A 55757-nucleotide genomic window follows, 5' to 3' on the forward strand; every position below is an offset into this window, starting at 1 on the left:
CGTCGTAACCGACGGTATCGACCGTCTGACCGAAGGCGCAAAAGTTGAGGTCGTCGAAGCCCACGATGCGGCAACCGCCGCCGAGCCGGAAAAAGCCACCAGCCGCGAGTACGGTAAAAAAGGAGCGCGCTCCTGATGCAAGTGTTACCGCCGAGCAGCACGGGTGGCCCTTCCCGTCTGTTTATCATGCGCCCGGTCGCCACGACGCTGTTAATGGTGGCCATTATGCTGGCCGGGATTATCGGCTATCGTTTCCTGCCGGTTTCGGCGCTGCCGGAAGTGGACTACCCGACGATTCAGGTGGTAACCCTCTATCCCGGCGCCAGCCCGGACGTGATGACCTCGTCGGTGACCGCCCCGCTGGAGCGCCAGTTTGGCCAGATGTCCGGCCTCAAGCAGATGTCTTCCCAGAGCTCCGGCGGCGCGTCGGTGGTCACGCTCCAGTTCCAGCTCACGCTGCCGCTGGACGTCGCGGAACAGGAAGTACAGGCAGCCATCAACGCCGCCACCAACCTGCTGCCTTCTGACCTGCCTAACCCGCCGGTCTACAGCAAAGTTAACCCCGCCGATCCGCCGATTATGACCCTCGCGGTCACCTCTTCCGCCGTGCCGATGACCCAGGTCGAGGATATGGTGGAGACCCGCGTGGCGCAGAAAATCTCCCAGGTTTCCGGCGTCGGGCTGGTCACCCTCGCGGGCGGCCAGCGCCCGGCGGTACGCGTCAAGCTCAACGCCCAGGCCATCGCCGCCCTCGGGCTGACCAGCGAAACGGTGCGCACCGCGATAACCAGCGCCAACGTCAACTCGGCGAAGGGGAGTCTTGACGGCCCGTCGCGGGCGGTGACCCTCTCCGCCAACGATCAGATGCAGTCGGCGGAAGATTACCGCCGGCTGATTATCGCTTATCAGAACGGCGCGCCGATTCGCCTCGGCGACGTCGCCACCGTGGAACAGGGCGCGGAAAACAGCTGGCTCGGGGCATGGGCGAACAATCAGCGGGCGATCGTCATGAACGTTCAGCGCCAGCCGGGGGCCAACATTATCTCGACCGCCGACAGCATCCGCCAGATGCTGCCGCAGCTCACCGAAAGCCTGCCGAAATCGGTTAAAGTACAGGTGCTTTCCGACCGCACCACCAATATCCGCGCCTCGGTCAGCGATACCCAGTTCGAGCTGATGCTGGCCATCGCCCTGGTGGTGATGATTATCTACGTCTTTCTGCGCAACGTCCCGGCGACGATTATTCCCGGCATCGCCGTACCGCTATCGCTGGTCGGCACCTTTGCGGTGATGGTATTTCTCGATTTTTCGATTAACAACCTGACGCTGATGGCCCTGACCATCGCCACCGGCTTTGTGGTCGATGACGCCATCGTGGTGATTGAAAACATCTCGCGCTATATCGAGAAAGGCGAAAAGCCGCTGGCCGCCGCCCTGAAAGGGGCCGGAGAGATTGGCTTTACCATTATCTCGCTGACCTTCTCGCTGATTGCGGTGCTGATCCCGCTGCTGTTTATGGGCGATATCGTGGGCCGTCTGTTCCGCGAGTTCGCCATTACCCTGGCGGTGGCGATCCTGATTTCCGCGGTGGTGTCGCTGACCCTGACGCCGATGATGTGCGCCCGCATGCTGAGCCACGAGTCGCTGCGCAAGCAGAACCGCTTCTCGCGCGCCAGCGAGCGTTTCTTTGAGCGGGTGATCGCCGTCTATGGCCGCTGGCTGAGCCGGGTGCTGAATCATCCGTGGCTGACCCTGAGCGTGGCCCTCGGTACCCTGGTGCTGTCGATTATGCTGTGGGTGTTTATTCCGAAGGGCTTTTTCCCGATTCAGGACAACGGCATTATCCAGGGGACGCTGCAGGCGCCGCAGTCGGCGTCGTTCGCCAACATGGCCGAGCGCCAGCAGCAGGTGTCGGCGGCGATACTCAACGATCCGGCGGTGGAAAGCCTGACCTCCTACGTCGGTGTCGACGGTACCAACCCGGCGCTCAACAGCGCCCGCCTGCAAATCAACCTTAAGCCGCTGGACGAGCGCGACGATCGCGTACAGACGGTGATCGCCCGCCTGCAGAACGCGGTGAGCGGCATTCCCGGGATTGAGCTTTACCTCCAGCCGACGCAGGATCTGACCATTGACACCACCGTCAGCCGCACCCAGTACCAGTTCACCCTGCAGGCCAACTCGCTGGACGCGCTCAGCAACTGGGTCCCGCAGCTGCTGGCCCGGCTGCAGGCGCTGCCGCAGCTCTCCGACGTCAGCAGCGACTGGCAGGATAAGGGCCTGGCGGCGTATATCAACGTTGACCGCGATAGCGCCAGCCGTCTCGGCATCAGCATGGCGGACGTCGATAACGCGCTGTATAACGCCTTCGGTCAGCGTTTAATCTCCACCATTTATACCCAGGCGAATCAGTACCGCGTGGTGCTGGAGCATGATACCCAGGCCACGCCGGGGCTGGCGGCGCTGGATAATATTCGCCTGACCAGCAGCGACGGCGGGATTGTGCCGCTGAAATCCATCGCCAGCGTCGAAGAGCGCTTTGCCCCGCTATCCATAAACCATCTCGATCAGTTCCCGGTTACCACCATCTCGTTTAACGTGCCGGACAACTATTCGTTGGGCGATGCGGTCGAAGCGATTCTTGGCGCTGAACAGGCGCTGGCGTTCCCGAGCGATATCCGTACCCAGTTCCAGGGCAGCTCGCTGGCCTTCCAGTCGGCGCTCGGCAGCACCGTCTGGCTGGTGGTTGCCGCGGTGGTGGCGATGTATATCGTCCTCGGGGTACTGTATGAAAGCTTTATTCATCCGATAACGATTCTCTCCACCCTGCCGACGGCGGGCGTCGGCGCGCTGCTGGCGCTATGGCTGGCGGGGAGCGAACTGGACGTTATCGCGATTATCGGCATCATTCTGTTGATCGGCATCGTCAAGAAAAACGCCATCATGATGATCGACTTCGCGCTGGCCGCCGAACGCGAGCAGGGCATGCCGCCGCGCGAGGCGATCTACCAGGCCTGCCTGCTGCGCTTCCGTCCGATCCTGATGACCACCCTCGCCGCCCTGCTGGGCGCGCTGCCGCTGATGCTCAGTACCGGCGTCGGCGCGGAGCTGCGGCGTCCGCTGGGGATTGGCATGGTCGGCGGTCTGATGCTCAGCCAGGTGCTGACGCTGTTCACGACTCCGGTTATCTATCTGCTGTTCGACCGGCTGTCGCTGTATATGAAGAGCCGGTTCCCGCGGCGTGAGGAGGAGGCGTAGGTGAAGTTTTTCGCCCTCTTCATTTACCGTCCGGTGGCGACGATTCTGATTTCGCTCGCCATTACCCTGTGCGGCATCCTCGGTTTCCGCCTGCTGCCGGTGGCGCCGCTGCCGCAGGTGGATTTCCCGGTCATCATGATCAGCGCCTCGCTGCCCGGCGCGTCGCCGGAGACCATGGCCTCTTCGGTGGCGACGCCGCTGGAGCGCTCTTTGGGGCGGATTGCCGGGGTCAATGAGATGACCTCCTCCAGCTCGCTCGGCAGTACGCGCATCATTCTTGAGTTCAACTTTGACCGCGATATCAACGGCGCGGCCCGCGACGTGCAGGCGGCGATTAACGCCGCGCAAAGCCTGCTGCCGAGCGGCATGCCGAGCCGTCCGACCTACCGCAAAGCCAACCCGTCAGACGCGCCGATCATGATCCTCACCCTCACCTCGGATACCTGGTCCCAGGGTGAACTGTACGACTTCGCCTCTACCCAGCTGGCGCAGACCATTGCCCAGATTGACGGCGTCGGCGACGTGGACGTCGGCGGCAGTTCGCTGCCCGCGGTGCGCGTCGACCTCAACCCGCAGGCGCTGTTTAACCAGGGCGTATCGCTGGACGCGGTGCGCAGCGCCATCAGCAACGCCAACGTACGTAAACCGCAGGGGGCGCTGGAAGATGCCACCCACCGCTGGCAGGTGGCGACCAACGACGAGCTGAAGACCGCCGCCGAATACCAGCCGCTGATCGTGCACTATAACAACGGCGCGGCGGTGCGCCTCGGCGACGTCGCCAACGTCACCGATTCGGTGCAGGACGTGCGCAACGCCGGGATGACTAACGCCAAACCGGCGATTTTGCTGATGATCCGCAAGCTGCCGGAAGCCAATATCATCGAGACGGTGGACAGCATTCGCGCCCGCCTGCCGGAGCTGCAGCGCACCATCCCGGCCTCTGTCGATCTGCAAATCGCCCAGGACCGCTCGCCGACCATCCGCGCCTCGCTGGAGGAAGTGGAGCAAACGCTGGTCATCTCGGTGGCGCTGGTGATCCTCGTGGTCTTCCTCTTCCTCCGCTCGGGGCGCGCGACGCTGATCCCGGCGGTGGCGGTTCCGGTTTCGCTGATCGGCACCTTTGCCGCCATGTACCTGTGCGGCTTCAGCCTTAACAACCTGTCGCTGATGGCGCTGACCATCGCTACCGGCTTCGTGGTCGATGACGCCATCGTGGTGCTGGAAAATATTTCCCGCCATCTGGAAGCCGGCATGAAGCCGCTGCAGGCGGCGCTGCAGGGGAGCCGGGAAGTCGGTTTTACCGTGCTGTCGATGAGCCTGTCGCTGGTGGCAGTGTTCCTGCCGCTGCTGCTGATGGGCGGCCTGCCGGGAAGGCTGCTGCGCGAATTCGCCGTTACCCTGTCGGTGGCGATTGGCATTTCGCTGGCGGTCTCTCTGACCCTGACGCCGATGATGTGCGGCTGGCTGCTGAAAAGCGGCAAGCCCCACGAGCCGACGCGCAAGCGCGGGGTTGGCCGCCTGCTGGTGGCGATTCAGGGCGGATACGGCAAATCGCTGAAGTGGGTGCTGAAGCACAGCCGCTTAACCGGCCTGGTGCTGCTTGGCACCATCGCGCTGAGCGTCTGGCTCTATATCTCAATTCCCAAAACCTTCTTCCCGGAGCAGGACACCGGGGTGCTGATGGGCGGTATCCAGGCGGACCAGAGCATCTCGTTCCAGGCGATGCGCGGCAAGCTGGAGGACTTTATGAAGATCATTCGTGAAGATCCGGCGGTGGACAACGTCACCGGTTTTACCGGCGGCTCGCGGGTCAACAGCGGAATGATGTTTATCACCCTCAAGTCGCGCGATGAGCGCCATGAAACGGCGCAGCAGATTATCGATCGGCTGCGGAAGAAGCTGGCCAAAGAGCCGGGGGCCAACCTGTTCCTGATGGCGGTACAGGATATCCGCGTCGGCGGCCGTCAGGCCAACGCCAGCTACCAGTATACGCTGCTGTCGGACGACCTTGCGGCGCTGCGGGAATGGGAGCCGAAAATCCGCAAAACGCTGGCGGCGCTGCCGGAGCTGGCGGACGTCAACTCCGACAGCCAGAATAACGGCGCGGAGATGGATCTGATCTACGATCGCGATACCATGTCGCGGCTCGGCATCAGCGTGCAGGACGCCAACAATCTGCTGAACAACGCCTTCGGTCAGCGGCAGATCTCAACCATCTACCAGCCGCTGAACCAGTATAAAGTGGTGATGCAGGTCGACCCGGTCTACACCCAGGACGTCAGCGCCCTCGATAAGATGTTTGTGATCAACAGCGAAGACAAGCCGATTCCGCTCTCCTATTTCGCCAAATGGCAGCCGGCTAACGCGCCGCTGTCGGTGAACCACCAGGGGCTGTCGGCGGCGTCGACCATCTCCTTTAACCTGCCTACCGGCAAGTCGTTGTCGGAAGCCAGCGACGCCATCAACCGGGCGATGACCCAGATTGGCGTGCCGTCCAGCGTCCGCGGGTCGTTCGCCGGGACCGCGCAGGTGTTCCAGGAGACCATGAACTCGCAGGTGATCCTGATTCTGGCGGCCATCGCCACGGTCTACATAGTGCTGGGGATCCTCTATGAGAGCTACGTTCATCCGCTGACCATTCTGTCGACCATTCCGTCCGCCGGCGTCGGCGCGCTGCTGGCGCTGGAGCTTTTCGATGCCCCGTTCAGCCTAATCGCGCTTATCGGGATTATGCTATTAATTGGCATCGTGAAGAAAAACGCCATCATGATGGTCGATTTCGCCCTTGAGGCGCAGCGCAACGGCAACCTGCCGCCGGAAGAGGCGATCTTCCAGGCCTGTCTGCTGCGCTTCCGGCCGATAATGATGACCACCCTGGCGGCGCTGTTCGGCGCGCTGCCGCTGGTTATCTCCGGCGGCGATGGCTCCGAGCTGCGCCAGCCGCTGGGGATTACCATTGTCGGCGGCCTGGTGATGAGTCAGCTGTTGACCCTGTACACCACGCCGGTGGTCTATCTGTTCTTCGACCGTCTGCGGCTGCGTTTTTCGCGAAAAGTCCCTCAACCGGTAAGCGAATAACATGACAGATCTTCCCTCCAGCGTGCGCTGGCAGCTGTGGATAGTGGCCTTCGGCTTTTTTATGCAGGCGCTGGATACCACTATCGTTAACACCGCCCTCCCCTCCATGGCGCAGAGCCTCGGGGAGAGCCCGCTGCATATGCATATGGTTATTGTCTCCTATGTGCTGACGGTGGCGGTGATGCTGCCCGCCAGCGGCTGGCTGGCGGATCGGGTCGGGGTGCGGAATATCTTTTTTAGCGCCATCGTGCTGTTTACCGCCGGCTCCCTGTTCTGCGCGCAGGCCGCCACGCTCGATCAGCTGATACTCGCCCGCGTGCTGCAGGGCGTCGGCGGCGCGATGATGGTGCCGGTTGGCCGCCTGACGGTGATGAAAATCGTCCCGCGCAGTCAATACATGGCGGCGATGACCTTCGTCACCCTGCCCGGCCAGGTGGGTCCGCTGCTCGGCCCGGCGCTCGGCGGGATGCTGGTGGAGTACGCCTCCTGGCACTGGATCTTCCTGATCAACATTCCGGTCGGCATCGTCGGCGCCATCGCCACGCTGTGCCTGATGCCCAACTACACCCTGCAAACCCGGCGCTTTGATATCTTCGGCTTTATTCTGCTGGCCGCCGGCATGGCGACGCTGACCCTGGCGCTCGACGGTAAAAAAGGGCTCGGGCTCTCCCCCCTGTGGCTGACGGCGCTGGTGGCCATCGGCGCGGCGTCAATGCTGTGCTATCTGTGGCACGCGCGCGGCAACCGCAACGCGCTGTTTAGCCTGAAGCTGTTTACCAACCGCACCTTTTCTCTCGGCCTTGGCGGCAGCTTCGCCGGGCGTATCGGCAGCGGCATGCTGCCGTTTATGACGCCGGTGTTTTTACAGATCGGCCTCGGCTTTACGCCGTTCCACGCCGGGCTGATGATGATCCCGATGGTGCTCGGCAGCATGGGGATGAAGCGCATTGTGGTCCAGGTGGTCAACCGCTTCGGCTATCGCCGGGTACTGGTGACCTCGACGATTGGCCTCGCGCTGGTCAGCCTGCTGTTTATGGCCGTTGCGCTCGCCGGCTGGTACTGGCTGCTGCCGGTGGTGCTGTTCCTGCAGGGGATGATTAACTCCAGCCGCTTTTCTTCAATGAATACGCTGACCCTGAAAGACCTGCCCGACGATCTGGCCAGCAGCGGCAACAGCTTGCTGTCGATGGTCATGCAGCTGTCGATGAGTATCGGCGTCACTATCGCCGGGATGCTGCTCGGTCTCTACGGCCAGCAGCATATCAGCGCCGATGCGGCGATCGCTCATCAGGTCTTTCTCTATACCTACTTAAGCATGGCGGTGATTATCGCGCTGCCGGCGCTGCTTTTTTCCCGCGTACCGGATGACACCACGACCAATACCGTGATTCGTCGCCGTAAAAGGAGTGAGTCTTGAAGTTCTGGCGTCCCGGCATTACCGGCAAGCTGTTTATCGCGATCCTCGCCACCTGCATCGTGCTGCTGATCAGTATGCACTGGGCGGTGCGTATCAGCTTTGAACGCGGCTTTATTGACTATATCAAGCGCGGCAACGAACAGCGCCTGACCATGCTCGGCGATGCCCTGAGCGAGCAGTATGCCCAGCACGGCAGCTGGACGTTCCTGCGCAACAACGACCGCTTTATTTTCCAGCTGCTGAAAACCTTTGAGCGCGACAACGATGACCGCTCGCCGCCGGGCCGCGGTATGGGCCACGGTCCGATGGATGAGCCGCACGGTGGCCCCGGCCCGGAAGAGATGCCGCCGGACGCCGCGCCGGACCGGCCGCTCGACGGTCCACGCGGCGATCGTGGCGACCGCGGTCCCGGCCCCGATATGCCTCCGCACGGCTGGCGCACCATGTTCTGGGTGGTCGATCAAAAAGGACGCGTACTGGTGGGCCCGCGCGAACGCGTGCCGAAGGACGGTACCCGGCGCAGTATTATGGTCGACGGCGTTGAGGTTGGCGCGGTCATCGCCTCGCCGGTTGAACGCCTGACGCGCAACACCGATATCAACTTTGACCGCCAGCAGAAACGTACCAGCTGGCTGATTGTCGCCCTCGCCACGCTGCTGGCGGCGCTGGCCACCTTCCCGCTGGCGCGCGGCCTGCTCGCGCCGGTTAAACGCCTGGTTGAGGGGACGCACCGTCTGGCGGCCGGCGATTTCTCCACCCGCGTCGCCGCCACAAGCAGCGATGAGCTGGGGCGTCTGGCCAAAGATTTTAACCAGCTGGCCAGCACTCTGGAACGCAACCAGCAGATGCGCCGGGACCTGATGGCCGATATTTCCCACGAGCTGCGCACGCCGCTGGCGGTGCTGCGCGGCGAGCTGGAGGCGATTCAGGATGGGATCCGCAAATTTACCCCGGACTCCATCGCCTCCCTGCAGGCGGAAGTCGCCACCCTCACCAAACTGGTCGATGACTTACACCAGCTGTCGATGTCCGATGAAGGCGCCCTCTCCTACCAGAAAACCTCGGTGGATATCATCAATCTGCTGGAGGTCGCCGCCGGCGCGTTTCGCGAGCGCTTCGCCAGCCGCGGGCTGTCGATCGGCGTTTCGCTGCCGGAAAGCGCGACGATTTTCGGCGACCGGGATCGCCTGATGCAGCTGTTTAATAACCTGCTGGAAAACAGCCTGCGCTATACCGATAGCGGCGGCGGCCTGCAGATTAGCGCCAGCCAGAGCGGGGATATGCTGGTTCTCGATTTTGCCGATAGCGCCCCCGGCGTCACCGATGAACAGCTGGAGCGGTTGGTCGAGCGTTTTTATCGTACTGAGGGGTCGCGCAATCGTGCCAGCGGCGGCTCTGGTTTAGGGCTGGCGATTTGCCTTAACATTGTCGCGGCCCACGGCGGTACTTTGCGTGCCGGCCATTCGCCTTTGGGCGGGGTTAGCATTAAAGTAGAACTACCTCTGGAACGTAATTTATCGAGAGACGTATGACTGAATTACCTGTTGATGAAAACACGCCACGCATTCTTATCGTGGAAGATGAGCCCAAGCTGGGTCAGCTGCTGATCGATTATCTTCAGGCGGCGGGCTATGCGCCGACGCTGATTAATCACGGCGATCGGGTTCTCCCGTACGTTCGCCAGACGCCGCCGCATCTGATCCTGCTGGATCTGATGCTGCCCGGCACCGACGGTCTGACCCTGTGTCGGGAAATCCGCCGTTTCTCTGAGGTACCGGTGGTGATGGTCACCGCCAAAATCGAGGAGATCGACCGCCTGCTGGGGTTAGAAATCGGCGCCGATGACTATATCTGTAAGCCCTACAGCCCGCGCGAGGTGGTGGCCCGCGTGAAGACCATTCTTCGCCGCTGCAAACCGCAGCGCGATCTGCAGGCGCTGGATGCGGAAAGCCCGCTGATTGTCGACGAAGGTCGTTTTCAGGCTTCCTGGCGCGACAAGCTGCTGGACCTCACGCCCGCCGAGTTCCGCCTGCTGAAAACCCTCTCCCAGGAACCGGGTAAAGTCTTCTCGCGCGAACAACTGCTGAATCATCTATACGATGATTACCGCGTGGTGACCGACCGAACGATCGATAGCCATATCAAAAACCTGCGGCGTAAGCTGGAGTCGCTGGACGCCGAGCAGTCGTTTATCCGCGCCGTTTACGGCGTGGGGTACCGCTGGGAAGCCGACGCCTGCCGGCTGGCATAATTAGCCCCTGCCCGACTTTTCCCCGGCTCGCGCTGCGCTTAGCCGGGCTACTGGCTCACCGCCGTCTGCGGGCCGGGTCGCCCGGGCAGGCGCGTCAAGCGCCGCCTCCGGGGAATTCGCCTCCCTGCGCGCCATAATCTGAAAATATCCTCAATAATAAAAAAATGACCTAACGGCATGCTATATTGCGAAAGATATTATTGAATATTTTCAATGGATTAAATAAATAATGATAAAAATAACCACTTTCTCTTTTTGTGGGCTGCTTTTGCTCTGGACGACGGCCAGAGCAGAAATCACGGAACAGCAAATCGAAGCTGACTGCGCAAAAATCTCGACCTGGGCCAGCCAGGGCGAGCAATTCTATAAAGAGAAAAACTACGCCAAAGCGCGCGCTGCTTTTAAACAGCAGGCCGCATGGAGCGAAAGCTGCGCTCTTGACGACAGCGCCATCGCCACGGCCTACAACAACGTGGCGTTAACCTGGGTACGTGAAGGGGAGTGGCGCAAAGCCCGCGCCTGGCTGATGATAAGGCCAAACGACAGTAAGTCGGTTTACAATCTGGGACTTATCAAAGATAAGCTTGCTGCCATGCCGCTGCCTGTTTCAGCCGCTGGAGAATACTGGCGCTATGCCGGACGCGCCTCGTGGAACGTAATTATCGTAAAAGAGTTGCCAAAGCCATCGCAGTATCAGGTTGATTTCCAAGGCTATTATTTCGGCCTGATGGGGATCTACGCTGGCCCCAACATGGGGGAGTTCTCCGAAGCGGTCACGCTGGCAAACAATAATGCCGTCGTGGCGCTTCGGGAAGGGAATTATATTCACTGCGATATCTCGCTGGCGTTCTCCTCTGAAGCTATCGAGGCTGAGACCGATACGCCTATGAACTGCGGTTTTGGCATGAACGTCAACGCCGACGAGCGCTATCTGCGTGTTGATTAAGCCGGACGGTTTACTCCCCTCCCCGACGGCGCTACAATGCCCGCCCTTAATGTGGGGGCACTCCCCAACTCGCCGTACCGGGTGCGGCGAATCTGACCTGTCATCAGAACGAGAAAATCATGTTTAAACCGGAACTCCTTTCCCCGGCGGGAACGCTGAAAAATATGCGTTACGCTTTCGCTTATGGCGCAGATGCCGTTTACGCGGGCCAACCGCGCTACTCCCTGCGCGTGCGTAATAACGAATTCAATCACGAAAATCTGCAGCTCGGCATCAACGAAGCCCACGCGCTGGGTAAAAAATTCTATGTGGTGGTCAACATTGCCCCGCATAACGCCAAGCTAAAAACGTTTATTCGCGATCTGAAGCCGGTGGTGGAAATGGGGCCGGACGCGCTGATCATGTCCGACCCGGGGTTGATCATGCTGGTGCGCGAAAATTTCCCGCATATGGATATTCACCTGTCGGTACAGGCCAACGCCGTCAACTGGGCGACGGTCAAGTTCTGGCAGCAAATGGGACTCACCCGCGTTATTCTCTCCCGCGAGCTGTCGCTGGATGAAATCGCCGAAATTCGCAGCCAGGTGCCGGAAATGGAGATCGAAATTTTCGTCCACGGCGCGCTGTGCATGGCCTACTCCGGCCGCTGCCTGCTCTCTGGCTATATCAACAAACGCGACCCAAACCAGGGGACCTGCACCAACGCCTGCCGCTGGGAGTATAACGTGCAGGAAGGTAAAGAAGACGACGTCGGTAATATCGTGCATAAGCACGAACCGATCCCGGTGCAGAACGTCGAGCCGACGCTGGGCATCGGCGCGCCGACTGATCAGGTGTTTATGATTGAAGAGGCCAAACGTCCGGGCGAATACATGACCGCTTTCGAAGACGAACACGGCACCTACATCATGAACTCGAAAGATCTGCGCGCGATTGCCCACGTTGAGCGCCTGACCCAGATGGGCGTTCACTCGCTGAAAATCGAAGGCCGCACCAAATCACATTACTATTGCGCCCGTACCGCTCAGGTCTACCGCAAGGCTATTGACGATGCTGCCGCTGGCAAACCGTTCGACACCTCCCTGCTGGATACCCTGGAAAACCTCGCGCACCGTGGCTATACCGAAGGCTTCCTGCGTCGCCATACGCACGACGACTACCAGAACTACGAGCACGGCTACTCCGTTTCCGAACGCCAGCAGTTTGTCGGCGAATTTACCGGCGAGCGCAACGGCCAGCTGGCGGCGGTGGCAGTGAAAAACAAATTTTCCGTCGGCGACAGCCTTGAGCTGATGACCCCGCAGGGCAACGTTAACTTTACCCTCGAGCATATGGAAAACGGCAAAGGCGAACGCATGCCGGTCGCGCCGGGCGATGGCCACACAGTATGGTTGCCTGTTCCGGAAGATATGGCGCTGCAGTATGCGCTGCTGATGCGTAATTTTACTGGTCAGACGACCCGAAACCCGCACAGTAACTAGTTAATTTGGGTTATTTTTTCACGATGTAAAGATATTAGAAACGGATCACATACCGGTTCGTTCAAAGCAGATATCATCCATTTCGCTGAAAAACATAACCCATAAATGCTAGCTGTACCAGGAACCACCTCCTTAGCCTGCGTAATCTCCCTTACGCGGGCTTATTTTTTTATCTCTCTCCCGGTCTTCCCTTTCCGCATGCGGTACACTTTATGCATCATTGAGCAACAAAGGTCCCCTGATAATGTCCACGTTTCCAGCCAGCTTACTGATTCTGAATGGTAAAGGCGCCAATGAACCGTCCCTGCGAGAGGCGGTTAAACTGTTACGCGACGAAGGTATCGACATTCACGTCCGCGTCACCTGGGAAAAGGGCGATGCCGTTCGGTTTATCGATGAAGCCCTGACGCTGAACGTCGAAACGGTGATTGCCGGCGGCGGCGATGGCACCATCAATGAGGTGGCGACGGCGCTGGTGGAGCGCGAAGGCAATCTGGCGCTGGGGATTTTACCGCTGGGCACGGCGAACGACTTCGCCACCAGCGTCGGCATCCCTCAGGATCTGGCCAGCGCCCTGAAGCTGGCCATCGTTGGCCGCGATGTGGCGATAGATGTTGCACGGGTTAACGATAAGACCGGTTTTATTAATATGGCCACCGGCGGTTTCGGCACCCGAATCACGACCGAAACCCCGGAGAAGCTCAAGGCCGCGCTGGGCGGCGTCTCTTATTTAATCCACGGCCTGATGCGCATGGATACGCTTAAGCCGGACCGCTGCGAAATCCGCGGCGAGAACTTTCACTGGCATGGCGACGCGCTGGTCATCGGCATCGGCAACGGGCGCCAGGCCGGCGGCGGCCAGCAGCTGTGCCCGGAAGCGTTAATCAACGACGGCCTGCTGCATCTGCGCATTTTCACCGGCGAAGAGCTAATCCCCGCGCTGTTCAGCACCCTGGCCAATCCGGAAACCTCGCCGAATATTATCGACGGCGTCTCATCGTGGTTCGAGATCACCGCTCCCCACGAGATGACGTTTAATCTCGATGGTGAACCGCTAACCGGCAAAACCTTCCGTATGGAGCTGTTACCGGCCGCGCTACGCTGCCGACTGCCGCCGGACTGCCCGCTGCTACGTTAATCAGGTTTCGCAAAGCAAAGACGGCGCCCGGCTGGTATACAGCAGCCGGGTACGTTCGTTGAGCCGCTGGATGTTAAGGTAAAACGGCACCTGCGGCTGGAGGAAAAACGCTGGCAGGATACGCTTTACATGCTCCTCCTGCTCGGTCTCGCCGATGCTGGCTGAGACGGTTTCCGAACGCAGGAAGTAGTGCTGGCCGTCGCGGGTAAAGCTAAACCAGATGTTCTGATTAATGGTAAACGCAGCGCCCTGCGGCGGCGTAATTTCCCCCCGGACCATCGCCAGCCCGCGGCTGCTATCAAATACGTAGCGTAAGGAAATATCGCCCTGGTAGCCTGCGTTAATTAGCCGCATCTCGCCGCTGCACTGGAAATGATTGCGCTGCCAGTATTGCCAGGATTTTATCATTATTCCGCTAAGCACCCCGATAAATACGATAGCGATTAACCATTTAATTTCACGCGGGCGCATTGGCTACCTCCTTAATGTAATATTTGGTGAGGCATTGATTATCACGCCATTGACTAAATGGCTGACGGCAGCGAATCACCGACACCCGCGCTTGCCCGGGATAAAGCGTCAAATAAATCCACGAGTATTCTTCACATTCAAATTTGCTGCGCTTGATAAAATTGACATGACGAACGTGATCAACCACATCATTATTGGCAAAGAAATGACATTGTTGCGAAAGTTTAGCAATTATGGGCGAATAAGTTTGCAAATAAGAGTCGAATTCTGTTTGCCACGCAACAAAACCGCCGACCAGACAGCTCAGCAGCGCCGCAAGCCCCCATAACAGAGAGCATCGCGGCCTTAACCGCTTTTTTTCAGGCACACTCGCAGCCGCGACCTCCTCGTGCACGGGCCCATCTACGGGCACCTGTGGCTCCGGCGCCTTCTCCATCTCGCACGGCTGAGACTCCGTCACCGATATTGTCGCATCCAGCCTGACGCCAACCCTCGGCAGCGTAATAATAATATCGCCCTCCATGCCCAGCTCTTTAAATGCCCGGCGCAGCAGAGAAATATTCTGGTAGAAACCGTTGCTGGTTACCTGGGAGCCATGCTTTATCCACACTTCCTCGAAAAAGGTTTCGCGGGCAACGGTTTTGCCATCCTGCTGAATAAGCAGCAATAAACAACGGCTGGCCGGCATATTTAATGAAACCGTTTTCGTCTCGTCAGCAATGAGTATTAGAGCACCACGTTGAGGAATAAATGTAATTATTCCATTAATCGTATATGTTTTTTCCATCCTGTTCCCTGAGAATAGTAATCAAGTGGATAAGCGGCATGGGTACCCTACTCTAAATACGGTAATCCTTTATGACGCAGCTGATAACTTAAGATTATTCGCAGGCGAGTTTACTCTATTACTCAGCGGATCTGGAGGCGTAATGCGCAGTTTTTCCTTGCAATTAACAAGGTTTAAATGAATTTACAGCATGGAATATTTTGAGATTTGAAGAAAATCTGGTTATTTATTTCAAAATGAATAATAAACACAAGTTATGATTCCATATATTTTCATTCATACAACAGATACTTTCATTTTAGATCTAAACACCACTTTTACATTAATAGACGATATTTATAACTATTAATACATATCATTTCAAAGTTTTATCCAAAAACAGGGCGCATTGTCCGCGAGACAATGCGCCATATCGCTTAGTATGCCGCCACCTCGCGCGCCATTTCGCGCGTATATTGCCGGCTGGCGTTAACCAGCATCTGCGTATAGGCCGTTTGCGCCTCGCCGTTGACCAGCGCATCGACCGTCAGGGTTTCAAGGATTTTCCCGTACTGCATTACCGCCACCTTCTGGCATAAATGGGCAATGACGCCCAAATCGTGGGTCACCATCAGGTAAGTGAGTTTAGCCTCCTGCTGCAATTCTGCCAGCAGGTTGAGGATCTCGGCCTGCACCGACACATCCAGCGCCGACGTCGGCTCATCCAGCAGCAGCACCTGCGGCTCAAGGATCAGCGCTCTGGCAATCGCCACGCGCTGCCGCTGGCCACCGGAAAGCTGATGCGGATAGCGTTCGCGAAACGCACGATTGAGGCCCACTTTGTCCAGCAGCGCATGAATCCGCCGGTCGCGATCGTGAATGCGATGAATCTGCAGCGGCTCTTCAAGGATATCGCCAATGGTGTGACGGGGATGCAGCGATCCGTACGGGTCCTGAAATACCATCTGCACCTGACGGCAGCGCTCGCGGCTAATCTCATGCCCTAAGCGCTGCCCGTCTATGGTTAACTCCCCCTGCCAGTGGGTAAACAGCCCCGCCAGGCACTTCAGCACCGTGGTTTTGCCGGAGCCGGACTCCCCCACCAGACCGTAGATCTCGCCGGGCTTAACGTGGAAATTAACGTCGTACAGCACCTGGTTACGCTTCTCCCCTTCGCCAAACGCGAGGTTGAGACGTTGAACTTCAATCATCATCCACTCCTTATTCCGTTAACCAGCTGGCCTGGCGCTGCAGCACCGGCAGTATCGGGCGACGATGCTGCATATCCGGCAGCGAGTTAATCAGCCCCTGAGTATAGGGATGGCGGGCGTTATCGAGATCGCAGGCGGCAATAGACTCCACCACCCGTCCGGCGTACATCACCAGCACGCGGTCGCAAAAGCTGCGCACCAGGTTGATGTCGTGGCTAATAAAAATCAGCCCCAGCCCGCGCGACTGAACCAGATCATCCAGCAGGCCCAGCACCTGCAGGCGCACCGACACGTCCAGCGCGGAGGTCGGCTCATCGGCAATCACCAGCTCCGGGTCGGTAATCAGCATCATAGCAATCATGATGCGCTGCCCCTGTCCGCCGGATATCTCATGCGGATAAAGCTGATAAACGCGCTCCGGCTGGCGAATACGCACCACCTCCAGCATCTCCAGCGCCTTTGCCTTTGCCTCATCTTTGCGTCCCGGATGATGGGTCAGCCAGGCCTCGGCGATTTGCTTACCGACGCAGACCACCGGATTAAGCGAATATTTCGGGTCCTGCATAATCATGGAGATACGTTTGCCGCGCACGCCGCGCATCTGCGCTTCAGTAAGTTGCAGCAGATCGAGGTTGGCAAACTGCATCCGGCTGGCGCTGACGCGGGCCTTTTTCGGATGCAGCTGCAGCAGGGCGCGCCCAACGGTGGATTTACCTGAACCGGACTCGCCGACAATGGCCAGCTTTTCGCGCCCCAGCTGGAAGGAGACACCGCGCACGGCATGGGTCACCGCGCTGCCGTTAACAAAGTCGACGCACAGATCGCGCACGTCGAGCAGCGGAGCATTATTCGCTGCGAGGATCGAGGATGTCACGTAGGCCATCTCCTAAGAAGTTAAACGCTAAGCTGTTGATCAGAATCGCCAGCCCCGGAATCGTAACCACCCACCAGCACTCCATCATGTAAGTGCGCCCGCTGGAGATCATCGCCCCCCACTCCGGCTCCGGCGGCTGCGCGCCGAGCCCGAGAAAGCCGAGACCGGCCGCGGTCAGAATGATCCCGGCCATATTCATGGTGATGCGGATAATGACCGAGGGCAGACACAGCGGCACGATATGGCGCCAGAGGACGCGGGCCGATGAAGCGCCCTGCAGACGCACGGCGGAGATAAAATCGGCCTGGCGCAGAGAGAGCGTTTCGGCGCGCGCCAGGCGCGCTATCGGCGGCCAGGCGGTAAGCGTGATGGCGATAACCACGTGCTCCAGCCCCGGCCCTAAGGCGGCGACAAACGCCAGCGCCAGAACCAGACTCGGGAAGGAGATGAAAATATCGGTGACGCGCATCAGCACCATATCGACCTTACCGCCAAAATAGCCGGCGCTGACGCCGAGCAGCAGCCCGAGCGGACCGACGGTCACCGAGACCAGCAGCACGATATAGAGCGTGATGCGCGAGCCGTACACCAGGCGGCTAAAGATATCCCGGCCAAACTCATCGGTGCCGAACCAGTGCTGCGCGTTGGGCGCGACCAGCGCGCTGTTGAGGTCCTGTACCAGCGGGTTATACGGCGCAATCAGCGGCGCGAAAATCGCCACCACCAGCAGCAGAAAGATAATTCCGCCGCCGATGGCCGTTAGCGGGTTGCGCGCCATTTTGCCGATAAACCCGACGGCCCGCGCCGCCGCGCGTTGCAGCCGCTGACGGCCTTCACCCGTGCCGCCCGAAAGCGGCGAATCCAGAGAAACGGTCATGATTTTGTCCTCGGGTCAAAGAATTGATACAGCATGTCGGAGAGCAGGTTGAGCATCACGAAGATCGCCCCCACCAGCAGCACGCAGCCCATTACCGCATTCATATCGCCCAGCAGCAGGCTACCGGTGAGGTAGGAGCCGAAACCCGGCCAGGAGAAGACGGTTTCAATCAGCACCGCGCCTTCCAGCAGCGCGCCGTAGGCCAGCGCCACCACCGTCAGCAGCTGTACGAGGATATTGCGAAACGCATGGTTCCAGATGACCTGACGCTCGGTCAGCCCCTTCACCCGCGCGGTAATAATGAACTCCTGCGACAGCTGGGCCAGCATAAAGCTGCGGGTCATGCGGCTGATGTAGGCCAGCGAGTGAAAGCCGAGCAGCGAGGCGGGCAGAATCAGGTGATTAATTGCGTTCCAGAAGACCTGACCGTTGCCCGCCAGCAGCGCATCAACGGTCATCAGCCCCGTGCGGCGCGGCACCATACCGTCCAGACCAAGGTCCACCCGTCCGGCGCCGCCCACCCAGCCGAGCCAGGCGTAGAAGACTAAAAGCCCCATCATCCCGACCCAGAAAATCGGCGTCGAGTAGCCCGCCAGGCTGATAATGCGCACGACATAATCGGAGACGCTATTGCGCCGCGCCGCCGCCAGCACGCCCAGCGGAATACCGAGGCCCGCGCCGACGAGAATCGCCATCGTCGCCAGCTCCATGGTTGCCGGGAAGACGCGGATAATGTCGTCCACCACCGGTTTCCCGGTCAGCAGCGCGTTGCCCAGATCGCCGTGCAGCAGGTTGACGAAATAGATGCCAAACTGGGTGGTCAGCGATTTATCAAACCCCAGCTGATGGTAAACCTGCTGGTAGGTACTCTGGTCAGCGTCCGGGCCAACAATCGCCAGCACCGGGTCGATGGGCATGACGCGGCCAATAGTGAAGGTCAACAACAGCAGGCCGAACAGCGTAATCACCACCTGCAGCAGCCGTTTTGATAAGCGCCGGCCGCGTGAGCCGGGCGCAAGGATTGCGATACTCATCCTTTCTCTCCTTCGCGGACTTTATCGACGTCACGCAGAAAAGTGGTGGCAGAGGGGTGCGGCTGATACTGCCGCACCTCGTTACGCACCACCACGGAATCGACCATCTGCGAAAGCGGAATGAGGGCCGGGACCAGCTGGTCGTAGCGCGTCTGGATGGCCTGGTAGTCGGCCACCTGTTTTTGCGGATCGCGTTCCAGCAGGGCGCGGTCAATCATCGCGTTGAGCTGTGGGTCGTAAAAGCCGGTGCGCCAGCCCTGGAAGTTGGTCAGGCGCGCCTCATCGCTGTTATCCGGGTTATAGACCAGCGCGCGCAGGCTGGAGTGCGGGTGCGGCTCCATTCCGCTGCCGCCGCGTCCTACCAGCAGGTCAAATTTACGCTCGCGCATCGCGCCGTAGATCTGGTTACCGGTGCCGGTGATAATTTTGGCGTTAATCCCCGCCTGCATCAGCGTCGACTGCACGGCGATAGCAATGTTCAGGAACGGCTGATCCGAGAGGACCCGCAGCGTGGTATCAAAGCCGTTGGGATAGCCTGCTTCCGCCAGCAGCTTTTTCGCCCGCGCCACGTCCAGCTTATAGCCCGGGTCGGGCAGCGTTGACGGCATGCCCGCCTTAATCGGCCGCTGGTGCAGCACCCCGTAGCCCGGCATCAGCGCTTTATTGATGCCCTGGTAGTCAATCAGATAGCGCACCGCTTCACGCACTTTCGGATGGGCGAAGTGCGCCTCTTTCATGCTCATCGCCACGTAGTACATGGTGCCGCGCTGCACCGCATCGACGGTCAGCTGGGGGTCGCTGCGCAGGGCGTTGATGTCGGAAACCGCCATATTGTTGGCAATATCGAGGTCGCCTTTTTCGATCATCAGGCGCAGGGTTTGCGACTCCTGGAAATGGCGCAGCACCACGCGGCTCATTTTCGCCTCGCCGCGCCAGTAGTCAGGATTGCGCTTCATGCGCAGCACATCTTTCGCCTGCCAGGTTTCCAGCGTGAACGGCCCGGAGCCGGCTTCATGGGTGGTCAGCCAGCGGTTACCCCAGTCGTTATCCTGCTGGTGGCTTTGCACCGTTTTGCTGTCGAGCACTCCGAGGTTGCCCAGCGCCGCCAGCGAGTAAATCACCAGCTGCGGATCGTTATCTTTGGGTAACTCGATTTGCACCGTGAAGCGGTCCGGCGCGCTGACCTGGCTGTCGATGTTTTTCTGACTGAAACCGTAGGATTTCCATACCGAGGCCTGCGCCAGGTTGAGGTGCAGGATGCGCCGCATCGACCACACAACGTCGGCGGCGGTCAGCGGGTTGCCGGAGTGAAATTTCACGTCGTCGCGCAGATGAAAGGTCAGGGTTTTGCCGTCGGGGCTGATATCCCAGGATTTCGCCAGCGCGGGCTTAACGTTGGTGAGCTGCTCAGGGTCAAGCTCCACCAGCGAGTCGTAGAGGTTGACCACGATCCCCACCACTTCATTACCGGTCATCGCCGCCGGGTCCAGGGTGAGCAGGTTATTCATATTCATACCGATGATGAGCTGGTCGGGCGGCGTTTTCGCCATCGTCGCCCCGCTCCCCATCGACACGGCGAGCGCGAGTAAGCACGCTGCCAGTCGGGAGGTTTTTTTCATATCTCTGTTTGCCTGTACTGTAGGGTACATGTTGCCGGATGACGGCATTTTCGCCTTATCCGGTCTACCGGGCCGCAGGCCCGATAAGCGCAGCGCCATCGGGCATTTATTTTTTTGAATCAGTCGTGGCTAACGGTATTGGCTTCGATATACGCAAAATTAATGTCTTCGCCGAGGCCCGGACGTTGTGACAGATGCACAAAGCCCTGGTCATCCATCGGGTCAACAATGCTATTGAGATAAGCCGCCGGTTCATCGTAGTCGAGGAACGGATGCAGCAGGCCGCGCTCGTACCAGCGGCAGTTGCGGATCGCCCCGACCACCGCCAGGCTTGCCGCGCCGTTGCCGTGGACTTCGCAATCCATGCCGAAAGATTCCGCCAGCGCCGCGACCTTCATGGTCGGGGTAATACCGCCCACGCCGTTAGCGCCGGCGCGCAGAATGTCGCAGGCTCCGGCTTTCACCCATTCGGCGCGCATGCGGTGCTTGCCGCCGAAGCTCTCCGGCCCGACGATGGGGATCGACAGATTTTCCGCCAGCCACGCGTAGGAGGACATCGAATCCTCCTCCATCGGCTCCTCAAACCAGGCGAAGTTGAGTTTTTCCAGCTCTTTGCCGATCCACAGCGCCTCGGCGCGGCTGTACCAGTGATAGCCGTCAATCATCAGGTCAATATCCGGCCCCACCGCTTCGCGCACCGCCGCGCAGGCTTTAATGTCCATTTTGGGATTGGGCGCAAAAGAGATTGGCGGCATCCAGGTGTGCAGCTTGATGGCCTTGTAGCCGCGGGCGACCAGCTTTTCGGCAAAGGCGGCATACTCCTCCGGGGTCGACAGACCGCCCGGCAGATCGTCGCCGCACATCGTACTGCCGTAGGCCGGGACGGTGTCGCGATAGCCGCCGAGCAGCTTGTAAACCGGCATCTTGAGGCTGCGGCCTATCAGGTCCCACAGCGCCTGTTCAATAAACGACAGCGCGCGCTCGGTCAGCTGGTGAGCGCTGCCGCGCTGCCAGTGGTTAAGATCCTGCCAGATACGCTCGCGGTTAAACGGGTCCTGCCCCACCAGCACCTTGCGGAAAAAGGTATTCACCACGAACGGGCGCACCACTTCCGGAGGCGCAAACGAAAAGCCCTGCGCGCCATCATCGGCGGTGATGGTCAGCATCGCCATTTTGGCCATGCTTTCAGCCCCCGGATGGGAGTGCCCGGCGCTGTCGGAAACCCGACGCGTGGGATACTGGAAAACGGTGACATTTACAGATTCAATTTTCATGCTCGGTCCTTATCACGGCCAAATCCGATCGATAGAAGCAAATCGGCAAAGTGGTTTCACATTATTGAAAATATGTTTCAATATCTAATCTAAGCACAATTACGCAGCAGTGCCTCGGACAAACACCGCTAAGCAAGGCAATAAATTTGGGCATTGGCACAACAAGGCGTGACTGTTTTCACAAAAGATAAGCGAAATGTGAGGCGGATCGGCATGGTGAAAAAGGGGGGCGTGAGCGCAGAAAAGAGAGTAACCGACCGTGTACATCCCGGGATTTTCTGCGCTCACGAAAGGGTGAGTTATTCGACCGCCTCCGCCTCGGCGGTAAGGGCTTCCAGCAGTTCAGGCAGCGCCCGATAGCGGCCAGCGGCGCCCTGAAAACGCGCGTGCTGGCTATCTTCGGCAATCACTATCGTGGCAATCCCCGCCGCCCGGGCGGCGCTAAAGCCGTTGAAGCTGTCTTCGATCACCAGGCACCGGCTGGCGTCGAGATTCAGCTTATCCAACGTCGTCAGATACACCGCCGGATGCGGCTTGCCCTGCGCTTCATCGTCCGCGCTGCAAATCACATCAAAATAGTGCCAGAGCGAGAGCTTGTTCAGCACGGCGGCGATAACCTGCCGGGACGAGGAGGTGGCGAGGGCAATTTTATAACCGGTATGGCGAAAATAGCGTAACGCCTCATGCACGCCGCGCATCGGCTCGCCTTCGGCGGCGATCAGGCCGGTAATACGCTGCAATATCGCGGCCTCAAGCCGCTGCGGGGCAAGCTCAAGCTGGCAATAGCGGCACCAGGTGCGGGCAATATCGTCGAGGCGTTTGCCTTTGGTCAGGGTTTCGCACTCCTCGACGCTCGCCGCTGCCCCCCACTGCGCGAGGGCGTCGATTTGCGCCTGCCGCCACAGGGCTTCGGAATCAATAATTACGCCATCCATGTCAAAAATCACTGCCTGAATACTCATCATCCACCTCATTAAGGCCGGCATGCCTGGCATGCCGGCCGCATCACCTTAAGAGAACTCCACCTGCTCGCTGGCCGGCGCTTCCTTGTGGGTAAAACCCGGCTGCTCCACGCGAATAAACGCACAGAGGAAAAAAGCCGCCACGTACAGCGCGGTATAGGCGATCACCACCCCGATGGTGCTGAAGAACGGGAGCAAAATCACCGCAATGGCCGGCGCGAGAAAGTTCGACATCCCCGCCGACAGGTTATATACCGAAATGGCCGCGCCTTTGTGCTTCGGCTCCAGCGCCGGGAAAACGGCCGCCAGCGGTACGAACGCGGCGACAAAGATCCCCAGAGCGATAGCCGGAAGCAGCGCCATCGCGAAGTTATGTCCGAAGTGCTGCGGAATGTAATAAAACGCCAGGCTGGAGAGCGCCATGCCGATGCAGCCGAACCAGCGCACCACCTTCATCCAGCCCAGTTTTTCGCCCAGAATGCCCCACAGCACGTTCGAAAAAATGGTGGTGAAGAAGAAGACCGCCCACACCTGCAGCCATTCCGAGGTAGTAAAGCCCAGCTCATCGACGAACATCATCGGCATAATCACCGCAAAGCCGAACAGCGACAGGGTGTTGATAATTCGCACCATGCTCGACAGCAGAATATTGCGGTTGGTATAGAGCAGCGTCGCCGCGCGGCCCAGTTCGGCAAACTTCTCGCGGGTGGTCAGGTTCTGCATATGGTGCGGCGTTTTAATATGGCGCAGGGAAGCCAGCGCAATGATGCCGCCGGTGACGCAGAAAGCCAGCGCCAGCCACAATGTCCCCAGCTCGCCGATATGCGGGATGGTAAAGCTCGGAATATAGCTGCCGAACACGCCGATGCCGATCGAGTAAACCGCCCAGAACCAGCCGATCGCCGAGCTGGCGTTATCGCTTTTCACGTTGTGGATAATGGCGACGATAAACGAGTAAAGGAACAGCGGATACGCGAAGCCGCGGATGCCGTAGAAAACCAGGATCAGGGCATAGTTCGCGTGACCAAGGCCGAAAACGAGGAACAGCACGTGGAACACGCACCACAGCACGAAGCCAATCATCATGGTCTTCAGCGGCGTGATGATTTCCGCCACCACGCCGGAGATCCACGCCGACAGCGCGGCGGCCAGGCCGTAGAGGGTAAAGGCGAACGATGCCTGCGCCGGGGAGAACCCGAGCTCTTTGATGTAGTGCGACAGGAATGCCAGTTCAAAACCGTCGCCGGTCATAAATACGGCAATGGCGATGTATCCCCAGAGCAGGTTCAGGGGTAAACCGAGCCACTGTTTATTATTGATGGACATAATGACCTCGTTTTTAGGGTACAGGAGGCCGCTCCGGTCAGTTCACCGGAGCGGTTATGGTGATAAAAATTAATGCTGCCGATAGTTCAGATCGTTGAAATACAGGGCCTTAAACTGCGCATAGCGCCGCATCAGGGTTTGATGGCGTACCGGGTCCGCGCGCCAGGTCTGCCAGATCTCCGGTTTTTCACAGACTTCGGTAATCGGTTTGCCCGCCGCCAGGCAGGCCAGCCGCGCCGCGCCCAGCGCGCCGCCGGTCTCACCGCCTTTGTGGGTCACCACCGGCATATCGAGGATATCGGCCAACAGCTGCGCCCAGAACGGGCTGCGGGCGCCGCCGCCAACCAGCGAACATTGTTCGATCTGCGTACCGCTCTCTTTCAGTACCTGCAAACCGTCGCTGATGCCGAAGCTCACCCCTTCCAGCACCGCGTAGCCGAGCTGGGCGCGCAGGCTGGAGTGGGTCATGCCCCAGAACATGCCGCGCGCGTCAGGATCGTTGTGCGGCGTACGTTCGCCGGAGAGATAGGGTAAGAAGAACGGCGCGTGGGACTTCTCCTCTTCGCTAAGTTCGGCAATCTCCTCCAGCAGCGCCACTTCCGTGGTGCCGGTCAGGCGGCAGAACCACTGCAAACAGCTGGCGGCGCTGAGCATCACGCTCATCTGATGCCACAAATTCGGCAGCACGTGACAAAACGCATGGACCGCCGACTGCGGAGCCGGACGATAGGCGTCGGTCACCACAAACAGCACCCCGGAGGTGCCAAGCGAAATGAACGCATCCCCGGGCGAAACCGCGCCGACGCCTATGGCGCTGACCGCGTTATCGCCGCCGCCTCCGGCTACCGCTACCGAGGCGTTCAGCCCCCAGCGTTCGGCCACCTGCGGGTCAAGGGTAGAGGAGACCTCGCAGCCTTCAACCAGGGTCGGCATCTGGCTGCGCGCCAGGCCGCATTTATCCAGCAGAGCGTCGGACCAGTCGCGCTTCGCCACGTCCAGCCACAGCGTCCCGGCGGCGTCGGACATATCGGAGACTTTTTTACCGGTCATCCGGTAGCGCAGATAATCCTTCGGCAGCAGCACCGTGGCGGTGCGCTGAAAGTTTTCCGGCTCATGGCGACGCACCCACAGCAGCTTCGGCGCGGTAAAGCCGGGCATCGCCAGGTTTCCCGCCACCTGATGCAGCTCCGGCGCCATCTCTTCCAGCTCCGCGCACTCCGCGGCGCAGCGGGTGTCGTTCCACAGGATTGCCGGGCGAATCACCTCCCCGTCGGCATCCAGCAGAACCGCGCCGTGCATCTGCCCGGAAAGGCCAATGGCCTTAATGGCCGGCCAGTGCTGGGCGCATTTTTCCCGCAGCGTGGTCATCAGATACTCCGTCGCCTCCCACCATGACTGCGGCGACTGTTCTGACCAGTGCGGATGGGGCCGCTGAATGCTCAGCGGCGCGCTATGGCTGGCGATAACCTCATTGTTCTCATCAATGACCAGCGCTTTGACTTCCGATGTGCCGAGATCGATACCCAGATACATAGCCACCTCTTAGTTAATCAGCGTATAAACGGCCGCCACTTTTTCGCGCATCAGCGCGAGGAAATCGGCGTTTTCGGCCAGTTCGCCAAACAGCGCTTTATCGCGGGCGTAAAGGGCCAGCGGATCGTTGGCTTCAAACATCTGATGCACCCCCTCGGCGTCGAGGATGCCGTCCTGGTACTCATACGGCAGGGTGCCCTTGTGCCACTGCTCCATAAAGACGAAGAACAGCGCGGGCAGCATGGCGGTGGCTTGCGGGCGAACGCCGCGCTGGTAGCACTCCTGCAGGGTTGGGGCGATCATCGCCGGAATTTTCGAGAAGCCATCGGCGGCGACGCGCTGGTTGGTGTCCTGGATATATGGGTTGGTAAAGCGTTTGAGCACCACGTCGCGATAGGCCGGCAGGTCAATGCCATTATCGCCGAGGCATGGGATCACATCTTCCGTAACGTAGCGGTCGGCAATGGCGTAGATGAAATCCGTTAGCGTGCTTTCATGAATGTACTGCTGGCCAATTAACGTTCCCGCCCACGCAATGCAGCTGTGCGACGAGTTCAGAATGCGAATTTTCGCCTCTTCGTAAGGAATCACCGACGCCACCATCTCAACCCCGACCGCTTCCAGGTTCGGGCGTTCATCGCGGAAGTTGTTTTCCACCACCCACTGGATAAAGGTCTCGCCCATCACCGGCGCTTTATCGTCAATGCCGGTCTGCGCTTTGATGCGCGCGGGCAGGTCCGCCGCCGGGCGCGGGGTGATGCGGTCGACCATGGTGTTCGGACAGGTGGTGTTGGCGGCCATCCAGTCAATCACCGCCTGCTTGCCGGTTAGCTGCAGGAACTCAACCATACCGTCGTGGAAGCGTTCGCCGTTATGGCGCACGTTATCGCAGTTCAGCAGAGTCAGCGGCCCGGCGTTGTCCGCCATACGCTTTTCCAGAATCCGCGCGATAGTGCCGTAAATCGTTTTGCACTCCCCTGCCAGATCGGCCTGCAAATCGGGGTTGCTGGTTTCCAGCTTATGGCGGGTATTCAGGTAGTAGCCACCTTCCGTCACGGTGAAGGCGATGACTTTGGTCTGCGGGTTTGCCCCTTCGTTAATCAGCGGCTGCAGCCCGGCCTGCCACGGCAGCAGTTTCTGAATGGAGGTGATCTCTTCATATTCACGTTCCCCTTCCGGGCTGACGGTTTCCAGCACATAGCGCCCGCCCTGCGCCGCCAGCGCCTGAACCACCTGTTCGGCGTCGTTGCGGATATTCCCCGCCGCGATGTGCCAGCGTTTATCTCCGGAAGCGATCAGACGATGCAGATACCACGCCTGATGCGCGCGATGAAAAGAACCCAGACCAATGTGAAGCCATGTGAATTGATTGTTCATGTTCCGCTCTCCTTGAGTTGATGGCCTCACTGTAAATGATCAATTGACCAAAATAAGAGCCACAGATCACAAAAGAACAATTACCCAATAAAATTACAATTGACCAGAAAAGAGCAAAAGCTTGCCAGTTTTCCCGACCACGGCGAGAATGCGGGTATTCGCCGGGCGAAATTATCGCCGCGGCCCGACACTTAGGGCAGGAAAGCATGAGCAAAGAAGATGATATCCGGCTGGATCAAAAGGTCCGCGCCGCGTGGATGTACTACATCGCCGGGCAGAATCAGAGCGAGATCGCCAGCCAGCTTGGCACGTCGCGGCCAGTGGTACAGCGGCTGATCGCCGCCGCGAAAGAAGAAGGGATTGTGTCGATTAGCCTGCACCACCCGGTGGCGAACTGCCTCGACTATGCGCAGCTGCTGCAGGAGAAGTACCGGCTTATCGAGTGCAATATCGTCCCCGCCTTTAACGAAGAAAGCACCCTGGATAGCGTCTCCTTCGGCTGCTATCAGCTGATGGCCCGCTATCTGCAGGATGATAAAGAGAAAATCATCGGCCTGGGTTCCGGCCTGACCCTGAAAAAAGCGCTGCAGCGCATCGACTTCGACAGTCTGAACACCCGCTGCGTCGCCCTGATCAGCGCCATGGACGCCGACGGTCAATGTAACTATTACGATGACGTCCCGCTGCTGCTGACCAGCAAAATTAAGGCCAAGTACTATCAGTGGCCCGCGCCGCGCTACGCGCAGACCCAGGACGAGTACGACATGTGGTGTACCAGCCGGCTGTTTCGCAGCGTTTCCGCCGTCGCCCGCCGGGCGGACGTTATTTTTGTCGGCATTGGGCCATTAGGTACCCAAAGCCCCATCTTCAAAGATGGCTTTATCAATCAGGCGCAGATGGATGAGCTGACCGCACGCGGCGGCATCGGCGAGATCATGGGACGCTTTATCGATGCCGAAGGTGGCGTGGTGGAGAGCGAAATCAACAGAATGATCACCAGCTACGATATCCGCCAGAACCAGTGCCCGCGCATCGCGGTGGCGTGCGGCGAGTACAAACGCCCGGCGATTCTGGCGGCGCTTAAAGGCGGCTGGATCAACGGTCTGGTGACCGACGAGCATACCGCCCGCTGGCTGCTGACGCGCTAACGGCGGCAGCCGGATCAGCGGCTGCTCATCAACAGCGGCGGGATTTCAATCCGCTGCTGCCCGGCCTCGCCGGCGTCAATAATCGTGAACACCGCTTCCAGCATCGCCGGCACGTCCTGCTGCACCATGTCGATATCGTGCCCCAGCAGATAGACAAACGGGTCCCAGTCGAAGCAGCCCATCGGCGGCTGCTCGCTGCCGGTAAGTCCCGCCTGCGACAGCCAACGCACCACCCCTTCCAGCGATATTGTCGAGTTGACAAATAGCCCCGGCAATGGGGTCTTTGCGGTAGCAAACCGCTCCTGCAGGCAGGCCTCAACTTTGCCTTTTGAATAGCCGGGCGCCAGGATATTTTCCTGCGGCACGACCAGCCCCTGCTCCCGATGCGCATCGTGGAAGCCGCGTAAACGCTCGCGGGTGTTATGGTCGCTGCTGCGCCCGCCGATAAAGGTCAGCGGCGCCAGCGCTCCCCGGCGGCGAGCGCTGTTGGCGAGGATTTTGTGGGTCAGCGCCTTCGCGCCGCCGTAGTTATCCGATATCACCGACGGGGCGACAGAGCCCGGCAGGTCGAGATTGACCGTGGGCACGCCTGCCTGCTGGCACAGGGCGGTAATTTTGTCCGGATTGGTTGCCCCGGTGGCTACCACCCAGTCAACCTGCCAGGAGAGCATCGCTTTTACCGCTTCGATCTCCAGCTCCGGCCTCCGGCGCGTACAGGTGATAATCGGCAGCAGGCCGCGCTCGCGGGCCATCTCCTCAAAGCGCTCCGCCACCGAACCGAAATAGCGGTTATCGTATTTGGGGATAATCATACCGATGACGCGCGATTTTTTGCTGCGCAGCATGCTGGCCTGGCGGTTAATCGCATAGCCCTGCTCCTCGGCAATCCGCGTCACCTTTTCGGCAAGCTTCGCGCTGATGCGGCGCTTTTTCCAGTTGCCGTTGAGGATAGCGCTCACCGCGCTCGCCGAAACGCCGGACAGTTCCGCCAGGTCGTAAATCGTGATTTTCTTCATTTTCCCAACTTGCGTCACAAAATCATTTCGCTGTTAATTTCCCCACTTGCTCAATCGATGAAGCTAGCGCAACATTAGCTTCATCGATTGAGCTTCCATTTTACTTCCCGAAGTATTAACGCATTCAGCGTGAATACGCCAGCGAACATCAAAAAAATGACGCTCATATTCAATACCTTAACAAGTTTTCGTCTCCAGCGTCGAACGCGATGCCCTCGCGTTCGATAGTTCCAACCAGACTCTGTAAAGGATTATAAAATGAACCACTCTGTCTCCTCTATGAATACTTCCCTTAGCGGTAAAGTCGCCGCCATTACCGGCGCGGCGTCCGGTATCGGCCTCGAATGCGCCAGAACCCTGCTGGGCGCTGGCGCAAAAGTGGTGCTTATCGACCGTGAAGGCGAGAAGCTCAACAAACTTGTCGCCGAACTCGGCGAAAACGCCTTCGCCCTGCAGGTTGACCTGATGCAGGCGGATCAGGTCGATAATATTCTGCAGGGTATTTTGCAGCTTACCGGGCGTCTCGATATTTTCCACACCAACGCCGGAGCTTACATCGGCGGGCCGGTGGCCGAGGGCGATCCGGACGTGTGGGACCGCGTGCTGCACCTCAACACCAACGCCGCCTTCCGCTGCGTGCGCAGCGTGCTGCCGCATCTTATCGCGCAAAAGTCCGGGGACATTATCTTCACCAGCTCTATCGCGGGGGTGGTGCCGGTGATCTGGGAGCCTATCTATACCGCGTCGAAATTTGCCGTCCAGGCGTTTGTTCATACTACCCGCCGCCAGGTTTCGCAGTACGGCGTGCGCGTCGGCGCCGTGCTGCCGGGCCCGGTGGTCACCGCCCTGCTGGACGACTGGCCGAAAGCCAAAATGGACGAAGCGCTGGCCAACGGCAGCCTGATGCAGCCGATTGAGGTGGCCGAGTCGGTGCTGTTTATGGTGACGCGCTCGAAAAACGTCACCGTGCGCGACATTGTGATCCTGCCGAACAGCGTGGATCTCTGACCGTTCAACCAGACTCTGTGAGAGGATGTTATGCAAATCGATACGCAACATATTATTGGCGTCGATGTCGGTTCGGGCAGCGTTCGCGCCGGGGTGTTCAATCTGCGGGGCGAGCTTCTCGCCCACGCGACCCGGGAAATTACCCTGTTTCGCAGCGCCGGAAGCGTGGTCGAACAGTCGAGTCGCGAGATCTGGCAGGCGGTGTGCTACTGCATTAAAACGGCGGTGGCCAGCGCCGGGGTCGCGCCGTCATCGATTGCCGGAATCGGCTTCGATGCCACCTGCTCGCTGGTGGTGATTGGCGATAACGACGCCCCGCTGGCGGTCGGGCCTTCGGAAGATGCGGAGCGCAACATTATCGTCTGGATGGATCACCGCGCCACCGGGCAGGCGGAAAAGATCAACGCCACGGGCCACGCGGTGCTGCAGTACGTCGGCGGTAAAATCTCGCCGGAGATGGAAACGCCGAAAATTCTCTGGCTGAAGGAGAACCGCCCGCACATTTATCAGCAGGCGCGCCACTTCTTCGACCTCGCCGATTATCTCACCTGGCGCTCAACCGGCGATTTAGCCCGCTCGGTCTGTACCGTGACCTGTAAATGGACCTACCTGGCGCATGAACAACGCTGGGATGCCAGCTACTTCCGCCAGATTGGCCTCGAAGAGCTGGCGGATGAAGATTTTGTCCGCATCGGCCAGCGGATTGTCGATCCGGGAACCCCCTGCGGCGACGGCCTTTGCGCCACGGCGGCAGAGGAGATGGGCCTGCCGGTCGGTACTCCGGTGGCGGTCGGTATGATCGATGCCCACGCGGGCGGTATCGGCACCGTCGGCGTGCTTAACGGCGCGGTTAACAATATGGCCTACGTCTTCGGCACCTCCTCCTGCACCATGACCACCACTCAGGAAGCGGTGTTCGTGCCCGGCGTCTGGGGGCCATATTACTCGGCGATGGTGCCGGGGTTCTGGCTGAGCGAAGGCGGGCAGAGCGCGGCCGGAGCGGCCATCGACCAGCTGCTGAGCTTCCATCCCACCGCCGCCGAGGCTAAGGCGCTGGCCAGGGCGCGCGGCGTCCCGCTGCCGGTTTATCTTGCCGATAGCGTGCTGGCGAAAGTGGAACGTCCTTCTGCCGCGGTCAAACTCGCCGCCGGGCTGCACGTGGTGCCTGAATTTTTAGGTAATCGGGCGCCGCTGGCCGACCCGCACGCGAAAGCGATTATCGCCGGGCTGGGGATGGAGCGGGATCTGGACAACCTGATGGCGCTCTACGTCGCCGGATTGTGCGGTATCGGCTACGGCCTGCGGCAGATTATTGACGCCCAGAAGGCGTGCGGCATCCACAGCGAGCATATCGTCATCAGCGGCGGAGCCGGGCAGCATCCGCTGGTGCGCCAGCTGCTGGCGGACGCCTGCGGAGTGAGCGTGGTGAGTACCGAATCCAGCGAACCGGTGCTGTTAGGTTCGGCGATTCTCGGCGCGGTGGCCGGCCAGATCGCCCCGTCCCTGCCGGAAGCGATGAAGCAGTTTACCCGGGTGGATAAAACCTACCGCTGCGTTGCGCAGTATAGCGCCGATCATCAGCGGCGCTATGAAGCGTATAAAACGCTACAGCACACGGCGCGGCTGATTCGCGAGTAAGCAAGATCCCGGGCTGCGGCGTAAACGCCTTACCCGGGCTACCAGACCGCACGAAACCGTAGCCCGGCCAGGCGTAGCGCCGCCACGCGAATGCTTAGGCGATGGTGACTTTGCCGTCCAGATAGACATCCTGCACGGCATTGATCAGCTTCACGCCGTCGGCCATCGATTTTTTAAACGCCTTACGGCCCAGAATCAGCCCCATGCCGCCCGCGCGCTTATTGATAACCGCGGTGCGCACGGCGTCGGAGAGATCGGTTTCCCCGCCCGCGGCGCCGCCGGAGTTAATCAGCCCGGCGCGGCCCATATAGCAGTTCGCCAGCTGGTAACGCACCAGGTCGATCGGATTATCGCTGGTGAGCTTGCTGTAAACCCGGTCATCGGTATAGCCGAAGTTCACCGCTTTATAGCCGCCGTTATTTTCCGCCATTTTTTGCTTCACGATATCCGCGCCGATGGTCGCCGCCAGATGGTTAGCCTGGCCGGTTAAGTCAGCGGAAACGTGGTAGTCGACGCCATCTTTCTTAAACGCCGAATTACGCAGATAGGCCCACAGCACGGTCACCAGGCCCAGTTCGTGCGCGCGCTCAAACGCAGCGGAGATTTCTTCGATTTGACGACGAGACTGTTCGGAACCGAAATAGATCGTCGCCCCGACCGCCACGGCCCCCATATTGAACGCCTGCTCAACGCTGGCGTACAGCGTCTGATCGTATTCGGTCGGGTAGCTCAGCGTTTCGTTATGGTTCAGCTTGACCAGGAAGGGGATGCGGTGCGCATAGCGGCGCGACACCGAGGCCAGCACGCCATAGGTGGAGGCCACGCAGTTACAACCGGCCTCAATGGCCAGTTCGACGATATTTTTCGGATCAAAGTACAGCGGGTTGGCGGCAAAAGAGGCGCCAGCAGAATGCTCTACGCCCTGGTCGACCGGCAGGATCGACAGATAGCCGGTTCCCGCCAGGCGGCCAGTGTTATACAGGGTTTGCATATTACGCAGCACCGCCGGCGGACGGTTGTTATCAACCATCACCCGATCGACGTAATCCGCCCCCGGCAAATAGAGCTGGTCGGCTGGAATCGTCATACAGCGGTGCTGTAAAAGCGTGTCGGCATCTTTGCCAAGCAACTGCGTAATATCAGTCATAGCGATCTCCCGTAAGTGCCGGTCGAAACCGGCATGCGTTTTCCCAACCCAATTATTTTGGGCAGGTTAAGCCTGGTACCGACTCAGCAGATTTTCCAGCCGGGAGCCTATTTTTTCAGCATAGTCTGCTGACACGTTGTCTTGCCGTTTACCACCAGGCGTGGAAATGGTGTACCGGGCCGATCCCGTGCCCCACTTCCAGCGAATCCGCCTGCGCCAGCGCCGCCGAGAGCCAGCCCTTGGCTTCCGCCACGGTTCGCCCCCAATCCTCATAACGCGGACGCAGGGCCGCCAGCGCCGCTGACAGCGTACAGCCGGTACCGTGGGTGTTTTTGGTCTGGACTCTCGGCGCGGTAAAGCGCTGCTCCCCGTCGCGGGTAAAGAGCCAGTCCGGGCTTTCCGCATCATCGAGATGGCCGCCTTTCATTAATACCGCCCCGCAGCCCATTCCCAACAGCGCTCTGCCCTGCTCCAGCATCTCCTTTTCCGTTCTGGCATGCGGCGCAGCCAGCAGCGCCGCCGCTTCCGGCAGGTTCGGGGTGATCAGCGAGACCTGCGGCAGCAGGCGCTGGCGCAGCGTCTCTACCGCCGAGGCTGAGAGCAGCGGATCGCCGCTTTTCGCCAGCATGACGGTATCCAGCACCACATTTTTAATCTGATAACGCGCCAGCCGTTCCGCCACCGCCTCGACGATATCGGTTTCCGCCAGCATCCCGATTTTGGTGGTATCGATGCGCACATCGCTGAAAACGGAATCGAGCTGTGCGGCGACAAAATCAGGCTCTATCCGGTACGCCGACTGGACGCCGCGGGTGTTTTGCGCCACCAGCGCGGTGATGACCGAGCAGCCGTAAGCGCCCAGCGCCGAGAAGGTTTTGAGATCCGCCTGGATCCCCGCGCCGCCGCTCGGGTCGGTGCCGGCGATGGTTAGCGCATTAATTCGTTTCACAGATCGCCTCCCGCATAGAGCGCATCGAGGAAGGCGGGAGTAAAGCTGCCGGGGCCGCCCTGCAGCGCCGCTTTTCCCCCCGCAAGCTTCATCAGACCGCAGGCCGCGGCCACGTTCTCCAGCCGATCGCCGGGCATCGCCGCAGCGGCGGCAACCACCGCCGACAGCGCGCAGCCTGTGCCGACCACCCGGGTCATCAGCGGATCGCCGCCGGTGACCATGCGAATGCGCTGGCCGTCGGTGACGTAATCAACCTCCCCGGTCACCGCGACCACGGTATTCAGCTGGCGGGCTAACGCCTGGGCTGCGGGCAGCGCTGCGGCGGCGGTATCGGTCGTATCGACGCCGCGCCCGCCGCCGCTCATTCCGGCCAGGGCCATAATTTCCGACGCATTACCGCGAACGGCGGCAGGCTGCAGCGCCAGCAGCTCCCGGCAAAATTCTGTCCGTAAAGTCAGCGCGCCGACCGCCACCGGGTCCAGCGCCCACGGTTTACCCGCCTGCTGCGCGCTGTGCGCCGCCGCACGCATCGCCGCCGCGCGTTCAACCGTCAGCGTACCGACATTAATCAGCAGCGCATCGGCAATGGCGGCAAACTGGCTGGCTTCGTCCGGGTCGATAACCATCGCCGGGGATGCGCCAATCGCTAACAGGACGTTGGCGGTAAAGGTCTGCACCACGTCGTTGGTCATGCAGTGAACAAGAGGAGAATGGCGGTGAAAAAGGTGCCGCAGATGGGCAATATGCGCGGGGTTCAGCAGGTCAGACATCGTTTGCTCCCGCCAGGCGATGAAGAAGCGACGACCCTGCGGTCTCTGACTTCCCTACGCTGGCATTATCCAGATCAGGTGGTACGGGTTTTTCTCAGCCTTCACAAGGAAGGGCACCCCGAGTCATTTAGATTACATTTCTCTTACTTTTTGCCAGCTTAGGGGAAGTTGCTTGCTGGCGCAAGCCCATCCTCTCGGTTATCGCTTCTTCACCTTAAAAATACGCCAGTGTGCCACTACATCACGACCCGCAATAATCCTAAGCAGCTAAACGAAGTAGATTTTTTAACTACTCTTTTTTTGGGAAAACTTGCAGTGCATACATGACCAATTATTCTTCGGGAGAATTCCATAAGCCCGATTTCCGGCGGTAACAATGGAACGCAGATGATGTTTCTTGTTATCACCTTCGTAGCATCTCGGACAGAAAGGGATTTCATCACCTTCTTTCCAGTACAATGGCGGCTTAAATACGAACGTTGATTTATCTACCAACTGTTCTTCAAGCTGCTTGTTTTTTTGTTCAGCGTCGAAAAGCAAAGTCTGCGTAGTTATCGCTTCGATTTTGGCGTTAGCAAGTTCAACCATCAGATTAGCCAGCTCAAGTTTGAGCGTGGCCTTGTCCAGTTCATCGCTGTTATTCGCCAGTTTCTGGGTGATGCTCACCGCTTTATCAAGGATTCCAACCGCTGCCGCCGTGCTTGCCAATACCCCTGCCATAACATCTTCTGCGTGAGATTTATCTAAGCGTTATTGCGCTTACTCTACCGGATAACCTTCCGTTACGAAACGCAGTTTCGCTTAAGTCTAATACCTGTTGCGGATGTGGTGATTGTTTGTAAAATGACCACGATGATTATTTCCATAACAAGTAGAGGGACTTATGAAGCAATACACCAACGAACTTACCCCATCAGTGCTCACATCATTCAAGAACCCATTCAGCCCAGATCAATTGGCAAACGCAGACGAAGAACAACGTCAGATTTTCAAATCCCATGTTGAAGAAATGAAAGACCGATCTTTAGTGGCGATTTGGCGTTTTGCCACTGCGGGATCACTCACCCAAAACGGTGGGAAGATTGAGAAAGCCAGCGCCAACGACTCATTTACTCTTGAAGACGGGAGCGAGGTTAATCGGGCAATGGTTGGGGATTACGTTATTTATCCTGACGGAACACGCGCAAGAATCATTAACGGGTCGGGGTCAGTCAATACCAACGGCAACGGCGTTTCTTATGCACTCGTAGGGAGCCAGCTTGATAACGGTGATGTGATTGTTAGCACCCCACAAGATTATGCTCTCCTGTGCCAGTTAGACAATAGCCCAGCAATGCCAGCCGATTTCCTCACTCCAGCGGCACTCTAAAAAATAAGGAGTTCAGCAAATGGCTACAGGCTTTTGGGTAGTACAGGGCGATAAAACAACATGCGGGGGTTCTGTACTGACCGGACACCCGAAAGGGAAGAAGATTGGCCCGAATCAAAACAGACAGGCAACAGTAGGCTGCCAGGTATCCTGTGGTAAACATCCAGGTAAATACAGCGTGGCAGGTGGATACCCTGGCGAGGTCATTCACGGGCAGTTAGCCGCGAGTACTATATACAGCCGTTCAACCTGCCCATGTAAGGCTTTCTTCATCCCTACTCATACTTTTATGTCACATGGCCCTTATCAGGCACCAGTGAAAGCAGCACCTGCGCCAGTAGCGGTGAAAGCCACGTCTGAGCCAGTTCAGGAGCCAGAACAACACGCACAGGCAGCAAAAAAACCTGCGCAAGTAGAACCAAAACCGCAAGAGTCAAAACGCGAACCTGTAGACGCTGGTTTCTGTATTCTCCCTTACGGAGCCGAAACAAGAGCCTATGAACCGTGGTTGTTCGAAAGCGAACCGCCAGCAGGAACACGCGAACTTTATCGCTCACTTAATGGTGCAGGTAAGGAATATAAAGCCGGTTCTATTATGCTTCTGGTTGATCCTGAGAAGCAGGACGATGAACAGATCGCCCACATGAAAGCCGCGAAAGCGCGAGTCGATGCAGCATTGGCCCCATTGACGCATGAGGAAGCTAACTTACTGCACAAACACTACGCTACCATAGCTAATTTCACCAGCTACGCTGATACAGGAATTGGCCTTGCTGCTGATCCTGTTGGAAAATACTTTGAGAGTATCGAAAAAATACTCAAAGAGATCCAGGAAACATATAAAAACACCTACATAACACGTGGTGCATTAATTGGTGAACAATTTTATGTCCGACGTAGCCAGTTGTTTAAAGAGCTTGAATCCATACTCAAAGTCTACTTCCTGAATAAGGCTATGAAATTCGGAGAGTATACCAAAATAAAAAATGCACTCGGCCTGTCCAGTAGCTCTATTACCCACAAATGGAATGAAACGGGGATCAGTGACATTGAAGGTTATGCTACCCACATCGAACGGGCAGCTAAATACGTAAAAGCAATGCGTTACACTGGTTATTTAGGCATTGGTTTTAGCGGACTCCATTCTCTTAACGAAATCCATGAGGCATATTCTGTTGGTCGCGAAGCTGAATGTACCAAGAAAAAGTATACTGAGATAGGTAGTTTTGCTTTGGGTACAGGTGGCGGTGTTCTCGCTGGTGGCGGGGCTATACCATTATGCGTCGCAATCGGCGTTGGTACAGCTGGTGTTGGTGGGCTTGTTTGTACCGTTATTGCAGGTGTTGGTTTAGGGTATGCTGGTAGCACAGTGGGAAGTGCTGTTGGGGAATTAGGCGGAGAACAGTTGTATGACGTTTTCGGCAATTAATTTTCTGACAATACATCGAGTTGAAATTGCTGGGATCTTTTTGATTCTCGGCATAATTAATTATGTTTCTTACGTGATTTATGACAAATTAGCCAAGAGAAAATTCATGACTCTTTGCTCACTATTTGTCGATAAATTTGGAGCAAGACCAGCAGAAGTTTTAATTTATCAGGATGGGGGATTCTTTTTCTCGTTTATGCGTGATGCATTCTTTATTAAAGCATTATACTTTAAAGAGAACTCATTCCATACGCGAGGAATGGATAATGAGCAAATCCGATTCATTAAAGAACTTCCTAATCAGTACACCGATTGGTTACGTGTAAAAGTGCGGCTTTCTGTCGTCGGTATTATTTTTCTATTCATGATGTTATCAGCTTTCTATTTACCAACGTTCATTTAACGGAAGTAAAATAAATAGCCAAGCGAAAAACTTGGCTATTTTATTCACTCCCAATCAATACCATCAATTACATAAGAAACTGAGGATAAGGGAAACGTATGCAAATAGCGTTTAGTGATCCCTCCGCTTTTCTCATGACCTACGGTTTGCTGTAGGTGCAGAATGTTTTTCACCCAACCAGCCATTGCCGAAGAGCAAACACTATGACGAATGGAATGCAGTAACCGCCGTTGTCCGTAATCATCCAGATACGGGATACCAAGCTGATCTCGTAGATCAGCAAACACCTTGCCGATCTTAGTCATGTTTGTACCCGCCACTTCTGAGAAGATCCGCTCTTTCCACTGGCGATCAACGTATTCCATGAATCCCCATTCGATCAACTTGGGATGAATAACTACCTGTCTTGTAGCATTCTCCGTCTTCCCTTGCCCTCCTTCGGCAATCAGGAAATAGTAGCGCTGGCTATCTTCATCGAATTTAATTTGTGACTTCTCCAGTTTACCTATCTCGCCTCTTCTCGACCCCGTGTATGCCAATAATAACGTGATCCATTTTTGCCAGTTATCAGGCTGCTTAAGCGCCCATCCGACAAACTTTTTCATCTCCGCCGTGCTGTATTGCGCCAAATCTTGCTTTTGATAGCGCAGCCACTACGCCATCAAAAGCAAGATTTGGGCAGAATGTCTTTGCCCTCGGTAAGAAAAGAGTAGGAACAATTATCTGCTGTTGTTGGGCTAAAAGTGGATTTCTTGCAGCCTTGCGTTCTGACGTAATCAGATTTGACAAAAACACTTCGAACACAGGGAGCGGGGTTGCTAAAGATTTAACAAATGGCAGGTGCGGAATGATGCAAACCATCAAAGCAGATGCTTCGCGGTAGCTGTCAGTAGATAGTGATTTTTTGTATGACCGCCCATCAGATAAGCGGATCTGAATGTAATAGTTACCGTATCTCTTGAAGGTGTACGGAAGTGATTTTAACCTCATGAACAAGCCCTTTTTGTACCTCAAGTGCATTACGCACCGACAAAAAGAGAGTCAATTTCATGATAAGTAGGCCGAATTTCGGCCCCCTACGCTGGCATTATCCAGATCAGGTGGTACGGGTTTTTCTCAGCCTTCACAAGGAAGGGCACCCCGAGTCATTGAGAGATAAAAACGTTCTCAGCGGGCAGGTTACGGTAAGTCGCGGGACAACGCAAGCCGGCCCGGCGTAGGTATACAAGCGCAAGGCAATTCAAAATTAACAATAAGCAATCAAATAATTAACAAAACAAACACTTTTGCAGATACGTGTTTATAGTTTAGGAGGCGTTACAGGATGTAACCCGACGTCATATCGAAATTAACGAGTGAATCAGCGTAAAACCATGAGGATTCCGATGAAATTAACACCGATTATGAAAAGTCTGGCTCTGGCAGGAATTATCTCGACTCTCCCTGTGACCAGCTGGGCCGAAACGTCGCCGAAAGAAGCCGCTGCAGCGACCAAACAGGCAAACGATGCGCTGTATAAACAGCTCCCCTTCTCCGACAACACCGACTTTACCAACGCGCATAAAGGTTTTATTGCCGCGCTTCCTACGGAAGTGATTAAAGGTGAACAGGGCAACGTTATCTGGAACCCGCAGCAGTACGCCTTTATCAAAGAGGGGGAAAAGGCGCCGGATACGGTCAACCCCAGCCTCTGGCGTCAATCCCAGCTCATCAATATCAGCGGCCTGTTTGAAGTGACCGAAGGCGTGTACCAGATCCGCAACCTCGATCTCTCCAATATGACCATCATTGAAGGTAAAGAGGGCATCACGGTTGTAGATCCGCTGGTATCAGCGGAGACCGCAAAGGTCGGAATGGATCTGTATTACAAAAATCGCGGCAATAAGCCGGTCGTTGCGGTGATCTACACCCACAGCCACGTTGACCATTACGGCGGCGTGCGCGGCGTGGTCGATGAAGCCGATGTCAAATCCGGCAAAGTCAAAATCTACGCGCCTTCCGGTTTTATGGAAGCTGCCGTTGCTGAAAATATTATGGCCGGTAACGTGATGAGCCGTCGCGCCAGCTATATGTACGGCAACCTGCTCAAACCGGATGCCACCGGCCAGGTTGGCGCAGGTCTCGGCACCACGACCTCTGCCGGCACCGTCACGCTGATTGCTCCCACCAATATCATCGAGAAAGATGGCCAGAAAGAGATCATCGACGGCCTGACCTACGATTTTATGCTGGCGCCGGGCTCGGAAGCACCGTCGGAAATGCTGTGGTATATCGAAGAGAAGAAGCTCATTGAATCCGCCGAAGATGTCACCCATACCCTGCATAACACCTACTCGCTGCGCGGGGCGAAAATTCGTGAACCGCTACCGTGGTCGAAATATATCAACGCCGCCATTGTGCGCTGGGGCGACAAGGCTGAAATCATTATGGCCCAGCACCACTGGCCGACCTGGGGTAATGAGAACGTGGTTAACCTGCTGAAGAGCCAGCGCGACCTGTATCGGTACATTAATGACCAGACTCTGCGCATGGCCAACGAGGGCCTGACCCGCGATGAGATCGCCGCCAAATTCAAGCTGCCGGACAGCCTGGCCAATACCTGGGCCAACCGCGGCTACTACGGCTCCGTCAGCCATGACGTGAAGGCTACCTACGTCCTCTATCTCGGCTGGTTCGACGGCAACCCGGCTACGCTGGACGAGCTGCCGCCGGAAGAAGCGGCGAAGAAGTTCGTTGATTATATGGGCGGCGCCGATGCTATCCTCAAGAAAGCCAAAGAAGATTACAACCAGGGCAACTATCGCTGGGTAGCTCAGGTAGTCAGCAAAATTGTCTTCGCCGATCCCGGTAATCTGGAGGCGCGCAATCTGGAAGCCGATGCCCTGGAGCAGCTGGGCTATCAGGCGGAATCAGGACCGTGGCGTAATTTCTACCTGACCGGCGCGCAGGAGCTACGCAACGGCGTCGTGAAAGGCCCGACGCCGAATACCGCCAGCCCGGATACCGTGCGGGCCATGACCCCGGAAATGTTTTTCGACTATCTTGCGGTCCATATCAACGGCGAAAAAGCCGGAACCGCCAAAGCGGTGTTCAATATCGACTTTGGTAACGATGGCGGTAAATATAAGCTAGAGCTGGAAAACGGCGTGCTCAACCACACCGCCGATGCCGAAGCCAAAGACGCCGACGCTACCATCGCGCTGGATCGCGCCACGCTGAACAAAATCATCCTGAAAGAGGAAACGCTAAAACAGGCGGAGGATAAGGGTGAAGTCAAAGTGACCGGCGACGGCGCGAAGCTGGACGAGATGCTGGGCTATATGGATAAATTTGAGTTCTGGTTCAATATCGTGACGCCGTAAATAAGCTCCCGCGGCGGCCAGCTGCGGGGTTCCCCTCCCGGAGTCGACGCGCGCCGGTCAGCGCAGCGAACTTAGTAATAATGCGAAACATTCCTCAATCAGCGGCGGCAAAGGCTGCGGCCCGCGCATCAGCGCCACGGTTCGCGTCAGCGCGGGCTGCTGAAGCTGCGCCACCTTTAACGCCGGATCCTGAAGGTGGATAGTATAAAGCTCAGGCAGAATCGCCACCGCCAGCCGGGAACGCACCAGGCCGTAAAGCGTTTCAATATAGTCAACCTGATAACGCGTATTCAGCGTGAGGCGATGGCTCTCCGCCAGCGCGCCGACCAGACGCTGAATATTGCCCTTTGAGAACACCGCGATATCGCGCCCCGCGAGCAGCTTCCACGGCAGATGCGGCTGCCCGGCCAGCGGATCGTCGCAGTGCAGCACCGCCACAAACGGATCGTCGCGCAGAGGATAAACCTGCAGCTCAGGCGGTAACGAACTGTCTATTGCGCCAACGGCAAAATCTATCTTTCCCGACTGCAGCTCGCAAAACAGGGCGTCGTTGGTCTGATCGTGAAACTCCACCCTCAGGCGCGGAAACGCCTGGGCCAGCGTTTGCGGCAGCAGCGGAAACAGCAGCGAGCTCACCGAGGGCACCAGCCCGATACGCACTGTACCGTCGCCGCCGGCCTCGACTATCTGCTGCATATCCTGAAACGCCAGCTGCGCCACGCTCAGCACCCGCCGGGCGTGGGGCAAAATCGCCGCCCCCAGCTCGGTTAAGGTCACCGCCGAGGCGGTACGGTTGACCAGCTTGCCGCCGAGCACCGTCTCGATTTGCCGCAGCGCGCTGCTTAGCGCCGGCTGGCTGATAGCCAGCCGGTTAGCGGTGTCGGTGAAGTGGCGTAGCTGGGCCAGGGTCACAAAGTACTGGATCTGCTTAAGGGAGAGCGCGGGCAGACGCTGCCAGGGTTCAGTCATCATGTTTTCATCAATGGTGAGCATGCAGAATAACCCGAGGTTATCGGGCGATAAATTTATTCATCTGGGCAAACGTTTGCTCTGCCCCTAGAGTATCCCCATTATCCTTGTGCCGGAGTTGTTATGTCCAGCAGTGCTGAAACCCGCCGCCGCGCCGTGCAGGCCGCACGCGGCGAATCCCCGTTCGATCTCTTATTAACCGACGCGCAGATTGTCGATATGGCCACCGGAGAGATCCGCGAGGCCGACGTCGGGATCGTCGGCGAAACCATCGCCAGCGTGCACCCGCGCGGCAGCCGCTCCGATGCCCACGAACGCCGCTCGCTGGCGGGATATTTCCTGTCGCCGGGGCTGATGGACACGCACGTCCACCTTGAAAGCTCCCACCTGCCGCCTGAACGCTATGCCGAAATCGTCCTGGCTCAGGGTACCACGGCGGTATTCTGGGACCCGCACGAGCTGGCCAACGTGCTGGGCGTCGAAGGCGTGCGCTACGCCGTCGCCGCCAGCCGCCATCTGCCGCTGCAGGTGATGGTCGCGGCGCCGTCCAGCGTGCCGTCGACGCCGGGACTGGAGATGTCCGGCGCCGATTTTGCCGGTGCGGAGATGGAAACCATGCTGGCCTGGCCGGAAGTTTGCGGCGTCGCCGAAGTGATGGATATGCACGGCGTGCTGCACGGCAGCGAGCGGATGCAGGAGATTATCCAGGCCGGTCTCAACAGCGGCAAGCTGATCGAAGGCCACGCCCGCGGTTTGCGCGGCGCGGATCTGCAGGCCTACCTTGCAGCTGGGGTCACCTCCGATCACGAGCTCACCTCGGCGGACGATGCGCTGGAAAAACTGCGCGCCGGGCTGACTATCGAAATTCGCGGCTCGCACCCTTACCTGCTGCCGGATATCGTTACCGCGCTGAAAACGCTGCCGCATCTCTCCTCGCAAATCACCGTCTGCACCGACGATGTGCCACCGGATATGCTGCTGGAAAAAGGCGGCATTATCGCCCTGCTCAACCTGCTGATTGAGCACGGACTGCCGGCCACCGACGTCCTGCGCTTCGCCACCTTAAACGCGGCGATCCGTCTGCAACGTAACGATCTGGGGCTGATTGCCGCCGGACGCCGCGCCGATCTGGTGGTTTTTGATTCATTAGAAAAGCTCGACGCGCGGGAGGTGTACGTCGCCGGGAAGCTGATTGCCCGCGAGGGCGCACTGCTTGAGTCGATTCCGCCGGCGGCGGGTATTACCCCGCCGCGCGATACCCTGCAGATGCCGCCGCTCAGCCCTGACGATTTTATCCTCCGCGTCGGCGCGATTCGCCACGGCGTCGCCCGCCTGCGGCATATTCGCGGCGCGCGCTTTACCCAGTGGGGAGAGGTTGAGGTGCAGGTCCGCGATGGCCGGGTGCAAATCCCGGACGGGTTTAGCCTGATTTGGGTTAAGCACCGCCACGGTCGTCACCAGGCGACGCCGCAAATTGCGCTGCTGGAAGGCTGGGGCGAGCTGCGCGGCGCCATCGCCACCAGCTACTCCCACGATTCCCACAACCTGGTGGTGCTCGGCCGCGATGCCGACGAGATGGCGCTGGCGGCAAACCGCCTGATCGCCTCCGGCGGCGGTATGGCGCTGTCTCAGCAGGGAAAAATCCTTGCCCACGTGGCGATGCCGATTGCCGGAATGCTTTCCGACTTGCCCGCTCCGGAGCTGGCCAGACAGTTCCGCCAGCTTCGCGACCTGAGCGCGGAGGTCGCCGACTGGGAGCCGCCCTATCGCGTATTTAAGGCTATCGAAGGCACCTGCCTTGCCTGTAACGCCGGACCGCATTTGACCGATTTAGGTTTGACCGACGGCTGCACCCGCCAGATCGTCGAGCCGCTGATAGACTGCCGGGAAATCCCGGAACACACAGAACACAACAATAATCATCAGGGAGCCTGAGCATGGCCGACAATACCCTTCATTCATCCACGCAAGGAAGCTGGCTGGAGCGCCGTTTTGCCTTGTATTCCCGCGGCAGCACGCTGCGCACCGAATGCCTCGCGGGCATCACCGGCTTTCTCGCCGCCGCCTACCTGCTGGTGGTTATCCCCGGCCTGCTGGCGGTTGGCGGGATGGATAAAGGCGCGGCAACCACCGGCACGATTCTGGTGTTCGTCGGCGGCACGCTGCTGATGGCGTTTTATGCCAACCTGCCGTTTATCGTCGGGCCGGGCATCGGCGGCTCGGTGCTGGTCGGCGTCACGCTGGCAGGCAGCGAAGGCATTGGCTGGCAGATTGGTCTTGGGATCGCCTGCTGGTCGGGGATTCTGTTTTTCCTGCTAACCAGGTTCGGCCTGCGTGAAGTGGTGACCCGTTCGGTGCCGCAATCGATCAAGCTCGGCCTGACGGCCTCCATTGGGCTGTTTGTCGCGGTGCTGGGTTTCCGTAACGCCGGGCTGGTGCTGGCTAACGCCAAAACCAACGCCCTGATGCTCGGCGATTTTCTCTCACCGGGGGCGCTGGTGGCGCTCTGCGGGCTGTTTCTGGCCATTGCCCTTCAGGCGAGAAAAATCCCCGGCTCAATTCTGTGGGCGATTCTCTTTGCCACCCTGGTCGGCATTCCGATGGGCGTCACCAGACTCCCGGGCAGCTTTATCGATATGCCGCATTCGCTGACGCCGGTGCTGGGGCAAATCGATATGCTGGGCGCGCTGAATATCGCCTTCCTGCCGTTCCTGTTCGTCTTTTTCGCCTCAGAGTTCTTTTCCACGATGGGCACCACGCTGGCGGTAGGCGGCGAAGCGGGCCTGCTGGATGAAGAAGGCAATATGCCGCATATCAATCGCCCGTTTATGGTTGACTCGATCGCCGCGGCCGTTGGCCCCTGGCTGGGCATTCCGGCGGCGACCGCGCTGATTGAATCCTCAGCGGCAGCGGAAGCCGGCGGTAAAACCGGGTTAACCGCGCTGTCGGCGGCGGTGATGTTCCTCCTGATGCTGCTGTTTACCCCGGTGGCGCTGATGATTCCGAAAGAGGCGACCGCGCCTGCGCTGATCCTCATTGGCCTGAATATGTTCAGCGGCCTGCGCAAAGTGGACCTGGCAAACTTCACCGACGGCCTGCCGGTGCTGATGATGGTGATGATTACGCTGATTGCCAATAGCTTCGGGACCGGGATTGCCGGCGGGCTGCTGTTTTATGTGGTGATTAAAACGATTGCCGGCAAATGGCGGGAAATCCCCATCGGGCTGTGGATCCTTGCGATTCCGCTGGTCTACTACTTTGCCACGCTGGTGAAGCATTAAGCTTCGCACCGATCGTTCTCCCGGAGGCGGCGCTGGCGCACCTGTCCGGGCTACCAATCCGTAGCCCGGCTAAGCGCAGCGCGAGCCGGGAACAAGCCACGCCGATGCATAACCCGGCACCATTCCCGAGTCGGCGCTAGCGGCCCGCAGAGGGCGCGCGGGAATGAACCGCTTCGCACGCCTCTTTCACCGCCTCATACAGCAACCGTACCGCAGGCGAAAGCTGCTTGCGGTGCGGGCAAATCATATTCAGCGGCACCACGTCGCCCTGATACTCCGGCAACAGCACCTGGAGCCGCCCTTCACGGATATCATCCCCGACGTCGAGTTCAGATTTGAACGCGATCCCCTCCCCGGCAACCGCCAGGCGGCGAATCACCTCCGCATCATCGCTCACGATAGTGCCGGCAACCTGCACGTAATGGACCTTCCCGTCCAGGCTCAGCGGCCAGCGATCGAACGCCCTGCCGCGCAGCACGTAGGTCAGCGCATTGTGCCGGGCCAAATCTTCCAGCGTCTTCGGTTCGCCGTGTTCGGCTATCCAGCCGGGCGAGGCCACCAGCATCCGGCGGTTCTCCGGCGCGACGGGTAGGGAAATAAACGAGGCATCGTCGTTATCGCCGTAGCGAAACGCCACGTCTACCGGATCTTTAAATACGTCGGTCCGATGATCGGAAAACAGTATCCGCAGGCGCAGCGCGGGATGGCGCTGGCGAAAAGCGCGAAACACGCGCAGAAGCAAGTTGCGCCCCAGGTCGGACGGCACGGCAATTTGTAACGTACCGCGTACTTCGTCATCCGGCGTGCTGATTTTTTGCAGCCCCGCGTGCAGCGTATCAAGCATCTGCGTGGCATAGGGCAGCCAGGTTTCGCCTTCCGGCGTCAGGCGTAAACTCCGCGTAGAACGGGCAAAAAGACGAATATTCAGCGTCGTTTCCAGACGCTTGATCGCCGCGCTCACCTGCGCGGGCTGCAGCCCGGCCTCTCGCGCCGCATCGCTGAAGCTGCTTAACGCCGCAGCGCGGACAAACAATGCCAGATCTTCCAGCCGGAACATACACACTCCTCACCCCGGATTATTCTCAAAACAGGCGCGCGCCGATGAAAAACGGCGCTGCATCACCGTTTGCTTACACTTTTACCCAAACCAACGCTTGCCAATCCCTTGACCTATCAGGAATCATACGAGGCTGCGATTTTGTGTCCAGGATAATAATGGGGAAATTATGCGTAAAACAAAAATGATGCTTCTGGGCGTACTGTTGGCCTGCGCCAGCGGCGCGTGGGCGGCGACCGGCGAAGGTATACAGAAATATGAGCTGGATGGGGTCACCGCGGACTTCAAACAATTTCACATCGGCGATACCGTCCCGCCGCTGTACCTGACGCCAGAATACAACATCAAGCAGTGGCAGCAGCGCAATTTGCCTGCGCCGGATGCCGGGACCCGCTGGACCTACATGGGCGGAAGCTACGTGCTGATTACCGAAACCGAGGGGAAAATCCTCAAAATTTATGATGGCGAGATTTTCTACCATCGCTAAAAGCTGAACGCCAGCGCGCTCTCCCTGCCGCTGGCGTTTTTTGTGGCAAAATGCTATTCGTTAAAGCGGTTCTGTTTGTGCATAAATTCCTCGACGGCAATATATGAAGCAACCTGCTCATAGAGCATTAAAATACTTAATATCAGATCGCCGCCGCTACGCAGTAAATCATCCGGGGCCGTACGACTCTTGTCATCCGATAAAAAAACAATCTGTTCAAAAATATCACTGTACTCACCATAAGCGCCAATCGGAATCTCAGCTATCGGGAGATGCTCCTGGCAATAACGCAACGCGTCTGCTGCTTTCTCCGGCAGCGAGCGCGTATGCATAAAAATAACCAGTAGTTCTCGTAACTTAACGATTAGAGCAATATTATTCATCATGCACTCCGGAAATGTGTACGGCTATACTTTCCTTCCATCGTTTTTATATACGTATTACTGATAACATCCACGTTTCGCCAAATAAAAAGCCAAAATTAAATCTCATCACGGCGAATTAAAATCGTTACTTCTTTGCTATTAAAGCTCGCACAACCGCCAGAGGAAAACAATGTTAGCAATATGTTTTATTGATTAATCTCAATATCGCTAAATGTGAATAAAAATAAATAATATTTAACAGCGATATTATTCGCGCGGTGATTATCTCCTCGGTAGAAAACCGGGACGAAAAAACTAAAAAACCGCACGGCGAAAAGCGCCGGGCGGCTCAGGATAGTGAGGAGATTAGACCGCGCGGAAGGCTATCTCTCCGGGGATGACTTCCCCCTGCCAGTACAGCTGCGCCGCGACGCGGTCGGCCAGCTGGCGGTAGGTCTCGGTAAACTCGCTTTCCGGACGCGCAACCACCGTCGGCGTCCCTTTGTCGAGGTCTTCGCGCAGGGTAATATGCAGCGGCAGCTGGCCCAGCAGCTGGGTATGATATTTCTCCGCCAGCTTCTGCGCGCCGCCGGTACCGAAAATCGGCTCGTGGTGTCCGCAGTTGCTGCAGATATGCATGCTCATGTTTTCCACGATACCCAGCACCGGTACCTCGACTTTTTCAAACATCACGATGCCTTTTTTGGCGTCGATCAGGGCAATATCCTGCGGCGTGGTGACGACGACCGCGCCGGTGACCGGAATGTTTTGCGCCAGCGTCAGCTGAATATCACCGGTGCCCGGCGGCATATCCAGTACCAGATAATCGAGATCCGGCCACAGCGTTTCCTGCAGCATCTGCATCAGCGCCTTGCTGGCCATCGGGCCACGCCACACCATGGCGTTGTCGTCGGTCACCAGATAACCGATGGAGTTGGTAGCGAGACCGAATTTCATAATCGGCGCCATATGGGTGCCGTCCGGCGAAGTCGGACGCTGATCTTCCGCGCCGAGCATGGTCGGAATCGACGGCCCGTAAATATCGGCATCCAGAATGCCGACTTTCGCCCCTTCCGCCGCCAGCGCCAGCGCGAGGTTGACCGCCGTCGACGATTTACCCACCCCGCCCTTGCCGGAGCTGATGGCGATAATGTTTTTCACGCCGTTGATGCCCGGCTGATTTTTTACCCGCTGAAGCGTGGCGATGCTGTGCGTCAGCTTCCAGTCAATGGCTTTGGCGCCGGTAATGCGCAGCAGCTCGGCGCTGCACTGCTCCTTCAGCGCTTCAAACGCGCTGTTCCAGACGAACGGCATCTGAATTTCAATGTGCACGGTCTCGTCCAGCCAGGCGACGTGATGCAGCGCCTTCAGCGTAGTGAGGTTATGTTTCAGGGTTGGGTGCTGGAAATTAGCCAGGGTCCCGGCGACCATCGCGCGCAGACGCTCGGGGGATTTGGCCTGGGATTGCGAACTCATCCCGACTCCTTTGTTATTGTGAGTTGAATCTTGTGCGTTAAGTTTACCTTAAAGGGAATAATTCCCCCACCATAAGCTTTGGGCTTACCAAATTATTGCCTTTGCGGTAACATCAAAACCCCTTTTTACAATAGAAGATGTAATGCCCACTATGACTCAAGTCGCGAAGAAAATTCTGGTAACGTGCGCGCTGCCGTACGCAAACGGCTCAATCCACCTCGGCCACATGCTGGAGCACATCCAGGCTGATGTCTGGGTCCGTTACCAGCGAATGCGCGGCCACGAAGTCAACTTCATCTGCGCCGACGACGCCCACGGCACCCCGATCATGCTGAAAGCGCAGCAGCTCGGAATTACTCCGGAGCAGATGATTGGCGAAATGAGTCAGGAGCATCAGACCGATTTTGCTGGCTTCGACATCAGCTACGACAACTACCACTCCACGCACAGCGATGAAAACCGCGAGCTGTCGGAGCTCATCTACACGCGCCTGAAAGAGAACGGTTTTATCAAAAACCGTACCATCTCTCAGCTTTACGATCCGGAAAAAGGCATGTTCCTGCCGGACCGCTTTGTGAAAGGCACCTGTCCGAAGTGTAAATCACCGGATCAGTACGGCGATAACTGCGAAGTGTGCGGCGCGACCTACAGCCCGACCGAGCTTATCGAGCCGAAATCGGTGGTATCCGGCGCGACGCCGGTGATGCGCGAGTCCGAGCACTTCTTCTTCGACCTGCCGTCGTTCAGCGAAATGCTTCAGGCGTGGACCCGCAGCGGCGCGCTGCAGGAGCAGGTGGCGAATAAAATGCAGGAGTGGTTCGAGTCCGGCCTGCAGCAGTGGGATATCTCCCGCGATGCCCCGTACTTCGGCTTCGAAATCCCGAACGCGCCGGGTAAATACTTCTACGTCTGGCTGGATGCGCCGATCGGTTACATGGGCTCCTTTAAGAACCTGTGCGACAAGCGCGGCGACGCCACCAGCTTCGACGAGTACTGGAAGAAAGACTCTACCGCCGAGCTGTACCACTTTATCGGCAAAGACATCGTTTACTTCCACAGCCTGTTCTGGCCGGCGATGCTGGAAGGCAGCGGCTTCCGCAAACCGACCAACCTGTTCGTTCACGGCTACGTGACGGTCAACGGCGCCAAGATGTCCAAGTCGCGCGGTACCTTTATTAAGGCCAGTACCTGGCTGAATCATTTTGACGCCGACAGCCTGCGCTACTACTACACCGCCAAGCTCTCGTCACGTATCGATGATATCGACCTGAACCTGGAAGACTTCGTGCAGCGCGTCAACGCCGATATCGTCAACAAGGTGGTTAACCTTGCCTCGCGTAACGCCGGTTTCATCAACAAGCGTTTCGACGGCATGCTGTCCGCCGAGCTGGCCGATCCTCAGCTGTATAAAACCTTCACCGATGCGGCAGCAAGCATTGGCGATGCGTGGGACAGCCGCGAGTTCGGGAAAGCCATCCGCGAAATCATGGCGCTGGCCGACGTGGCAAACCGCTACGTTGACGAGCAGGCGCCGTGGGTGGTCGCCAAACAGGAAGGCCGCGACGCCGATCTGCAGGCCATCTGCACCATGGGCCTGAATATGTTCCGCGTGCTGATGACCTGGCTGAAGCCGGTTCTGCCGCAGTTGGCCGCCCGCGCCGAAGCGTTCCTCAACGGCGAACTGAGCTGGGATGCTATCCAGCAGCCGCTGCTCGGTCACAAGGTTAACGCCTTTAAAGCGCTGTATAACCGCATCGAAATGAAGCAGGTTGAGGCGCTGGTCGAAGCGTCGAAAGAAGAAGTGAAGGCGCTGTCAGCGCCGGTCACCGGTCCGCTGGCGGACGATCCGATTCAGGAAACTATCACCTTTGACGATTTCGCCAAAGTGGATATGCGCATCGCGCTGATTGAAAACGCCGAGTTCGTCGACGGTTCCGATAAGCTGCTGCGCCTGACGCTGGATCTCGGCGGCGAGAAGCGTAACGTCTTCTCCGGCATCCGCTCCGCCTACCCTGATCCGCAGGCGCTGATTGGCCGCCTGACGGTGATGGTCGCTAACCTGGCGCCGCGCAAAATGCGCTTCGGCATCTCTGAAGGCATGGTGATGGCCGCAGGTCCTGGCGGGAAAGATATCTTCCTGCTCAGCCCGGACAGCGGGGCTCAGCCGGGCCAGCAGGTCAAGTAAGGCTGTATAAAGCGCTGCTCCGGCAGCGCTTTTTTTTGAGCGCCACGATATTGTCGACGACATCGCCCGCCGGGTGCTGGCGCAGAAAGAAGAAAACGCTGGCATAAGCGCGAAACGGCGACTTCCGAGGATACGCCCGGCACCATCGCCCAATGCTGTATACAATTAGAGATGATGATTGATTAACAAGGAATGATAATGAAATTTAACCGCAGGATGACCGCCGCTCTGGGCGCCACGCTATTGATGGCCGCGCTTGTCGGCTGCGATAACAACAAAGATGAGGTCAAAACGTTTAACAACACGATCAACGGCGTTGATCTGACCTACATCTATCACTACAAAGGCGATGTCGTCACCCGCCAGGACGCTGAGAATACTATCCCCTATCAATCACTCGGGGTAAGTAACGAAGAGCAGGCGCGCAAGGTCATCGACCCTATCGGCGCGGCCTACAGCAAAATCAAAGGCGTTACCCACAGCGTCGACTATAAAGAGAACGTCGCGCAGGAACACCTCTCCATCGACTTTAATCAGGCTAAAATCAGCGAGCTGTGTCACTTGCCGGGGGCCAGTTTTTCCGACTGTTCACAAAAGTTCATTTCGCTGAGCGAGTCGGAGAAATTGCTGAAATCGCAGGGTTTTAAAGAAGTGAAACAGCCCTGACTGGTGCGGACTACTCCCGGCTTGCGCTGCGCTGAGCCGGGCTACGGAGCCGTGCATTTAATAGCCCGGCTCAGGCGTTTACGCCGCAAGCCGGGGAGGCATATCAGGATTTCGCGTGTTCGCGCTCGGTCAGTCCGCGCAAAAAGTAGCGCAGGAACTGGTCGCCGCATTCGCGGAAGTTTTTATGATCCGGGGCGCGCATCATGGCGGTGATTTCCGGCATGGAGACGCGGAATTTCTGCTGGGTGAGGATAGCGAGAATATCATCTGTCTTCAGGGAGAAGGCAATACGCAGCTTTTTCAGCACGATGTTATTATTCACCCGGCGTTCGACCGCCAGCGGCGGCGCGGACGCATCTTTACCGCGTTTGTCGTAAATCAGGCCGTTGAGGAAATTCGACAGCACGATATCCGGGCAGCGCGCAAACCCCTCTTCGTCTTCTTTTTTCAGCCAGGGAACCAACTGTTCCGCGCTGACCGGCGCATCCGCCAGGGCAAAAATACGAACCAGGCCGCTGTTATTGGTTTTCAGGGTGTAGCGCAGGCTACGGAGAATATCGTTACTGATCATATTGCCTTCATGATGAAAAAATCTGCCGCTAAGTCTATCACGATTCCGCCGTTTTACAGCCCAATCGCCTCTTTCAGGCTCTTCAGGTAGCGGCGGCTGACCGGCACCGTTTGGCCAGCGCGCATCAGCAGCTCCGCCTGGCCGTTCTCCTCAAAGCGGATCTCCTTGAGATGGGACATGTTAACCAGATACTGCCGATGGCAGCGCAGCAGCGGCGTTCGGCTCTCGAGCGTGCGCAGGGTGAGCTCGGTAAAGCCCTCTTTCCCTTCGCGGTCGGTCACATAAATCCCGCTCATCCGGCTGCTGACGAAGGCCACATCCTCCATCTGCAGCAGCCAGATCCGGCTGTGTCCGGTGCAGGGAATATACTTCAGCGCCTGCTGGGTATCGTCGAGTACGGTCATATCCTGCAGGCTGCGCTCCTGGCGCAGGCGAAACAGCGTTTTTTCCAGCCGGGCGGACTCAATCGGCTTCAGTAAATAATCAAACGCGTGCTCTTCAAAGGCCTTCACCGCGTACTCGTCAAACGCGGTAAGGAAGACGATATAGGGCCGATGCTGCGGATCGAGCATGCCGACCATCTCCAGACCGCTGATGCGCGGCATCTGGATATCCAGAAACAGCACGTCCGGGCGCAGCTTATGTACCGCGCCAATCGCCTCGACGGCATTCCCGCATTCGCCAACGATCTCAATATCAGGCTGGGTCTCCAGCAAAATACGCAGGTTTTCACGCGCCAGCGGCTCGTCGTCGACAATTAATACTTTTAACATGCGCTTTCCTCCAGAGGCAGTCTCAGCGTGACGCGGGTAAAACATTCCGGCTCGCAGGTTACGGTGATCCCGCAGTCGGTGCCAAAGCGCGCCCGCAGTCTGCGGTCGACCAGGTTCATGCCCAGCCCGCTGGCGCTGGGTTTGTCCTGATACAGCCCGGCATTATCTTCAATATCCAGCTGCAGCCAGCGCTCTTGCTGACTGGCGCGGATGGTGATTTCGCCCACCCCAAGGTGCTGCGAAGTCCCGTGTTTAATCGCGTTTTCGACGATTGGCTGCAGGGTAAACGCCGGTAGCTGATGCTGCCCCAGCGCCTCGGGCACCAGCATATGAATCTGCAAATTGGTCTGAAAACGCGCTTTCTCAATCTGCAAATAGGCGTTCACATGTTCAATCTCATCGGCCAGGGTCACGATTTCCGCTGGCCGCTTCAGGTTTTTGCGGAAAAAGGTCGACAGATACTGCACCAGCTGCCCGGCCTGGTCGCTATCGCGGCGAATCACCGCTTTTAGCGTATTCAGCGCGTTGAACAGGAAGTGCGGGTTCACCTGGGCGTGCAGCAGCTTGATTTCCGACTGCGTCAGCAGCGCCTTTTGCCGCTCATACTGTCCGGCCAGGATCTGCGCCGACAGCAGCTGCGCAATTCCCTCCCCCAGCGTGCGGTTGATGGAGCTAAACAGGCGGTTTTTCGCTTCATAGAGTTTAATGGTACCGATGACCCGCTGATTTTCGCCGCGCAGCGGGATAACCAGCGTCGAGCCCAGCTTGCAGTTCGGATGAATCGAGCAGCGGTAAGGCACCTCGTTGCCGTCGGCGTAAACGACTTCGCCGGTATCGATCGCCTTTTGGGTATAGAGCGAAGAGATGGGTTTTCCCGGGAGGTGGTGATCGTCGCCGATCCCGGTAAACGCCAGCAGCTTGTCGCGATCGGTTATCGCCACCGCGCCGATATCCAGCTCCTGGATCAGCACCTGCGCGACCTTCATGCTGTTCTCTTCGTTGAACCCCTGGCGCAGGATCCCCTCCGTCGAAGCGGCGACCTTCAGCGCCGTAGCCGAGAAGGCCGAGGTATATTTTTCAAACATCGCTCGCTTATCCAGCAGGATGCGCATAAATAGCGCCGCCCCGACGGTGTTGGTGACCATCATGGGCGCGGCGATGCTTTGTACCAGATGCAGGGCATCTTCGAACGGGCGAGCGATAAGCAGAATAATCAGCATCTGCACCATCTCGGCGAAAAAGGTGATCGCGCCGGCGGTGAGCGGGCTGAAGACTTTGTCCGGCCGCCCGCGTTTGACCAGAATACTGTGTACCAGCCCGCCGAGTAGCCCTTCTACGATGGTGGATACCATACAGCTCAGCGCGGTCATGCCGCCCAGCGAGTAGCGGTGAAGCCCGCCGGTCAGCCCCACCAGGCCGCCAACCACCGGCCCGCCCAGCAGGCCCCCCATCACCGCGCCGATGGCGCGCGTATTGGCGATCGAGTCTTCGATATGCAGCCCGAAGTAGGTACCGAGGATGCAGAAAATGGAGAAGGTTACGTAGCACAGGAGCTTATGCGGCAGCCGGACGGTGACCTGCATTAACGGGATGAACAGCCGCGTTTTGCTCATCAGCCACGCAATGACCAAAAACACGCACATCTGCTGAAGCAGCAGCAACACCAGATCAAACTCGTACATACCCGCAGACCACACTTCATTTGAAAGCGCGTAACATACACTGCTTGCTTATAACTTTCTTTGAAGCAATACATGAAAATGATAATTCATGTTCAGGATCACATTTCTTCGCGTCTCGCCGGCTCAAATCTGTACAAAAAACAGACAAAAATTCCCGCTTCGGCAAACAGCTTCTACAGTTAATGGAGGAGAACACAGCGGGAGGAGAAAATGGCGCTTTATACAATCGGCGAAGTGGCCCAGCTTTGCGATATCAATCCCGTGACGTTACGCGCCTGGCAGCGGCGCTACGGATTACTGAAACCCCAGCGTACCGACGGCGGCCACCGCCTGTTCAACGAATATGAGATAGACCGGATTCGCGAAATTAAACGCTGGATTGACTCCGGCGTGCAGGTGGGGAAAGTGAAAACGCTGCTGATGGATAATGAGCAGGAGGTGGCCGACGGCTGGCGCAAGCAGCAGGAAATTTTGCTCGGTTATCTGCAAAACGGTAGCTATCATCGCCTGCGTATGTGGCTTAAGGAGCGCAACCACAGCGAGTCAGCGCAAATTCTGGTGAAGAATCTGATTAATCCATTACGCCAGCGCCTGCTTAGCCCGCAGCCCACGCTGCTGGCGCTGCGGGGCATCCTTGATGGTATTCTGATTAATCATATCGCCCGCACTCTTTCATCCACGGCAAAATATCCCGGCAGCCATGCGCTGATTATCGGCTGGAATGTGAATGATATCACCCGGCTATGGCTGGAGGGCTGGATAGCCAGCGAACAGGGCTGGCGGGTGGACATTCTCGCCCATTCGCTGAACCAGCTCCGACCGGAGCTTTTCCCGGAGAGTACGCTGATGGTCTGGTGTGGAGAAGCGCCCTGTAGCGCCCAGGTCAATCAAATGCGCCTCTGGGAGCAGCAGGGCCAGATTATCTGGCTGAATCACGCCACCGCCACGTCTCCCGGAGGCGGCGCCTGACGCGCCTGTCCGGGCTACCGGCCCGCAGACGGTGATGAACCGTAGCCCGGCTAAGCGCAGCGCAAGCCGGGTAGAAACCGCAGCAATGCCACATCGCGGCACATTCCCCGGGTTGCGGCGTAAACGCCTTACCCGGGCTACCGG

At 58.1% G+C, this 55757-nt stretch carries 46 protein-coding genes, 1 pseudogene and 2 riboswitches (1 of these 49 cut by a window edge); of the genes and pseudogenes, 22 read left to right on the forward strand and 25 right to left on the reverse strand.

Annotated features, from left to right (window positions below):
- The 9 genes from ABLU67_RS19120 to yegS all read left to right on the forward strand — a co-directional run.
- A protein-coding gene (locus ABLU67_RS19120) for an MdtA/MuxA family multidrug efflux RND transporter periplasmic adaptor subunit (RefSeq protein WP_014230096.1) crosses the window boundary here: on the forward strand, positions 1–136 show its 3' end. 1118 nt of this gene lie to the left of the window's left edge; the window shows 136 of its 1254 coding nt (coding positions 1119–1254); its start codon lies beyond the left edge, outside the window; it ends in the stop codon at positions 134–136.
- Positions 136–3258: an MdtB/MuxB family multidrug efflux RND transporter permease subunit gene (locus tag ABLU67_RS19125; RefSeq protein WP_042945699.1), complete on the forward strand. Its 3123-nt coding sequence runs from the start codon at positions 136–138 to the stop codon at positions 3256–3258. Before ABLU67_RS19120 ends, ABLU67_RS19125 begins: the two co-directional genes overlap by 1 nt.
- Positions 3259–6336 carry a multidrug efflux RND transporter permease subunit MdtC gene (mdtC, locus tag ABLU67_RS19130; protein WP_048260785.1) on the forward strand — a complete coding sequence of 1026 codons (3078 nt, stop codon included), beginning with the start codon at positions 3259–3261 and terminating at the stop codon, positions 6334–6336. It abuts the gene before it with no gap.
- Position 6337: 1 nt separating this feature from the next.
- Positions 6338–7753, forward strand: a complete 1416-nt coding sequence (locus ABLU67_RS19135) for an MFS transporter (RefSeq protein WP_014230099.1) — start codon at positions 6338–6340, stop codon at positions 7751–7753.
- Positions 7750–9285: a two-component system sensor histidine kinase BaeS gene (gene baeS / locus ABLU67_RS19140; protein ID WP_016946933.1), complete on the forward strand. Its 1536-nt coding sequence runs from the start codon at positions 7750–7752 to the stop codon at positions 9283–9285. Before ABLU67_RS19135 ends, baeS begins: the two co-directional genes overlap by 4 nt.
- Entirely contained in the window at positions 9282–10004 is a 723-nt protein-coding gene (baeR, locus tag ABLU67_RS19145) for a two-component system response regulator BaeR (RefSeq protein ID WP_014230101.1), read from the forward strand. Before baeS ends, baeR begins: the two co-directional genes overlap by 4 nt.
- A 226-nt stretch (positions 10005–10230) precedes the next feature.
- Positions 10231–10950 carry a tetratricopeptide repeat protein gene (locus ABLU67_RS19150; protein ID WP_348852465.1) on the forward strand — a complete coding sequence of 240 codons (720 nt, stop codon included), beginning with the start codon at positions 10231–10233 and terminating at the stop codon, positions 10948–10950.
- A 119-nt stretch (positions 10951–11069) separates the two neighbouring features.
- Positions 11070–12431 (forward strand): tRNA 5-hydroxyuridine modification protein YegQ, encoded by a 1362-nt coding sequence (yegQ, locus tag ABLU67_RS19155; protein ID WP_025107782.1) that lies wholly within the window; start codon positions 11070–11072, stop codon positions 12429–12431.
- A gap of 244 nt (positions 12432–12675) precedes the next feature.
- Positions 12676–13569, forward strand: coding sequence for a lipid kinase YegS (gene yegS / locus ABLU67_RS19160; RefSeq protein ID WP_047723272.1), 894 nt, complete (start codon positions 12676–12678; stop codon positions 13567–13569).
- On the opposite strand, the gene ABLU67_RS19165 is transcribed toward yegS, so the two are convergent.
- The 12 genes from ABLU67_RS19165 to dalD form a co-directional block, all read right to left on the reverse strand.
- Entirely contained in the window at positions 13570–14040 is a 471-nt protein-coding gene (locus ABLU67_RS19165) for a hypothetical protein (RefSeq protein WP_014230103.1), read from the reverse strand.
- Positions 14027–14827, reverse strand: coding sequence for a winged helix-turn-helix domain-containing protein (locus ABLU67_RS19170; protein WP_032719859.1), 801 nt, complete (start codon positions 14825–14827; stop codon positions 14027–14029). Before ABLU67_RS19170 ends, ABLU67_RS19165 begins: the two co-directional genes overlap by 14 nt.
- Before the next feature lie 416 nt (positions 14828–15243).
- Complete coding sequence (locus ABLU67_RS19175; protein WP_014230105.1) at positions 15244–16017, reverse strand: ABC transporter ATP-binding protein; 774 nt, start codon at positions 16015–16017, stop codon at positions 15244–15246.
- A gap of 10 nt (positions 16018–16027) precedes the next feature.
- Entirely contained in the window at positions 16028–16891 is an 864-nt protein-coding gene (locus tag ABLU67_RS19180; protein WP_232553627.1) for an ABC transporter ATP-binding protein, read from the reverse strand.
- Entirely contained in the window at positions 16863–17768 is a 906-nt protein-coding gene (locus ABLU67_RS19185; RefSeq protein ID WP_025107786.1) for an ABC transporter permease, read from the reverse strand. Before ABLU67_RS19185 ends, ABLU67_RS19180 begins: the two co-directional genes overlap by 29 nt.
- The gene (locus tag ABLU67_RS19190) at positions 17765–18802 is read right to left on the reverse strand and encodes an ABC transporter permease (RefSeq protein WP_032719862.1); all 1038 of its coding nucleotides are present in this window, start codon (positions 18800–18802) and stop codon (positions 17765–17767) included. The genes ABLU67_RS19185 and ABLU67_RS19190 overlap by 4 nt, the downstream gene beginning before the upstream one ends.
- Positions 18799–20421, reverse strand: coding sequence for an ABC transporter substrate-binding protein (locus ABLU67_RS19195; protein ID WP_348852457.1), 1623 nt, complete (start codon positions 20419–20421; stop codon positions 18799–18801). The genes ABLU67_RS19190 and ABLU67_RS19195 overlap by 4 nt, the downstream gene beginning before the upstream one ends.
- 119 nt (positions 20422–20540) lie before the next feature.
- The gene (locus ABLU67_RS19200; RefSeq protein WP_025107789.1) at positions 20541–21695 is read right to left on the reverse strand and encodes a mandelate racemase family protein; all 1155 of its coding nucleotides are present in this window, start codon (positions 21693–21695) and stop codon (positions 20541–20543) included.
- A gap of 299 nt (positions 21696–21994) precedes the next feature.
- Positions 21995–22657 carry an HAD-IA family hydrolase gene (locus ABLU67_RS19205; protein ID WP_025107790.1) on the reverse strand — a complete coding sequence of 221 codons (663 nt, stop codon included), beginning with the start codon at positions 22655–22657 and terminating at the stop codon, positions 21995–21997.
- Between the two features lie 48 nt (positions 22658–22705).
- Positions 22706–23983 (reverse strand): D-arabinitol transporter, encoded by a 1278-nt coding sequence (dalT, locus tag ABLU67_RS19210; RefSeq protein ID WP_025107791.1) that lies wholly within the window; start codon positions 23981–23983, stop codon positions 22706–22708.
- A 69-nt stretch (positions 23984–24052) separates the two neighbouring features.
- The gene (xylB, locus tag ABLU67_RS19215) at positions 24053–25516 is read right to left on the reverse strand and encodes a xylulokinase (RefSeq protein ID WP_348852458.1); all 1464 of its coding nucleotides are present in this window, start codon (positions 25514–25516) and stop codon (positions 24053–24055) included.
- 9 nt (positions 25517–25525) lie between these two features.
- Positions 25526–26893, reverse strand: a complete 1368-nt coding sequence (gene dalD / locus ABLU67_RS19220) for a D-arabinitol 4-dehydrogenase (protein WP_032693709.1) — start codon at positions 26891–26893, stop codon at positions 25526–25528.
- A 206-nt stretch (positions 26894–27099) separates the two neighbouring features.
- Between dalD and ABLU67_RS19225 the strand changes: the two genes are divergently transcribed.
- Positions 27100–28041, forward strand: a complete 942-nt coding sequence (locus tag ABLU67_RS19225) for a sugar-binding domain-containing protein (protein ID WP_014839020.1) — start codon at positions 27100–27102, stop codon at positions 28039–28041.
- A gap of 14 nt (positions 28042–28055) precedes the next feature.
- Here the strand turns inward: ABLU67_RS19225 and ABLU67_RS19230 are convergent, their stop codons facing one another.
- On the reverse strand, positions 28056–29057 hold the full coding sequence (locus ABLU67_RS19230; protein WP_025107794.1) for a LacI family DNA-binding transcriptional regulator: 1002 nt from the start codon (positions 29055–29057) through the stop codon (positions 28056–28058).
- A gap of 258 nt (positions 29058–29315) precedes the next feature.
- On the opposite strand from ABLU67_RS19230, the gene ABLU67_RS19235 reads away from it, so the two are divergent.
- Together ABLU67_RS19235 and ABLU67_RS19240 are read left to right on the forward strand one after the other, a co-directional pair.
- Positions 29316–30065 carry an SDR family oxidoreductase gene (locus ABLU67_RS19235; protein WP_348852459.1) on the forward strand — a complete coding sequence of 250 codons (750 nt, stop codon included), beginning with the start codon at positions 29316–29318 and terminating at the stop codon, positions 30063–30065.
- Between the two features lie 30 nt (positions 30066–30095).
- Positions 30096–31703 (forward strand): FGGY-family carbohydrate kinase, encoded by a 1608-nt coding sequence (locus tag ABLU67_RS19240; protein ID WP_102803387.1) that lies wholly within the window; start codon positions 30096–30098, stop codon positions 31701–31703.
- A 94-nt stretch (positions 31704–31797) separates the two neighbouring features.
- Here the strand turns inward: ABLU67_RS19240 and fbaB are convergent, their stop codons facing one another.
- From fbaB to ABLU67_RS19260, 4 genes are all read right to left on the reverse strand, one after another.
- Positions 31798–32850, reverse strand: coding sequence for a class I fructose-bisphosphate aldolase (fbaB, locus tag ABLU67_RS19245; protein ID WP_004103793.1), 1053 nt, complete (start codon positions 32848–32850; stop codon positions 31798–31800).
- Between the two features lie 148 nt (positions 32851–32998).
- Positions 32999–33799 carry a bifunctional hydroxymethylpyrimidine kinase/phosphomethylpyrimidine kinase gene (thiD, locus tag ABLU67_RS19250; protein WP_224292825.1) on the reverse strand — a complete coding sequence of 267 codons (801 nt, stop codon included), beginning with the start codon at positions 33797–33799 and terminating at the stop codon, positions 32999–33001.
- Positions 33796–34569 carry a hydroxyethylthiazole kinase gene (gene thiM, locus ABLU67_RS19255; RefSeq protein WP_224292823.1) on the reverse strand — a complete coding sequence of 258 codons (774 nt, stop codon included), beginning with the start codon at positions 34567–34569 and terminating at the stop codon, positions 33796–33798. Before thiM ends, thiD begins: the two co-directional genes overlap by 4 nt.
- A gap of 34 nt (positions 34570–34603) precedes the next feature.
- Positions 34604–34700, reverse strand: a riboswitch (TPP riboswitch).
- Positions 34701–34854: 154 nt separating this feature from the next.
- A complete protein-coding gene (locus tag ABLU67_RS19260) occupies positions 34855–35289 on the reverse strand; it encodes a hypothetical protein (RefSeq protein WP_128334771.1) in 435 nt (144 codons plus the stop codon).
- A gap of 163 nt (positions 35290–35452) precedes the next feature.
- On the opposite strand from ABLU67_RS19260, the gene ABLU67_RS19265 reads away from it, so the two are divergent.
- From ABLU67_RS19265 to ABLU67_RS19275, 3 genes are read left to right on the forward strand one after another with little or no spacing between them, the layout of a single operon-like run.
- Positions 35453–35938 (forward strand): PAAR domain-containing protein, encoded by a 486-nt coding sequence (locus tag ABLU67_RS19265; protein ID WP_128334772.1) that lies wholly within the window; start codon positions 35453–35455, stop codon positions 35936–35938.
- Between the two features lie 19 nt (positions 35939–35957).
- Complete coding sequence (locus tag ABLU67_RS19270) at positions 35958–37367, forward strand: PAAR domain-containing protein (RefSeq protein WP_348852460.1); 1410 nt, start codon at positions 35958–35960, stop codon at positions 37365–37367.
- On the forward strand, positions 37348–37770 hold the full coding sequence (locus ABLU67_RS19275) for a hypothetical protein (RefSeq protein WP_348852461.1): 423 nt from the start codon (positions 37348–37350) through the stop codon (positions 37768–37770). The genes ABLU67_RS19270 and ABLU67_RS19275 overlap by 20 nt, the downstream gene beginning before the upstream one ends.
- 44 nt (positions 37771–37814) lie before the next feature.
- Here the strand turns inward: ABLU67_RS19275 and ABLU67_RS19280 are convergent.
- Positions 37815–38760: pseudogene (locus tag ABLU67_RS19280) on the reverse strand (tyrosine-type recombinase/integrase).
- Between the two features lie 67 nt (positions 38761–38827).
- A riboswitch (TPP riboswitch) is annotated at positions 38828–38923 on the reverse strand.
- A gap of 232 nt (positions 38924–39155) precedes the next feature.
- Between ABLU67_RS19280 and ABLU67_RS19285 the strand changes: the two are divergent.
- A complete protein-coding gene (locus ABLU67_RS19285) occupies positions 39156–41132 on the forward strand; it encodes an alkyl sulfatase dimerization domain-containing protein (RefSeq protein ID WP_348852462.1) in 1977 nt (658 codons plus the stop codon).
- A gap of 57 nt (positions 41133–41189) precedes the next feature.
- Here the strand turns inward: ABLU67_RS19285 and ABLU67_RS19290 are convergent, their stop codons facing one another.
- Complete coding sequence (locus ABLU67_RS19290; protein ID WP_162557348.1) at positions 41190–42104, reverse strand: LysR family transcriptional regulator; 915 nt, start codon at positions 42102–42104, stop codon at positions 41190–41192.
- 120 nt (positions 42105–42224) lie between these two features.
- Between ABLU67_RS19290 and ABLU67_RS19295 the strand changes: the two genes are divergently transcribed.
- Both ABLU67_RS19295 and ABLU67_RS19300 read left to right on the forward strand, forming a co-directional pair.
- Positions 42225–44036 (forward strand): adenine deaminase C-terminal domain-containing protein, encoded by a 1812-nt coding sequence (locus tag ABLU67_RS19295; protein ID WP_348852463.1) that lies wholly within the window; start codon positions 42225–42227, stop codon positions 44034–44036.
- A 2-nt stretch (positions 44037–44038) separates the two neighbouring features.
- A complete protein-coding gene (locus ABLU67_RS19300) occupies positions 44039–45382 on the forward strand; it encodes an NCS2 family permease (protein WP_047723259.1) in 1344 nt (447 codons plus the stop codon).
- 136 nt (positions 45383–45518) lie between these two features.
- On the opposite strand, the gene ABLU67_RS19305 is transcribed toward ABLU67_RS19300, so the two are convergent.
- Positions 45519–46439 (reverse strand): LysR family transcriptional regulator, encoded by a 921-nt coding sequence (locus tag ABLU67_RS19305; RefSeq protein ID WP_014230127.1) that lies wholly within the window; start codon positions 46437–46439, stop codon positions 45519–45521.
- A 169-nt stretch (positions 46440–46608) separates the two neighbouring features.
- Between ABLU67_RS19305 and ABLU67_RS19310 the strand changes: the two genes are divergently transcribed.
- On the forward strand, positions 46609–46926 hold the full coding sequence (locus tag ABLU67_RS19310) for an RcnB family protein (protein WP_004852605.1): 318 nt from the start codon (positions 46609–46611) through the stop codon (positions 46924–46926).
- 53 nt (positions 46927–46979) lie between these two features.
- Here ABLU67_RS19310 and ABLU67_RS19315 read toward each other — a convergent pair whose 3' ends face one another.
- The gene (locus ABLU67_RS19315; protein WP_025107803.1) at positions 46980–47309 is read right to left on the reverse strand and encodes a hypothetical protein; all 330 of its coding nucleotides are present in this window, start codon (positions 47307–47309) and stop codon (positions 46980–46982) included.
- 348 nt (positions 47310–47657) lie between these two features.
- Positions 47658–48767, reverse strand: coding sequence for an iron-sulfur cluster carrier protein ApbC (gene apbC, locus ABLU67_RS19320; RefSeq protein ID WP_004103811.1), 1110 nt, complete (start codon positions 48765–48767; stop codon positions 47658–47660).
- Positions 48768–48918: 151 nt separating this feature from the next.
- Between apbC and metG the strand changes: the two genes are divergently transcribed.
- Together metG and ABLU67_RS19330 are read left to right on the forward strand one after the other, a co-directional pair.
- Positions 48919–50952: a methionine--tRNA ligase gene (gene metG / locus ABLU67_RS19325; RefSeq protein WP_025107804.1), complete on the forward strand. Its 2034-nt coding sequence runs from the start codon at positions 48919–48921 to the stop codon at positions 50950–50952.
- Positions 50953–51150: 198 nt separating this feature from the next.
- On the forward strand, positions 51151–51618 hold the full coding sequence (locus ABLU67_RS19330; RefSeq protein WP_014230129.1) for a YehR family lipoprotein: 468 nt from the start codon (positions 51151–51153) through the stop codon (positions 51616–51618).
- A gap of 103 nt (positions 51619–51721) precedes the next feature.
- On the opposite strand, the gene ABLU67_RS19335 is transcribed toward ABLU67_RS19330, so the two are convergent.
- The 3 genes from ABLU67_RS19335 to ABLU67_RS19345 are packed head-to-tail and all read right to left on the reverse strand — an operon-like array spanning position 51722 to position 54644.
- Positions 51722–52189, reverse strand: a complete 468-nt coding sequence (locus tag ABLU67_RS19335) for a DUF1456 family protein (RefSeq protein ID WP_049082656.1) — start codon at positions 52187–52189, stop codon at positions 51722–51724.
- A 53-nt stretch (positions 52190–52242) separates the two neighbouring features.
- Complete coding sequence (gene btsR / locus ABLU67_RS19340) at positions 52243–52962, reverse strand: two-component system response regulator BtsR (protein WP_004852613.1); 720 nt, start codon at positions 52960–52962, stop codon at positions 52243–52245.
- The gene (locus ABLU67_RS19345; protein ID WP_004852614.1) at positions 52956–54644 is read right to left on the reverse strand and encodes a sensor histidine kinase; all 1689 of its coding nucleotides are present in this window, start codon (positions 54642–54644) and stop codon (positions 52956–52958) included. Before ABLU67_RS19345 ends, btsR begins: the two co-directional genes overlap by 7 nt.
- Before the next feature lie 210 nt (positions 54645–54854).
- Here ABLU67_RS19345 and ABLU67_RS19350 point away from each other — a divergent pair, with 210 nt between their 5' ends.
- Positions 54855–55613 carry a MerR family transcriptional regulator gene (locus ABLU67_RS19350; protein ID WP_047723253.1) on the forward strand — a complete coding sequence of 253 codons (759 nt, stop codon included), beginning with the start codon at positions 54855–54857 and terminating at the stop codon, positions 55611–55613.
- Positions 55614–55757: the final 144 nt, after the last annotated feature.

Source organism: Klebsiella sp. GN_Kp190, from assembly GCF_040061795.1.
GTDB lineage: Bacteria > Pseudomonadota > Gammaproteobacteria > Enterobacterales > Enterobacteriaceae > Klebsiella > Klebsiella michiganensis.

What these genes read in the sequence shown, in the direction of transcription:
- ABLU67_RS19225 (WP_014839020.1), top strand. Translation starts at nt 27,100, where the DNA reads ATGAGCAAAGAAGATGATATCCGGCTGGATCAAAAGGTCCGCGCCGCG.
- btsR (WP_004852613.1), bottom strand. Translation starts at nt 52,962, where the DNA reads ATGTTAAAAGTATTAATTGTCGACGACGAGCCGCTGGCGCGTGAAAAC.
- ABLU67_RS19165 (WP_014230103.1), bottom strand. Translation starts at nt 14,040, where the DNA reads ATGCGCCCGCGTGAAATTAAATGGTTAATCGCTATCGTATTTATCGGG.
- ABLU67_RS19135 (WP_014230099.1), top strand. Translation starts at nt 6,338, where the DNA reads ATGACAGATCTTCCCTCCAGCGTGCGCTGGCAGCTGTGGATAGTGGCC.
- xylB (WP_348852458.1), bottom strand. Translation starts at nt 25,516, where the DNA reads ATGTATCTGGGTATCGATCTCGGCACATCGGAAGTCAAAGCGCTGGTC.
- ABLU67_RS19190 (WP_032719862.1), bottom strand. Translation starts at nt 18,802, where the DNA reads ATGAGTATCGCAATCCTTGCGCCCGGCTCACGCGGCCGGCGCTTATCA.
- ABLU67_RS19175 (WP_014230105.1), bottom strand. Translation starts at nt 16,017, where the DNA reads ATGATTGAAGTTCAACGTCTCAACCTCGCGTTTGGCGAAGGGGAGAAG.
- ABLU67_RS19205 (WP_025107790.1), bottom strand. Translation starts at nt 22,657, where the DNA reads ATGAGTATTCAGGCAGTGATTTTTGACATGGATGGCGTAATTATTGAT.
- ABLU67_RS19330 (WP_014230129.1), top strand. Translation starts at nt 51,151, where the DNA reads ATGAAATTTAACCGCAGGATGACCGCCGCTCTGGGCGCCACGCTATTG.
- ABLU67_RS19295 (WP_348852463.1), top strand. Translation starts at nt 42,225, where the DNA reads ATGTCCAGCAGTGCTGAAACCCGCCGCCGCGCCGTGCAGGCCGCACGC.
- apbC (WP_004103811.1), bottom strand. Translation starts at nt 48,767, where the DNA reads ATGAGTTCGCAATCCCAGGCCAAATCCCCCGAGCGTCTGCGCGCGATG.
- fbaB (WP_004103793.1), bottom strand. Translation starts at nt 32,850, where the DNA reads ATGACTGATATTACGCAGTTGCTTGGCAAAGATGCCGACACGCTTTTA.
- ABLU67_RS19350 (WP_047723253.1), top strand. Translation starts at nt 54,855, where the DNA reads ATGGCGCTTTATACAATCGGCGAAGTGGCCCAGCTTTGCGATATCAAT.
- ABLU67_RS19230 (WP_025107794.1), bottom strand. Translation starts at nt 29,057, where the DNA reads ATGAAGAAAATCACGATTTACGACCTGGCGGAACTGTCCGGCGTTTCG.
- ABLU67_RS19125 (WP_042945699.1), top strand. Translation starts at nt 136, where the DNA reads ATGCAAGTGTTACCGCCGAGCAGCACGGGTGGCCCTTCCCGTCTGTTT.
- ABLU67_RS19305 (WP_014230127.1), bottom strand. Translation starts at nt 46,439, where the DNA reads ATGTTCCGGCTGGAAGATCTGGCATTGTTTGTCCGCGCTGCGGCGTTA.
- ABLU67_RS19195 (WP_348852457.1), bottom strand. Translation starts at nt 20,421, where the DNA reads ATGAAAAAAACCTCCCGACTGGCAGCGTGCTTACTCGCGCTCGCCGTG.
- ABLU67_RS19185 (WP_025107786.1), bottom strand. Translation starts at nt 17,768, where the DNA reads ATGACCGTTTCTCTGGATTCGCCGCTTTCGGGCGGCACGGGTGAAGGC.
- ABLU67_RS19170 (WP_032719859.1), bottom strand. Translation starts at nt 14,827, where the DNA reads ATGGAAAAAACATATACGATTAATGGAATAATTACATTTATTCCTCAA.
- ABLU67_RS19235 (WP_348852459.1), top strand. Translation starts at nt 29,316, where the DNA reads ATGAACCACTCTGTCTCCTCTATGAATACTTCCCTTAGCGGTAAAGTC.
- dalD (WP_032693709.1), bottom strand. Translation starts at nt 26,893, where the DNA reads ATGAACAATCAATTCACATGGCTTCACATTGGTCTGGGTTCTTTTCAT.
- ABLU67_RS19240 (WP_102803387.1), top strand. Translation starts at nt 30,096, where the DNA reads ATGCAAATCGATACGCAACATATTATTGGCGTCGATGTCGGTTCGGGC.
- ABLU67_RS19315 (WP_025107803.1), bottom strand. Translation starts at nt 47,309, where the DNA reads ATGAATAATATTGCTCTAATCGTTAAGTTACGAGAACTACTGGTTATT.
- ABLU67_RS19335 (WP_049082656.1), bottom strand. Translation starts at nt 52,189, where the DNA reads ATGATCAGTAACGATATTCTCCGTAGCCTGCGCTACACCCTGAAAACC.
- ABLU67_RS19310 (WP_004852605.1), top strand. Translation starts at nt 46,609, where the DNA reads ATGCGTAAAACAAAAATGATGCTTCTGGGCGTACTGTTGGCCTGCGCC.
- metG (WP_025107804.1), top strand. Translation starts at nt 48,919, where the DNA reads ATGACTCAAGTCGCGAAGAAAATTCTGGTAACGTGCGCGCTGCCGTAC.
- ABLU67_RS19285 (WP_348852462.1), top strand. Translation starts at nt 39,156, where the DNA reads ATGAAATTAACACCGATTATGAAAAGTCTGGCTCTGGCAGGAATTATC.
- ABLU67_RS19345 (WP_004852614.1), bottom strand. Translation starts at nt 54,644, where the DNA reads ATGTACGAGTTTGATCTGGTGTTGCTGCTGCTTCAGCAGATGTGCGTG.
- ABLU67_RS19265 (WP_128334772.1), top strand. Translation starts at nt 35,453, where the DNA reads ATGAAGCAATACACCAACGAACTTACCCCATCAGTGCTCACATCATTC.
- ABLU67_RS19290 (WP_162557348.1), bottom strand. Translation starts at nt 42,104, where the DNA reads ATGATGACTGAACCCTGGCAGCGTCTGCCCGCGCTCTCCCTTAAGCAG.
- ABLU67_RS19300 (WP_047723259.1), top strand. Translation starts at nt 44,039, where the DNA reads ATGGCCGACAATACCCTTCATTCATCCACGCAAGGAAGCTGGCTGGAG.
- ABLU67_RS19200 (WP_025107789.1), bottom strand. Translation starts at nt 21,695, where the DNA reads ATGAAAATTGAATCTGTAAATGTCACCGTTTTCCAGTATCCCACGCGT.
- yegS (WP_047723272.1), top strand. Translation starts at nt 12,676, where the DNA reads ATGTCCACGTTTCCAGCCAGCTTACTGATTCTGAATGGTAAAGGCGCC.
- ABLU67_RS19270 (WP_348852460.1), top strand. Translation starts at nt 35,958, where the DNA reads ATGGCTACAGGCTTTTGGGTAGTACAGGGCGATAAAACAACATGCGGG.
- dalT (WP_025107791.1), bottom strand. Translation starts at nt 23,983, where the DNA reads ATGTCCATCAATAATAAACAGTGGCTCGGTTTACCCCTGAACCTGCTC.
- ABLU67_RS19275 (WP_348852461.1), top strand. Translation starts at nt 37,348, where the DNA reads ATGACGTTTTCGGCAATTAATTTTCTGACAATACATCGAGTTGAAATT.
- ABLU67_RS19260 (WP_128334771.1), bottom strand. Translation starts at nt 35,289, where the DNA reads ATGGCAGGGGTATTGGCAAGCACGGCGGCAGCGGTTGGAATCCTTGAT.
- baeR (WP_014230101.1), top strand. Translation starts at nt 9,282, where the DNA reads ATGACTGAATTACCTGTTGATGAAAACACGCCACGCATTCTTATCGTG.
- thiM (WP_224292823.1), bottom strand. Translation starts at nt 34,569, where the DNA reads ATGTCTGACCTGCTGAACCCCGCGCATATTGCCCATCTGCGGCACCTT.
- yegQ (WP_025107782.1), top strand. Translation starts at nt 11,070, where the DNA reads ATGTTTAAACCGGAACTCCTTTCCCCGGCGGGAACGCTGAAAAATATG.